General features: G+C 60.7%; 68 protein-coding genes, 1 tRNA gene and 1 pseudogene (2 of these 70 only partly in view). 30 read left to right on the forward strand and 40 right to left on the reverse strand.

The features are described from left to right. The 33 genes from AC1Q5W_RS05335 to AC1Q5W_RS05495 all read right to left on the reverse strand — a co-directional run. Positions 1-78, reverse strand: partial view of a phage tail terminator-like protein gene (locus AC1Q5W_RS05335; RefSeq protein WP_492643104.1) — the 5' end (the start) only. 336 nt of this gene lie to the left of the window's left edge; only the first 78 of its 414 coding nucleotides appear in the window; the start codon lies at positions 76-78; the stop codon falls past the left edge of the window. After that, positions 75-476 (reverse strand): HK97 gp10 family phage protein, encoded by a 402-nt coding sequence (locus AC1Q5W_RS05340; RefSeq protein ID WP_492643105.1) that lies wholly within the window; start codon positions 474-476, stop codon positions 75-77. Before AC1Q5W_RS05340 ends, AC1Q5W_RS05335 begins: the two co-directional genes overlap by 4 nt. Beyond that, complete coding sequence (locus tag AC1Q5W_RS05345; protein WP_492643106.1) at positions 473-841, reverse strand: hypothetical protein; 369 nt, start codon at positions 839-841, stop codon at positions 473-475. The genes AC1Q5W_RS05340 and AC1Q5W_RS05345 overlap by 4 nt, the downstream gene beginning before the upstream one ends. Next, on the reverse strand, positions 838-1,362 hold the full coding sequence (locus AC1Q5W_RS05350) for a DnaT-like ssDNA-binding protein (RefSeq protein WP_492643107.1): 525 nt from the start codon (positions 1,360-1,362) through the stop codon (positions 838-840). The genes AC1Q5W_RS05345 and AC1Q5W_RS05350 overlap by 4 nt, the downstream gene beginning before the upstream one ends. 59 nt (positions 1,363-1,421) lie before the next feature. Next, entirely contained in the window at positions 1,422-1,661 is a 240-nt protein-coding gene (locus AC1Q5W_RS05355) for a HeH/LEM domain-containing protein (protein ID WP_492643108.1), read from the reverse strand. A gap of 61 nt (positions 1,662-1,722) precedes the next feature. Further along, positions 1,723-3,006: a major capsid protein gene (locus AC1Q5W_RS05360; RefSeq protein WP_492643109.1), complete on the reverse strand. Its 1,284-nt coding sequence runs from the start codon at positions 3,004-3,006 to the stop codon at positions 1,723-1,725. A gap of 62 nt (positions 3,007-3,068) precedes the next feature. After that, on the reverse strand, positions 3,069-3,854 hold the full coding sequence (locus tag AC1Q5W_RS05365; RefSeq protein WP_492643110.1) for a DUF6651 domain-containing protein: 786 nt from the start codon (positions 3,852-3,854) through the stop codon (positions 3,069-3,071). 157 nt (positions 3,855-4,011) lie between these two features. After that, positions 4,012-4,269 carry a hypothetical protein gene (locus AC1Q5W_RS05370; RefSeq protein WP_492643111.1) on the reverse strand — a complete coding sequence of 86 codons (258 nt, stop codon included), beginning with the start codon at positions 4,267-4,269 and terminating at the stop codon, positions 4,012-4,014. Further along, positions 4,266-4,496, reverse strand: a complete 231-nt coding sequence (locus AC1Q5W_RS05375; protein ID WP_492643112.1) for a hypothetical protein — start codon at positions 4,494-4,496, stop codon at positions 4,266-4,268. Before AC1Q5W_RS05375 ends, AC1Q5W_RS05370 begins: the two co-directional genes overlap by 4 nt. Continuing rightward, positions 4,471-4,659, reverse strand: a complete 189-nt coding sequence (locus tag AC1Q5W_RS05380) for a hypothetical protein (protein WP_492643113.1) — start codon at positions 4,657-4,659, stop codon at positions 4,471-4,473. Before AC1Q5W_RS05380 ends, AC1Q5W_RS05375 begins: the two co-directional genes overlap by 26 nt. Positions 4,660-4,697: 38 nt before the next feature. Continuing rightward, on the reverse strand, positions 4,698-5,804 hold the full coding sequence (locus AC1Q5W_RS05385; protein ID WP_492643114.1) for a phage minor head protein: 1,107 nt from the start codon (positions 5,802-5,804) through the stop codon (positions 4,698-4,700). Beyond that, positions 5,804-7,258 (reverse strand): DUF4055 domain-containing protein, encoded by a 1,455-nt coding sequence (locus tag AC1Q5W_RS05390; protein ID WP_492643115.1) that lies wholly within the window; start codon positions 7,256-7,258, stop codon positions 5,804-5,806. Before AC1Q5W_RS05390 ends, AC1Q5W_RS05385 begins: the two co-directional genes overlap by 1 nt. A gap of 2 nt (positions 7,259-7,260) precedes the next feature. Then, positions 7,261-8,553 (reverse strand): terminase large subunit domain-containing protein, encoded by a 1,293-nt coding sequence (locus AC1Q5W_RS05395; RefSeq protein ID WP_492643116.1) that lies wholly within the window; start codon positions 8,551-8,553, stop codon positions 7,261-7,263. After that, positions 8,531-9,118: a hypothetical protein gene (locus tag AC1Q5W_RS05400; protein ID WP_492643117.1), complete on the reverse strand. Its 588-nt coding sequence runs from the start codon at positions 9,116-9,118 to the stop codon at positions 8,531-8,533. Before AC1Q5W_RS05400 ends, AC1Q5W_RS05395 begins: the two co-directional genes overlap by 23 nt. 990 nt (positions 9,119-10,108) lie before the next feature. Continuing rightward, on the reverse strand, positions 10,109-10,783 hold the full coding sequence (locus AC1Q5W_RS05405; protein ID WP_492643118.1) for a hypothetical protein: 675 nt from the start codon (positions 10,781-10,783) through the stop codon (positions 10,109-10,111). A 115-nt stretch (positions 10,784-10,898) separates the two neighbouring features. Beyond that, positions 10,899-11,321: a nuclease domain-containing protein gene (locus AC1Q5W_RS05410; protein WP_492643119.1), complete on the reverse strand. Its 423-nt coding sequence runs from the start codon at positions 11,319-11,321 to the stop codon at positions 10,899-10,901. Between the two features lie 152 nt (positions 11,322-11,473). Further along, positions 11,474-11,911 (reverse strand): hypothetical protein, encoded by a 438-nt coding sequence (locus AC1Q5W_RS05415; protein ID WP_492643120.1) that lies wholly within the window; start codon positions 11,909-11,911, stop codon positions 11,474-11,476. Next, complete coding sequence (locus AC1Q5W_RS05420; RefSeq protein WP_492643121.1) at positions 11,908-12,447, reverse strand: hypothetical protein; 540 nt, start codon at positions 12,445-12,447, stop codon at positions 11,908-11,910. The genes AC1Q5W_RS05415 and AC1Q5W_RS05420 overlap by 4 nt, the downstream gene beginning before the upstream one ends. Beyond that, a complete protein-coding gene (locus tag AC1Q5W_RS05425) occupies positions 12,444-12,668 on the reverse strand; it encodes a hypothetical protein (RefSeq protein ID WP_492643122.1) in 225 nt (74 codons plus the stop codon). The genes AC1Q5W_RS05420 and AC1Q5W_RS05425 overlap by 4 nt, the downstream gene beginning before the upstream one ends. Continuing rightward, positions 12,665-12,979: a hypothetical protein gene (locus tag AC1Q5W_RS05430; RefSeq protein WP_492643123.1), complete on the reverse strand. Its 315-nt coding sequence runs from the start codon at positions 12,977-12,979 to the stop codon at positions 12,665-12,667. The genes AC1Q5W_RS05425 and AC1Q5W_RS05430 overlap by 4 nt, the downstream gene beginning before the upstream one ends. Further along, positions 12,976-13,164, reverse strand: a complete 189-nt coding sequence (locus AC1Q5W_RS05435; RefSeq protein WP_492643124.1) for a hypothetical protein — start codon at positions 13,162-13,164, stop codon at positions 12,976-12,978. The genes AC1Q5W_RS05430 and AC1Q5W_RS05435 overlap by 4 nt, the downstream gene beginning before the upstream one ends. Then, positions 13,161-13,574: a hypothetical protein gene (locus AC1Q5W_RS05440; protein ID WP_492643125.1), complete on the reverse strand. Its 414-nt coding sequence runs from the start codon at positions 13,572-13,574 to the stop codon at positions 13,161-13,163. The genes AC1Q5W_RS05435 and AC1Q5W_RS05440 overlap by 4 nt, the downstream gene beginning before the upstream one ends. Continuing rightward, positions 13,571-13,870, reverse strand: coding sequence for a hypothetical protein (locus AC1Q5W_RS05445; protein ID WP_492643126.1), 300 nt, complete (start codon positions 13,868-13,870; stop codon positions 13,571-13,573). The genes AC1Q5W_RS05440 and AC1Q5W_RS05445 overlap by 4 nt, the downstream gene beginning before the upstream one ends. Further along, positions 13,870-14,334 carry a RusA family crossover junction endodeoxyribonuclease gene (locus AC1Q5W_RS05450; RefSeq protein WP_492643127.1) on the reverse strand — a complete coding sequence of 155 codons (465 nt, stop codon included), beginning with the start codon at positions 14,332-14,334 and terminating at the stop codon, positions 13,870-13,872. The genes AC1Q5W_RS05445 and AC1Q5W_RS05450 overlap by 1 nt, the downstream gene beginning before the upstream one ends. Further along, positions 14,297-14,461 (reverse strand): hypothetical protein, encoded by a 165-nt coding sequence (locus AC1Q5W_RS05455; protein ID WP_492643128.1) that lies wholly within the window; start codon positions 14,459-14,461, stop codon positions 14,297-14,299. Before AC1Q5W_RS05455 ends, AC1Q5W_RS05450 begins: the two co-directional genes overlap by 38 nt. 51 nt (positions 14,462-14,512) lie before the next feature. Next, positions 14,513-15,937: a replicative DNA helicase gene (dnaB, locus tag AC1Q5W_RS05460; protein WP_492643129.1), complete on the reverse strand. Its 1,425-nt coding sequence runs from the start codon at positions 15,935-15,937 to the stop codon at positions 14,513-14,515. Beyond that, positions 15,934-16,854: a hypothetical protein gene (locus AC1Q5W_RS05465; protein WP_492643130.1), complete on the reverse strand. Its 921-nt coding sequence runs from the start codon at positions 16,852-16,854 to the stop codon at positions 15,934-15,936. Before AC1Q5W_RS05465 ends, dnaB begins: the two co-directional genes overlap by 4 nt. Next, a complete protein-coding gene (locus AC1Q5W_RS05470) occupies positions 16,847-17,095 on the reverse strand; it encodes a hypothetical protein (RefSeq protein ID WP_492643131.1) in 249 nt (82 codons plus the stop codon). Before AC1Q5W_RS05470 ends, AC1Q5W_RS05465 begins: the two co-directional genes overlap by 8 nt. Next, positions 17,092-19,620, reverse strand: coding sequence for a DNA methyltransferase (locus AC1Q5W_RS05475; protein ID WP_492643132.1), 2,529 nt, complete (start codon positions 19,618-19,620; stop codon positions 17,092-17,094). Before AC1Q5W_RS05475 ends, AC1Q5W_RS05470 begins: the two co-directional genes overlap by 4 nt. After that, positions 19,617-19,880 carry a hypothetical protein gene (locus tag AC1Q5W_RS05480; RefSeq protein ID WP_492643133.1) on the reverse strand — a complete coding sequence of 88 codons (264 nt, stop codon included), beginning with the start codon at positions 19,878-19,880 and terminating at the stop codon, positions 19,617-19,619. Before AC1Q5W_RS05480 ends, AC1Q5W_RS05475 begins: the two co-directional genes overlap by 4 nt. Continuing rightward, positions 19,877-20,251 (reverse strand): hypothetical protein, encoded by a 375-nt coding sequence (locus AC1Q5W_RS05485; RefSeq protein ID WP_492643134.1) that lies wholly within the window; start codon positions 20,249-20,251, stop codon positions 19,877-19,879. Before AC1Q5W_RS05485 ends, AC1Q5W_RS05480 begins: the two co-directional genes overlap by 4 nt. 95 nt (positions 20,252-20,346) lie before the next feature. Further along, positions 20,347-20,508 (reverse strand): hypothetical protein, encoded by a 162-nt coding sequence (locus tag AC1Q5W_RS05490; RefSeq protein ID WP_492643135.1) that lies wholly within the window; start codon positions 20,506-20,508, stop codon positions 20,347-20,349. 3 nt (positions 20,509-20,511) lie between these two features. Then, the gene (locus tag AC1Q5W_RS05495; RefSeq protein ID WP_492643136.1) at positions 20,512-20,733 is read right to left on the reverse strand and encodes a hypothetical protein; all 222 of its coding nucleotides are present in this window, start codon (positions 20,731-20,733) and stop codon (positions 20,512-20,514) included. A 71-nt stretch (positions 20,734-20,804) separates the two neighbouring features. Here AC1Q5W_RS05495 and AC1Q5W_RS05500 point away from each other — a divergent pair, with 71 nt between their 5' ends. The 20 genes from AC1Q5W_RS05500 (at position 20,805) to AC1Q5W_RS05595 (ending at position 33,003) form a co-directional block, all read left to right on the forward strand. Beyond that, positions 20,805-21,182, forward strand: coding sequence for a helix-turn-helix domain-containing protein (locus AC1Q5W_RS05500; protein WP_492643137.1), 378 nt, complete (start codon positions 20,805-20,807; stop codon positions 21,180-21,182). A 176-nt stretch (positions 21,183-21,358) separates the two neighbouring features. Then, the gene (locus tag AC1Q5W_RS05505) at positions 21,359-21,796 is read left to right on the forward strand and encodes a hypothetical protein (RefSeq protein WP_492643138.1); all 438 of its coding nucleotides are present in this window, start codon (positions 21,359-21,361) and stop codon (positions 21,794-21,796) included. 764 nt (positions 21,797-22,560) lie between these two features. Next, positions 22,561-22,782 (forward strand): hypothetical protein, encoded by a 222-nt coding sequence (locus AC1Q5W_RS05510; RefSeq protein ID WP_492643139.1) that lies wholly within the window; start codon positions 22,561-22,563, stop codon positions 22,780-22,782. Further along, positions 22,779-23,072: a hypothetical protein gene (locus tag AC1Q5W_RS05515; protein WP_492643140.1), complete on the forward strand. Its 294-nt coding sequence runs from the start codon at positions 22,779-22,781 to the stop codon at positions 23,070-23,072. Before AC1Q5W_RS05510 ends, AC1Q5W_RS05515 begins: the two co-directional genes overlap by 4 nt. A gap of 8 nt (positions 23,073-23,080) precedes the next feature. Continuing rightward, positions 23,081-23,284, forward strand: coding sequence for a hypothetical protein (locus AC1Q5W_RS05520; protein WP_492643141.1), 204 nt, complete (start codon positions 23,081-23,083; stop codon positions 23,282-23,284). Continuing rightward, entirely contained in the window at positions 23,281-23,490 is a 210-nt protein-coding gene (locus tag AC1Q5W_RS05525) for a zinc finger domain-containing protein (protein ID WP_492643142.1), read from the forward strand. Before AC1Q5W_RS05520 ends, AC1Q5W_RS05525 begins: the two co-directional genes overlap by 4 nt. After that, positions 23,487-23,870 (forward strand): hypothetical protein, encoded by a 384-nt coding sequence (locus tag AC1Q5W_RS05530; RefSeq protein WP_492643143.1) that lies wholly within the window; start codon positions 23,487-23,489, stop codon positions 23,868-23,870. The genes AC1Q5W_RS05525 and AC1Q5W_RS05530 overlap by 4 nt, the downstream gene beginning before the upstream one ends. After that, positions 23,867-23,995 carry a hypothetical protein gene (locus AC1Q5W_RS05535; protein WP_492643144.1) on the forward strand — a complete coding sequence of 43 codons (129 nt, stop codon included), beginning with the start codon at positions 23,867-23,869 and terminating at the stop codon, positions 23,993-23,995. Before AC1Q5W_RS05530 ends, AC1Q5W_RS05535 begins: the two co-directional genes overlap by 4 nt. Continuing rightward, entirely contained in the window at positions 23,992-24,393 is a 402-nt protein-coding gene (locus tag AC1Q5W_RS05540; RefSeq protein ID WP_492643145.1) for a hypothetical protein, read from the forward strand. Before AC1Q5W_RS05535 ends, AC1Q5W_RS05540 begins: the two co-directional genes overlap by 4 nt. A 181-nt stretch (positions 24,394-24,574) precedes the next feature. After that, positions 24,575-24,703: a hypothetical protein gene (locus AC1Q5W_RS05545; protein WP_492643146.1), complete on the forward strand. Its 129-nt coding sequence runs from the start codon at positions 24,575-24,577 to the stop codon at positions 24,701-24,703. After that, positions 24,678-25,565, forward strand: a complete 888-nt coding sequence (locus AC1Q5W_RS05550) for a hypothetical protein (RefSeq protein WP_492643147.1) — start codon at positions 24,678-24,680, stop codon at positions 25,563-25,565. Before AC1Q5W_RS05545 ends, AC1Q5W_RS05550 begins: the two co-directional genes overlap by 26 nt. Continuing rightward, the gene (locus tag AC1Q5W_RS05555; protein ID WP_492643148.1) at positions 25,562-27,358 is read left to right on the forward strand and encodes a YqaJ viral recombinase family protein; all 1,797 of its coding nucleotides are present in this window, start codon (positions 25,562-25,564) and stop codon (positions 27,356-27,358) included. The genes AC1Q5W_RS05550 and AC1Q5W_RS05555 overlap by 4 nt, the downstream gene beginning before the upstream one ends. Positions 27,359-27,382: 24 nt before the next feature. Beyond that, positions 27,383-27,757, forward strand: a complete 375-nt coding sequence (locus tag AC1Q5W_RS05560; protein ID WP_492643149.1) for a KTSC domain-containing protein — start codon at positions 27,383-27,385, stop codon at positions 27,755-27,757. Positions 27,758-27,860: 103 nt separating this feature from the next. Continuing rightward, complete coding sequence (locus AC1Q5W_RS05565; RefSeq protein ID WP_492643150.1) at positions 27,861-28,526, forward strand: hypothetical protein; 666 nt, start codon at positions 27,861-27,863, stop codon at positions 28,524-28,526. Continuing rightward, a complete protein-coding gene (locus AC1Q5W_RS05570) occupies positions 28,523-29,932 on the forward strand; it encodes a DNA cytosine methyltransferase (protein WP_492643151.1) in 1,410 nt (469 codons plus the stop codon). Before AC1Q5W_RS05565 ends, AC1Q5W_RS05570 begins: the two co-directional genes overlap by 4 nt. Then, a complete protein-coding gene (locus AC1Q5W_RS05575) occupies positions 29,929-30,174 on the forward strand; it encodes a DUF7220 family protein (RefSeq protein ID WP_492643152.1) in 246 nt (81 codons plus the stop codon). Before AC1Q5W_RS05570 ends, AC1Q5W_RS05575 begins: the two co-directional genes overlap by 4 nt. A gap of 64 nt (positions 30,175-30,238) precedes the next feature. After that, a complete protein-coding gene (locus AC1Q5W_RS05580; RefSeq protein WP_492643153.1) occupies positions 30,239-30,892 on the forward strand; it encodes a hypothetical protein in 654 nt (217 codons plus the stop codon). Continuing rightward, positions 30,889-31,377 carry a hypothetical protein gene (locus AC1Q5W_RS05585; protein WP_492643154.1) on the forward strand — a complete coding sequence of 163 codons (489 nt, stop codon included), beginning with the start codon at positions 30,889-30,891 and terminating at the stop codon, positions 31,375-31,377. Before AC1Q5W_RS05580 ends, AC1Q5W_RS05585 begins: the two co-directional genes overlap by 4 nt. Positions 31,378-31,426: 49 nt before the next feature. Continuing rightward, positions 31,427-32,002: a hypothetical protein gene (locus tag AC1Q5W_RS05590; protein ID WP_492643155.1), complete on the forward strand. Its 576-nt coding sequence runs from the start codon at positions 31,427-31,429 to the stop codon at positions 32,000-32,002. Continuing rightward, entirely contained in the window at positions 31,999-33,003 is a 1,005-nt protein-coding gene (locus tag AC1Q5W_RS05595) for a hypothetical protein (RefSeq protein ID WP_492643156.1), read from the forward strand. Before AC1Q5W_RS05590 ends, AC1Q5W_RS05595 begins: the two co-directional genes overlap by 4 nt. A 144-nt stretch (positions 33,004-33,147) precedes the next feature. On the opposite strand, the gene AC1Q5W_RS05600 is transcribed toward AC1Q5W_RS05595, so the two are convergent. The 6 genes from AC1Q5W_RS05600 to AC1Q5W_RS05625 form a co-directional block, all read right to left on the reverse strand. Beyond that, positions 33,148-34,317 (reverse strand): tyrosine-type recombinase/integrase, encoded by a 1,170-nt coding sequence (locus AC1Q5W_RS05600; protein WP_492643157.1) that lies wholly within the window; start codon positions 34,315-34,317, stop codon positions 33,148-33,150. Positions 34,318-34,493: 176 nt separating this feature from the next. Continuing rightward, positions 34,494-34,583: transfer RNA gene (locus AC1Q5W_RS05605), tRNA-Ser, on the reverse strand. 106 nt (positions 34,584-34,689) lie between these two features. Further along, positions 34,690-35,886 (reverse strand): branched-chain amino acid ABC transporter substrate-binding protein, encoded by a 1,197-nt coding sequence (locus AC1Q5W_RS05610; RefSeq protein WP_492643158.1) that lies wholly within the window; start codon positions 35,884-35,886, stop codon positions 34,690-34,692. Positions 35,887-36,029: 143 nt separating this feature from the next. Beyond that, positions 36,030-36,320 carry a hypothetical protein gene (locus AC1Q5W_RS05615; protein ID WP_492643159.1) on the reverse strand — a complete coding sequence of 97 codons (291 nt, stop codon included), beginning with the start codon at positions 36,318-36,320 and terminating at the stop codon, positions 36,030-36,032. Beyond that, positions 36,320-36,757, reverse strand: coding sequence for a DNA polymerase III subunit chi (locus AC1Q5W_RS05620; RefSeq protein WP_492643160.1), 438 nt, complete (start codon positions 36,755-36,757; stop codon positions 36,320-36,322). Before AC1Q5W_RS05620 ends, AC1Q5W_RS05615 begins: the two co-directional genes overlap by 1 nt. Next, positions 36,754-38,199, reverse strand: coding sequence for a leucyl aminopeptidase (locus tag AC1Q5W_RS05625; RefSeq protein WP_492643161.1), 1,446 nt, complete (start codon positions 38,197-38,199; stop codon positions 36,754-36,756). Before AC1Q5W_RS05625 ends, AC1Q5W_RS05620 begins: the two co-directional genes overlap by 4 nt. Before the next feature lie 23 nt (positions 38,200-38,222). On the opposite strand from AC1Q5W_RS05625, the gene lptF reads away from it, so the two are divergent. The 9 genes and pseudogenes from lptF (at position 38,223) to AC1Q5W_RS05670 (ending at position 47,863) form a co-directional block, all read left to right on the forward strand. Beyond that, a complete protein-coding gene (gene lptF, locus AC1Q5W_RS05630) occupies positions 38,223-39,338 on the forward strand; it encodes an LPS export ABC transporter permease LptF (RefSeq protein ID WP_492643162.1) in 1,116 nt (371 codons plus the stop codon). Next, positions 39,335-40,441: an LPS export ABC transporter permease LptG gene (gene lptG, locus AC1Q5W_RS05635; protein WP_492643163.1), complete on the forward strand. Its 1,107-nt coding sequence runs from the start codon at positions 39,335-39,337 to the stop codon at positions 40,439-40,441. The genes lptF and lptG overlap by 4 nt, the downstream gene beginning before the upstream one ends. After that, on the forward strand, positions 40,438-40,821 hold the full coding sequence (locus AC1Q5W_RS05640) for a sirohydrochlorin chelatase (protein ID WP_492643164.1): 384 nt from the start codon (positions 40,438-40,440) through the stop codon (positions 40,819-40,821). Before lptG ends, AC1Q5W_RS05640 begins: the two co-directional genes overlap by 4 nt. Before the next feature lie 49 nt (positions 40,822-40,870). Next, positions 40,871-41,824, forward strand: a complete 954-nt coding sequence (locus AC1Q5W_RS05645; protein ID WP_492643165.1) for a CysB family HTH-type transcriptional regulator — start codon at positions 40,871-40,873, stop codon at positions 41,822-41,824. A gap of 20 nt (positions 41,825-41,844) precedes the next feature. Continuing rightward, complete coding sequence (locus tag AC1Q5W_RS05650; protein ID WP_492643166.1) at positions 41,845-42,993, forward strand: pyridoxal phosphate-dependent aminotransferase; 1,149 nt, start codon at positions 41,845-41,847, stop codon at positions 42,991-42,993. Between the two features lie 25 nt (positions 42,994-43,018). Further along, complete coding sequence (locus tag AC1Q5W_RS05655) at positions 43,019-44,974, forward strand: sensor domain-containing protein (protein WP_492643167.1); 1,956 nt, start codon at positions 43,019-43,021, stop codon at positions 44,972-44,974. 23 nt (positions 44,975-44,997) lie between these two features. Then, positions 44,998-45,984 carry an HlyD family secretion protein gene (locus AC1Q5W_RS05660; protein ID WP_492643168.1) on the forward strand — a complete coding sequence of 329 codons (987 nt, stop codon included), beginning with the start codon at positions 44,998-45,000 and terminating at the stop codon, positions 45,982-45,984. After that, positions 45,981-46,649 (forward strand): annotated as a pseudogene (locus AC1Q5W_RS05665) (ABC transporter ATP-binding protein); the annotation flags it as partial. The gene AC1Q5W_RS05660 and the pseudogene AC1Q5W_RS05665, both read left to right, overlap by 4 nt. An 80-nt stretch (positions 46,650-46,729) precedes the next feature. Next, complete coding sequence (locus AC1Q5W_RS05670; protein ID WP_492643169.1) at positions 46,730-47,863, forward strand: ABC transporter permease; 1,134 nt, start codon at positions 46,730-46,732, stop codon at positions 47,861-47,863. 18 nt (positions 47,864-47,881) lie between these two features. On the opposite strand, the gene hrpA is transcribed toward AC1Q5W_RS05670, so the two are convergent. Then, on the reverse strand, positions 47,882-51,769 hold the full coding sequence (hrpA, locus tag AC1Q5W_RS05675) for an ATP-dependent RNA helicase HrpA (RefSeq protein WP_492646106.1): 3,888 nt from the start codon (positions 51,767-51,769) through the stop codon (positions 47,882-47,884). Positions 51,770-51,904: 135 nt separating this feature from the next. Here hrpA and argA point away from each other — a divergent pair, with 135 nt between their 5' ends. Then, on the forward strand, positions 51,905-52,560 hold the 5' end (the start) of the coding sequence (argA, locus tag AC1Q5W_RS05680; protein ID WP_492643170.1) for an amino-acid N-acetyltransferase. 694 nt of this gene lie beyond the right edge of the window; only the first 656 of its 1,350 coding nucleotides appear in the window; its start codon is at positions 51,905-51,907; the stop codon falls past the right edge of the window.

Here is a 52,560-nt window from a genome sequence, read left to right on the forward strand (position 1 = left end):
GGGAAGCGACGGCACGCGCGCTGCAGCCCAGGTCATCAGGCGGGATTCGTACAAGGCGCGTATGGTCTTCTGGCTCATTTTGCGAATTCCTTTGCTGCGGCATCCACAATGCTCTGGAACTCGGCCACCGTTACCTTGGCCATTCCGATGGGGGCTTGCATGGAGTAACCGTTCTCCAGCCTGATCGCGTAGGGGAGCGAATTCATGATGAACACGCTGGGCCCAATCCTGTAGTTGGCCAGTTTCGAGCCTTCACGGCTGATGGTCGAATCTCCAGACGGGTCGGTAACGTCCTTCTGCACAATCTCTGGACTCTCGATGCTCATAGTCCAGTTGCCGCGGAACCGCCCGGTGTCTACGGGTGAGCGCTTGACCACCTTGGCCAGGATGTCGATTGCCACCTTGCGGACCACCAAATCAGCGTTTTCTCCGGCCTTCTTTGCGAACGCCTCAAGCTGCAGTGCGAAGTCGCTCACAGCACGCCCCGGGCCTGCGCGACGTACAGAATGGCGGTATCGGCCGGTTTGAGCTGGCGGGATGCAACAACGTCCAAAACGGTGCCGCCGATGGTCAGTGTGTCGCCTGTTTTCGGATTTACCAATCCGGCCACGCTCAGAAGTACGTATTGGTCACCCACACGGATCAGGGTTCCGTCAATGTCGCGCTGGTCGTAGTCGAAACAGGCCCCAACACCTGTATGGGTCACCGTGGTTTCTGCAATCGTGGTGCCCGTGGCTGGGTCGTAGCTGCCGGCCGTGGTTCTGGTCAGTAATACGGCGGTTCCGTACTTTCTCAGCAGTTCGGTGGCTGTTGCAGCCAGCTTGTCGTAGAAGGCGCTCATGCCCTGGCCAGCCCGATGTTCATGGAACTGATGCCGCCAAAGTACGGCAGGAGCAAGTTGTCAACAGCGCGGAAGGTGGTCACCGCCGAAGCGCCCTTCACGTAGTCCACCTCAATCTGGCCCACCTTGGTCTTGGCCTCCAGCCGGCCAATATCGGGGGCAAGCGGACCACTGATGGCGCGCAGTGCCAGTTCCGCACAGGCGCGCTGCACGGCATCCGGGATCACGTTGTTGGCTACATAGACTTTGTATCTCGCATAGCCTCCAGGTGCATCCAACAGCGGAACGCTGTACCGCGGCCAGGACAGGGCCTGTGTGGATGTAGTACGCCATCCGGCCCAGCGCATCCGGTAGACCTGCTCCATGTAGTCCGTGGCAGCGCGCAGATAGGATTCCTTGGTGGCATCCGTTCCAGTCCAGGCAGCCACGTTGCGGGCGCTGAAATACTGGTCTGCATAGGCAACGGTGCAGAAGCTCTCTGCGTCGGCCTTTCCTGTTCCGTCTTCTACTACGATGGTCATGGTGTGCTTTCAGCGTGCTGTGGGAATGGCCCTCTTGGAAGGCCATTCGCGCGACAGGCTTACTCGGTTTGAGCGTCCAGCAGGGCCTGCAGTTCGGCCTTCTTGGCGCCTTCGGGGATTTCGACTCCCTTGGCGGTCAAGGCTTCGCGCAGTTCTGCGACGGTGGCCTTCTTGGCGCCTTCTGGTTCAGCGGCATCGAACAGCTGGTGTTTCGAGGCGTCGAAGTCGGATTCGTTGATTTCGCAGAATCCTTCGGGGTTGTCCCAGACGACGCGGACAACAGGGCATGCTCCAGACATATGAATCTCCTTTGAGTTGAAAGTGAGCCGGAGCGGGTTTCCCTACCCCGGCTCAGTTGCATCAGGCGCCGATCAACAGGCCGCAATGGCGCGGCACGGGAAGCGCCACACCCCAGGCCAAGTTCACCTCGTAGCGGATCTGGCGCTTGCCCTTGTAGATCACGAACTCGTAGGAGATACCGGACACGGGATCGGTGATGACCATCACGTCATCGGCCATGTCACCACCTTCCGGCATGGCCGGCGCGCGTGTAGCGAGCTGCATGGCGCCGCGGTGGAAGAACATGTTGCGCGTGGTGGCTGCGACGACCGTGATGGCCTTGGTAGCGGCCGACATGGCAACCTTGATGCCGGGCTCCTGGATCACCAGGGTACCGCCGGACGCGCTGGTGATGGCGGTCTTGACGACGTACTGGTTGGTGTCACCGGCGAAGGTGATGATGTCACCAGCCAGCAGCGCAGAGGCTGCAGCCGACAGGCCGAACGATGTGGAGCCGACAGCGTAGCCGGTAGCGTCCACAGTTGCCGTCACGCTGCCAACTGTCACCAGTGCTGGAACCTTGGAAGATTCGTGCAGGGCGAAACCTTGAACGACGCCCATGTTGCCGGTGCGCAGCATTTCGTCGGAGCCGGCTTCGTTGACCTTGAACAGGGTGGACTGCTTGCCGCGGATGCGCTCAACGGCAGACGAGCCCAGCACCATGTGCAGGTCGCTATCCGGTGCGCCGTTGTCCTTCAGGATGCGACGGGCAGCAGCGAAGTCGCTCAGGTCAGCCGCGGTGCCGAACGGAGTGCCGGTAGCAGTACCGTATGCGCGCGATGCGGCGACGTGGAGGCCAGCCAGGTCGGCTTCGACTTCATTGGTCAGGGTGCGGATGGCCTGCGCAATGCGGTCACGGTTGATGTTGCCCAGCGTCCCAGCGTTGCTCAGGCCCAGGCTTTCTTCGCCAGTGATGCCGAACGGTACCGAGCGCGCCTTGGTGATGGTCATCTGCACATTGCCGATGGTCTGGTTGGGCGTTTCTGCGGGTACGGCGGATGCGGTCAAGTTCTCGGCAGCCATCGCGCCGACAACCGGAGACATCACAGTCTGGCCAACGGCCGCGCGGGATGCCTGCGAATCGGTTGCGCAAGCGCGGGTGAAACCAACAGCCTCGCGGGAAACGACATCCATGGCTTCATAGATGGTCGGAATCAGGCCGGTCAAGGTGAGGGCACCACCGATGCCCATTGCCATACCGTTGGCCGCCACGTAGGAGGTCAACAGATTGGCACAGAAGGCCTTGGCCGATGCGGAAAAGGCAATGATGGCCAGGACGGCCATGGAGATGAAGGACTTTTTCATGGATTGCTTTCTGAAATGAAAAAACCCGCCGAAGCGGGTCGATTTGCGGAGTTTTCTGCTGCTCAGTCCGTGATAACAAGTTCACCTTTGCTTGCCGAAGCGCCGGCCGAAGCCTGCTCTTTGGGGCTCAGCGAACCAAATTGGGCACGGGTCATGGTCTTCTTCCCGCCAGAACCTTGGCTACCACCACCGCCACTTGCGCCACCACCAGATGCGCCGGATCCCTTGAGGATGCTCGCCTTGTAGGGGTACTGATCCACCATGATTTCCAGTGCTTCTTCGAAGTCAGCCGGCTCACCGTGACGGGTGCGGCTGAAAATCTGCTGTCCGTTGGCGTCGGTCGCAATCGTCTTTCCGTTCTCGATCTTGAAGCGGCTGCCGAACGTGGCTTGAACCATGTCCACAGGGACCGCGATCTTCTCGGCAATAAACTTCGACCGGGCAAAGGCGCCGCCGATCTTTTCACCGTACAACTGCTGTTCCAAGTCCTTCGCTTTGGTGACGAAAGGCTCGAACTCAGCACGCACCGACTTGATGGTTTCGTCCTTCACCCGCTGGACTTCGCCGGCATCCACCAGCTGCTTGTCGTTGAGGTTCTTGACGGTGCTCAGGGCCTTGATGGCCGCGGCCGGGTCGGTGATCCCTTCGAAGGTCTTCAGAGTTCCCTCGGCCTTTTCTGCGCGTTCGCGGTGGCTCTTTGCTTCGCCGTTGAGTCGGGTAATGGTGCCCAAAGTCGAGTCCGCATCGAAAGCGGCTTCTTTTCCGTCGCCGTGAATGAACACGGGAAGGTGTTGGCCGTTGACTTCTTGCGTGACGATGGCTCCGGTGGCGTCGTATTTGAATGGCATGGTTGGTACTTTCAGGGTTTCACAGTCATCCGACCGTGGGCGGTTGAGTCCATCCGGACCCGGTGCGCCTTCCGCTATCCAGCGTTGGGCATGAAAAAACCCACCTCAGTTTCCCGGGGTGGGTTCTTGTTTGGTGGCCGTTAGGCCGAATTCAGTTTTAGGCTGGGACAGTGGCATCTTCCCACTTGTACGACCAGGTGATGGGCTGCCCAACCAGAGGGCTACGGATGTATGTCCAAGATCCTTCTTTCACCAGCACCAAATCAGGAAGTGACGCGATCTGCGAACAGGAGTTTTTATCTGACTCTTCCGCGAGTTTCATGCATTCACTCATGGTACCGATGTGCTTCATGTCCTTAAGTCCACCAGCAGCCTCGTCTTCATCCATGATGAAGAGCGCGTAACGATCACTCATGCAACCACCACCCTTTCACCATTCATCAGGCAATGCGCACAAAGGTACTGCTTGGTGCCGCCGGTTGGCTTCCCGTTCTTGAACACCATGCCGATCTTTACCTCAACCAGTTCACGGCATCCGCAGCGGCATTGCAGCATTGCCGGCGGCTTCTGAGCTTTCAGGCGCTGGCGCACCTTCTCGGATGGAGAAGGCTCTTTTTCAGGTACCAGCTTCAGTTGCGCCATCCGCCGATTCTAAAACCGGCGTAGTTGTGAGGGTGAACTTTCTCAGGACGGCATCCATGGCGGCATCATCTGGAATGATCGTCGCCTCGACCAGGGGCACGGAACCCGCCTCAAGCGTGATGACCAGTTTGGTACAACGCTCCAAACCCAGAGCCTTGGTCATGGCTACTGCAAATGGTTCGATGCTTCGGAGGTTGGCCATCACATACCCGCTTTCTGGAACGCCTTGGCATCCCGTTCCCGCAATTGGTCCAGCGTCAACCACTGGCCTTTGTCATTGGCAAACCTGTCCAGGCTGAGACCGCCCTGGCGCAGCAGCTTTCCGCGTGTCGGGCCCAGAATCTCGTCTTGGCGCGCGGCACTCTGACCCTTGATCCAGGTGGCGTATGTCGTTTCAGCCGGAACTTCACCGTCCATACTGGCGCGCTGGCTGGCAGGTACATCGTCAATGTTGATGCCCAGCTCCTTGAAACTCTTGGTCACAGGCGTTTCGCACGACCTGCAGCCCCAATGTGCCTTGCCCGGGCCGCCCAACCATGGCAGTTTGTGCCCAATCGGCTTGTGCGGCTCCGTGGCGGTGTACTGCATACCATCGCGCAACATGCAGATTTCCGTGGTCCGGCTGTCCAGTGTGGAATCCCACTGCAGCGCCTTGATGATGTCTGCGTTGGCCTGGTTGAATGCCTCGCGCGTGGTAGCCGCGGTGTGGCTCAACGCCGTACGGATGACGCTTTCCAGATTCCTGCGGTCAATTTCAATGATGCCGTCGCTGTAGCCTTTGGCCTGTGTACCGCGCACGCGCTGCATGATCTGGGCAGTTGTCTGGCCCTCGATGTAGCCCATGCGCACCGCGTCACGGATCCGGATTGCGCGGTCTGTTTCAATTCCCTTCATCCACTCTGCAAGCAACCGGCCCTGGAATGGGCGGCTCATGGCCGCGCTGTAGGAGACTTCGGCTGTGATCCGCGCAACGGGAACGATGTCAGGCATCGTATGGCGGAACAGGTCGTATTGGTAGCCGGCCTCGTACTGGGTCAGGTTTCGCAGTTCTTCGCGCAGCTTCTGGCCGGTCTGCTCATACCCGGCGGCGTTGACGACGCGAACAGACGCCAGAAGCTGATCAAGGCGCTCAACGGTAAAGGATTCCGGGGGCAGGCGCTCCATGGCGCTGGCCAACTGGGCGAAAACGTCTGCATCTACCTTGTTCAGAAGCGAAATGAGCCTGCGGACAACGCCGTTGCTGTACTTCTGCAGGTCAATGACGTGGCCAATGGTGGCATGCTGCAGCCGCTGGTTTACGGTGGCCATCAGTCGCCTGCGTTGGGATCATCCCCCGTGATCGGCAATCCGGTCTCCGGGTCCACCTTGACTCCCATCTTCCCCAGTGCGGGGCCTTCCATGCCCACCTTTTCCAGCTCGTCATCGGGATCAATGTCAGGCGACAGCGTACCGCGGCGCTGCAGTTCATTGATGGCCGTCTCTTTGGTGATCAGGCCACCTTGCTGGATTGCCAGGATCAGCTGTGCACTGGCTTCCGAAAGACTGCCGGCGCCAAAGTCCTTGAAGAGGCTGATGTGCCCGCCTTCGGTCTGTTTCATCCACAGCGCCATGAGCTGCAGCACCTGGTCGGCACTGTCCTCAGTGGATTCAACCATGCGCTGCAGGTCGGACTTGTTGGCCTCGGCTTCGTTGTTGGACTGGGTTGCCGACTTGGCATCCCCGGGCTTGGAGACCAGCAGCTCGGCACCGGTGGTCACCATCTGGGCTTCCAGATCCTCCAGAGACTTGGCGCCGGCGTCAATGGCGGCACCGGAGTGCTCCACAAACTTCATGTCGCCATTCAGGGGAAGCATCACGGCGCTCTTGGAGCCAACGGTCAGCTTGGTACCGCCTTTTCCGTCTTCAGTTGCTGACTCTGCGCCAATGATGGCCAGGATCGGAACCCGGGCAACGTGCAGGATGGTGTCCTGGTCGGACTGGCTCTGCCAATGCTTCACGTTCAGGTAGGCCAGATCCATCAGGGGGCTTGCGCCGCACATGAAACCCAGTTTCTTGCCGTAGAACGGGACGAATGGGATCACGTTCAGGGTTGTCACCCCGCCTTCAACCAGCGTCCAGTCGTCTTCCTTTGTGGCGCCCTCCTGCCAGATCTCGAACTTCCCGGGCTCCAGCACGCGCACACGGCGCTTGGAAATAGTCCCATATGGGCCATCTGGCAACTCGATGCACTCGGAAATTCGGAGCTGTGTCAGCACCATGGCTCCGGCTCTACGCTCAGCCTTCCAGCCCAGGATCTGGCTGTGCCGCACGAACACCATGTATGGCCGCATGCCCAGGGCCATTTCATCGGCCTTGGTCTTGGTGTTATCCGGGGCCTTCGGATGGTCAACCAGAACACCGCAGAGCCCGTAGCCCAGCGATTCAGTGAAAACGTCTGCCAAGAAGGTGTGGAAGCTGTTTCCCTGCTGGTCGCAGTTGTCGTACATCGGGGCGATGTCGGCTGGGATGTCATCACCCAGGACAGCCTGCTTGGAGAACGGCTTTCCGCCCATGACGGAGATGGTGCGGCTCAGGGCCGGGAACAGCGTGGCCGTTGCAAGCCTTGTGTCGTAGCTCTCTTTTTCCTCGTTTGGCCACTTGGGAAGCAGCGTAACGCCGGCCGCACGCATGGCCGAAGTACCGCCAAGCAGTGCCTCAACGATGGTCCAGTTCTTGGCCATTTCGTTGACTTCTTCGCTGCGATCTTGGACTTTGATGGCCATGCTTACATCCGCAGGGTATTAACCGCCACGGTTCGTTTGACGATGGGGAAGCGCTTCACAAGGAAGTAGCCTTGCGCATCGTTGGGGTGATCGTGTCCAGTGGACTTGTCGGGCTCGCCGTTCTTTGGGTCCCAGGCCTGCTGCTCTTGGGCTTCTGTCAGCGCGGGGCAGGCATCGGTGTTCACCTTCCAGCGCCGCGCGCCGGCAGCGTTCAGTGTCATCGCGTCGACTGCGTTGATCCGGTCCTTGACTGACGGGTTAGCGGCATCCACGACGATCTGGAAACCGGCGGCTTTCAGGATCGACAGGTCCGATTCACTGGCGTTCTTGCTGCTGGTGTTGCCACCGCTGGCATCTGGGTAGATGACAACGGGATGTGGCTGGCTGATGTTCACAAACCGCTCTTTGAGCATCCTGGCCATGGTCGGCGTATCCCTGACCTTGGTTAGCTCCTGCAGCGTCAACGGCTGGTCATTGCGCACGACGTTGACCGTGGCCGTCATGTTCAGGACGTTGAAGTCCATGCCAACGTGCAGCGTCTCTCCGGGCTTGATCGTCTCCGGCGTGTGGTTCAGGACGCGGTCAAAGTTGGCATAGATGCTGCCAGACGCCAGGTTGGTGAACTGCCCTTTCAGGTAAGCAGCAATCAACTGAGGAGGGTAGCTGGCCAGAAGGGACGGAATGTAGTCTTCCGGCAGGTTCTTGCCATTCTCATAGGTGCTGGCCTGCACCATTCCATACAGGCTGGCCAGCTCGGTGTTGTCCCTAACCTTCTTGACGAACTGGTCGTAGACGAACTTGAAGCCTTCCGGCGTCGTCGTGACGTCAACCCCGTTCATCAGGCCATCAACCTTGTAGCGCATCCGGGCGATGATCTTTCGCCAGGCCAGCTCCGCTTTGACCTTTTTCATGACGTCCAGCTCGTCAATCAGCGCCTTGCCAATCTTGAAGCCAACGATGTCTCCAGGCTTTTCCATGGACCGGCATAGGATGGTGCCGCGGTACTGGGTGCCAGCGTAGAGAGCTACCTCATGGTTGCTCTCATGAATGTCAGTCGTCAATCCCCAGTCAAAGGCGACTTCCTCGATGGTCGGGTAGAAGATGTCCCGGATCTGGGCGTAGGTCGGAGCGAAGTAGCCGGCGTCAATCTTGGGTTGCTCCCAGGCATGCTGGCAAAGGCCTGCGGATCCTACGAAAGTCTTTCCGCTCCCGAAACCGGCCACAAAGGCCCGGTACTTCTGGGGCAGCGACAGGAAGCGCGCTTGAGGCCGGTTAAGCCTCGGGGACACTGGCATCTTCCACTTGGATGACGACCTTCACCGGAAGAACCGGGTCATCCTTCGCCGCGACTTTGACCAGTTCCTTGTTTGCCGCTAACAGGCCCATGGGAATGCTGCTGGCTTCGTTGGCCAGCTTTGTCAGGGCCCCGAACCTCTGCAGGGCGGCAATCGTCTTCTCGGGCTGGGCATCGTCAATGAGTTGCACCTGTTCATGGGCAATCCCTGACAGTCGGTGTGCACTGGCAGCTGCGAACTCCGCGGCTCCGGCAATGTGGTCGCTGATCCGGCTGAGCTTGGTTGTCAGCGTATTGACGATTTCCTGTCTGGCATACGGAAGAGAAGCTATTTCCTTGGAAATATCTTTTATCCGCTTATCGGCCTCGACTTTCTCGGAAGCCAATGCCAGCAAGGGTTTCCCGGTTTTTCCCTGTTCGGATTTATTCGGGTTTATTTTTTTCCGGAGAGTGGATTCATCCACCTTGAATTCTTTAGCCAGCGAGTTGAGTGATTCACCGTCAACCAGGTGACGACGCTCTACTTCAACCCACTGCTCAGGTGTCAGAGCTGATTTACGTCCCATGGCTGGCCTTTCTTCGCCTCGCATAGGCAGGTGTCTCCCATAGGGCTTACGCCCAGAGGCGCTGGGCGACTGCCTTTCGCACCTTCCTGGATCACCTGTGGGCACAGGCTAGGAGACATGCCCCATTTACCCGTGGGGCACCCGTTCCAGTTCCGGGTATGACCGGGTGTGGCTGGGCGAAACAGCACCTCATGGCGCTCCGGTCTTTGCCGGTTTGATCTGAATTGGGGAGCCACCGCCCACCCGCCTGCCCTTGATGTATGGGGGCTGCGCTGAACTATGTCGGTGGGTGCAGCCGTTATTTCTTTGCCACAAGAGCTGCGAAGGCGCAACCGCGTGCTCCCGTGGTTCCCGGCGGCCTGACGGCCAGAATGGGAGGATGTGGGGCAGAGGCGATGGAATGGTTGCCGGTTACGCTTCCGGCTCCACTGTGGGACGGGTTTGGCCCGATGTATGCCGCAGGAGCCATCCAGCGCGTCTATGCGCTGTGTCGCTTTGTCCCTGCTCGATGGCTCCGATCTGAGGCTTGCAGTTCCAGGTAGGTCGCCTGCGGTCGTGGCGCGCCCGGCTGAGCGCCCCGCTTTTATGGCTTTTTTGCCGGTGTAGCAGTGGGTATTGAGGCAACCCCGCTACTCAGGTATGCCGCAATTGAATTCGGAAGCCCGCTCGTCGCAGGCGGCGGCTGGAGCTGGGTTCAATGGGTCAACCCTGACCCGTGCAGAGGCTTTCCAGCAATGCACTGAACATCATCCATCCGGCTGTCACCGAAAAGGAGCAACTTGCGATTTGGTGCAAGTTGGCAAACTGGGGAGAAAACGAAAAAGCCACCGCAGTGGGTGGCTTGAAATTTTGAGGACACCAATCCCCTGAAGGTCTACCGCACAGGTCTGGCCTGTTTGGGCGTTCAGCGGATTGGCGAGGGGCGAGAACCTAAGCAGGGTCTGCAAATCCTCTGCGCGAATTATAGGCAATAGTTCCGAAAACTTGCAACTATTTAGCAACAGGTCTGGACATGGCCCCCAGTCGGCTCTTGATGGAGCTGCGCGCGCGGTTCACACAGTCATCGATGTAGTTCAGCAGCCGGCGGCCTTCCATACCGTGGGGCGCCTGGCTGATTCCATTCCCGCGGCAGACTGGGCAGACCCGATTACCCAACACTGGAGCATTCTGGTTTTTCTGCCACCGCAGTCCATGGCAGGAGTGGCAGGTCTGGTCCAGCCAATACTTGACGACGGCGCCGGCCACGGCTTGTGGGTTGTAGATCTTCCATTTGTCGGCCTGGGCTGCTACGCCAGCACGTGCCTCTGGGAGGGTCTTCAGGCGCTGCAGCAGGATCTTGTATTCGTGCTCGTACCAGCGGTTTGCTTCCTGATAGGCCCACTGGTCAGCGGTGAGGCTGAGCTTTTCCAGATCAGCTGGCACCGCACTGGCAGCCAGGCGACGGAATACTTCTGGCGTTGGGCGGATCGGCTTCGAACTGCCATCCCACTCACTATGCAGGCGCATGAAAATGGCCCCCACCCTGGACTCACTCCAGCCAACGGCTATCAAAATGCCGGCGGCACCGGTGGCACTGCCATCCCTGGTCTCAAGGCGTAGATTCGATGCAGACACGGCTGCGGTGTAGGTTTCTTCAATGTCGGGGCGTTCTTTTGTGTCTTGCATTTTGGATGGCTCCAGTTAAAATCAAGGCCTTGGTTTTTGATGTTCACTGGAAGGCCCTGACTATTGGCGTAGTCGGGGCCTTTTTCTTGGTACTCGCTACAAAATTCATAGCTTGTTACGCAGTGTTTACGCTGGACGGAGAAGAATTCAGCTTCTCAAGCGCCCAAGCTGCAGCCTTGCGGAACCGTGGTGCTTCTGCGCTGTCCTGAGCGATACGGCGCCATGCCATCGCCTGGTCTGCATGGGCGCGCATGAATGTGGCCAGCTTCATACCTTTGGGGGCTTGGCCCTGGTCCAGCCAGCGGTGACAGCCAAAGCACCCCCACACGCTGTATTCGTCGTCAGCCTTGCGGGCGCCGGCCTTTCCATGGCATGCCCAGTTGCTGTGAGCGGCCACCGTGGTTTCAGTACCGCTTTGGCAGACGCCTGGCACCTGCAGCAGGCAGTGGCGGCCACGGGCCATGGCCAGCAGTGCGGGGTTGCGGTGGGGCTCCGACTTCGGAATGGGCGTGGTGGTCAAATCGCCTATTTGGGCCATAACAGCCGTGCTTTTCACTATATTTTTGATAGCTACACACGCACATTCTGTAAGGCTTTGATCTATATTTGGCACTGAAACTGGAGCATGTTTCACCGCGGTGGGCGAACGGCGCGCCCAGGCGGTGCGTTTCATGGGGGCGCGGCGCAGCATCAGAACCTCACACTGTCCACACCGAGCCCGGCCATGTCGCTGCGCTTGATGGCAATTCGGATGGCCTCCACGGCGGTGGCGCCGGCTTCCAGCGCGCCAATGGCGAAGTCCTGCCCTCCGCCGCTGGAATGCATCTTCTCCAGGATTTGGGAATAGCTCAGCTTCTGCGAGTCCAGTCTCCATACCCTGCGCTGTTCGTCAATGACAACGGCAATGGTCACTGCGTCATCATTCGGGTATCCACCAGGGTGAGCACCACCGCGCATCCACCTCAGCAGCAGGTTGGCGAAAGCCTGATCCCCTGCCAACGCCACCAGGTACGTATTTCCGTTGCTTGCGCGCACCTTGTGCACTTTACGGACGCGGTATTTGCAGCCACCGGACCATGATGCCCGGTCGGCAGCCAGGGTAGTTCCGTCCCATGCAATGGTGGTCATTGGTCGTTCTCCTGTTGTTGCAAAACGGCGTCCAGCATCCCCTGCCGCTGGTTGGCCTTGACGCGGCGCCAAAGGAACCGCTGCGCACGCTCGGTGTGCAGAAAATCCACCATGGCACTGTGAAATTCCCTGATTTCGTCCTCGCTGCAGTCCTCGAAGCTGGTGCTGCGCGGAGTGGCCACCAGCTTGTGGTCTTTTCCAGGCGTCCAGATGACAAATCCAGCTCCGACCTTGAGCCAGTCATGCATCTTGTCGATATTGGCAAACCGCTCCTGGCTGGCGAACAGCTTTTCCAGGATCACGCGGTGCCGGCGATGGAATGGGCCCGAGCGCTCTTCGAACACCTGCAGCTGGAAGCCTTCCCCGGGCTCGGCCTTCCACATGCTGCCCCACAGCCGGCGCCAGCGGTGGTCGTCTTGCTCGCTCATGCCGCGCACGTTCTGGAACAGGAAGCGGCGCACCACATCCACTTCGGCCGGCGGCATGTGGCGCAGGGCAACGACTGGGCAGACGAGGATGGAGGCGGGCTTGGTCACAGCACACCCCCCTCTTGCGCCCAGCGTGCGGCCTTGCTTGCCAGAAAGAAGGCTTCGGAGCAGGTCAGGCGGCTGGACCGGATGAACAGATCACCATCGGCGTCGTAGCCAATGATCAGCACGTCCTTGAGGTAGCCGGACTCAGCATCCGTCATGCAGGTGGCCAGCGCCTGCTGGGCAGTCATGCTGGTGGTGGGTGGGAGGCGGATTAGGTTGGTCATGCTGGGTTGTCCTCCAGCAACTGGTGCCCGGCGTCGGTCAATTCGATATTGGTCCAGGGGAACGCGCCGCCTGTGGTCTTGATCAGCAAGCCATAGTCCTTGCGTGTGCCGTCCGGTTTGACAATCGTGCAGCCCTTGTGGTGCAGGCGCGTCATCATCCGGGCGATGTCCATGTTGGCAGTGGCCTCAAATACGCTGTAGCGCTTGCACTGGTCCAACACACGCAGCACCTTGACAACGTCTTTCTGGTCCTTGCGCTTCATGTCGTCCAAACCGGAGCTGAAGCTGCAAACGATGATCTGGGTTCTCATACCGGCAGCTCCAGTTGCCTGTCATTCCTGCGCGCGCGCCGCTTCACCTTCCGCGTCTTCCGGCTGGTGGCCGCCACCAATCCCAGCTTTTCAGCGCAGACAGGGCCGTACTGGGCAGAGCCTTCGCCTGTGGTCACAGTGGCGGCGGCTTTGCTGATGTAGCGCAGGCAGCGGGTGCACTTCATGCGGCCTCCGCCTTCACCAAGTAGGAGTACTCCCAATCCACAGGGTCACCGGCCAGGCCAGCGCGCGACGGATGTGGGTCAAATACGATCTGCCCATTGCATCCGACAACCGCATGGTTGACGCCGTTGCCGCGAGGCGATGGGCCAGCGATTTCGTGAAACACTTCGCCCACCTCCCCGAAGAAAAGCGCTCCGCACCGTGCCGGCATGGTCAGGTAGGCATACCCATGTTTGCGGCAAAAGGCCTGCAGCATGTCCCAGTAGTCACTGGGATCGTTCTGTGCGAGAGCGAGAAAATGCGGAACGTCAGTGATGGGCAGTTCCAGCAGCGAAGCAACCACCGCGCGCTGGCAGTCACCGTATTGGCCGATTTCCGGCTTGTGAACAAACTCTTGGTCAACAGGCTTCATGCGACATGCCCCCAGGTTTCGTTTCCAACGGCCTTCTCCACGGTGCGCGTGTGCACGCCGTGGGTACGGGCCAGGGCGGCGTTGCTCAGGTTGTCTTTGATGTACTTGCGCAGGTTCTCGCGCTGCACTACTGCGCTACGGATGGCGGCGATCTTCTGGGCGTCCAGCTTGCTTTGCGGCAGATCCGCGCCGCGCGCAGCAGTCTCCCGGGCCCGGCCCAGGTACTCGTCGCGCGGCATGACGCCGGCGCGGCGCGGTGGCTTCACGTAGGTTTTGGAGTATTTTGTCTGTGCCATTACGCTACCTCCAGGCTCAACTGCGGGGTTGCTGGCTCGATCACCTTGATGTGCACCACCAGGCCGGCTGTCTCCCGGGGCTCTCCGCGGCAGGCGAAGATGCTGCGCACCCACTTGTCGTCATCGAACACAACGCCCTTCAGTGCATCCAGCAGCACCTTGTTGGCGTTGTCCAGGTCGATGCACATCACCGTGTCCTCCCAACCCAGCGGATCTTTCTTGGCGCGCTTTTCCCAGTCCTGGGGGCGGCGCGGGTACAGGGTGTAGGCAATGGCTATGCGGCCCGCCATCGGCGCGCGCACGCCGGCCGACTTGGCAACCCAGCCCACCTCTTCCTTGAACTGCTTGGCCTCGGGCGTAACGTAGGTCATGGCCATGGCGCGCGTATGCCCCTTGGGAGTGATGACGCGAGTAGACCAGTAGCGGTTAGCGCTTACCGGGTATGGCAGGTGCAGCGTGATCATTTGCAGTCTCCTGGCGCTTGTTGATGGCTTCCTGCACGCGGGCATGCAGGCCGTCCAGAACCCCGTCGCTGCAGAGCTCGTAGTCCCGTGCTGCCCAGAGTGCATAGGCCGGTTGTGTGACTGCCATGGCTAGGCAGTGGCGCAGCATGCGCTTTCGGTGTTCGGTGTAGTTCATTGGTCACAGGTCACCGCCTTTGGTGCGCGTCATGCTGGATGGCTTATCGCCTTCCCAGGCACAGAAGCGCACGCATTCACCGACGTACTGCGCGGGTACCGTCCCGGTTTCACCGTCGCGCTGCTTGCCCACAATGATTTCGGCGTAGTACTTCCACTCGGGCCCAAGATCCTGTTTCACATGGAATGGGCGGTGCACAAACAAAATCACGTCAGCGTCCTGCTCGATGTCACCGCACTCCCGCAGGTCGGCCATGATGGGGTGCATGTTTACGCGCTTCTCCACCTCGCGGTTCAGCTGGGCCAGCAGGAAGATGGTCACGCCCAGCTCCTTGGCCAACGCCTTCACGCCGCGGCTCACTTCGCCCAGCTGGGTGGCGCGGTTTGCCTTCTTGTCGGTGCCTTCCATCAGGCCGATGTAGTCCACCACAATGGTGCGCAAGCCTTTGCGCCGTTTCAGGGCCCGGGCCTTGGCGCGCAGCTGGTTGATGTTCAGCGCCGTCTGGTCGCAGATGTACATATCGGTCTTGCGCAGGCGCTCCACGGCGGAAGTCATCTGGGACCAGTCGTAGTCGCTCATGCGTTCCGGCCGCTTGATCTTGTGCAGCGGAACATGCGAATTCATGGACACCCGGCGGTTGTTGACCTGCTCCTTGGGCATTTCCATGGAGAAAAACCCCACGGACACCTGGTGCTGTTCGGCCTGGTATTCCACGATGGACAGCGCCAGCGCAGTCTTGCCCATGCCCGGGCGGCCAGCGATCACAATGACTTCGCCCTCGCGCGTGCCACCATTGAGACGGTCATCCAGATCGGGGATTCCGGTCGGCAGGAAGTCTTCTTCGCCGTCGTGTCGTCTCTGGATTCCGTCCAGGAACTTCACCATGCCGCGGTCCCCGTCTTCCCAGTCCTCAACCTTGGCGGTGCTGGCCGACTGGCCAATCTCGAAGATGCGCTGCTCGGCTTCGTCCAGGATGTTGGCAACAGGCTTGCCCTGGGTGTTGAAGGCGTTGGTGGCGATCTCGTCGCTCACGGTCACCAGCTGCCGCAGAACCGAGCGCTCCCGTATGATTTCTGCATACCGGCGGATGTTGCTGGCGCTGGGCACGTACTGGGCCAGCGAGTTCAGGTAGCTCAGGCCGCCCACCTCGTCGGTTTTGCTGCGGTTCTGCAGGTGGCTATACACCGTCACCACGTCGGCCTGCTTATTGGCGTTGACCAATGCGCCGACAGCGGCGTAGATCAGCTTGTGCTCATGGCGGTAAAAATCACTATCGCTCAGGATGTCGGCCACGCGGTCCCAAGCGCTGTTGTCCAGCAGCAGGCCACCCAGCACGCTCGATTCGGCCTCGATGGAGTGCGGCGGAACGCGCAGCTGGGAAATGTCGTCCAGGCCGGGTCCGAAGTGGGTTTCTGTAGTGGCGCTCATGCGGCATCCGTTTCAGTTTTTTCGATGACGTGCTTCAAGCCGCGCTCGGTCAGCAGGAAGTCCAGATCGCATTTCCAGTTCGCGTGCTCTCCAGTCCGGGGGGTGCGACCCATCAGAAAATCGTTTTGCGCGGCGCGGTCGAAGTAGGTCCGAAACCAGGTCAGCGCCTCGGCCGTGTTGGTGGCGCGCGGGGTATGGTCCGGTTTCTTGCTGGTCAGAACCCAGTCCCAGACCTTGCGCATGGCGCGCTTGCGGCTTTCGGTTTCCAGCTTGACGGAGGGAAGGCTTGGCAGGACTTCGTGGTACAGGTTGACGATTGCAGCAGTCGGGCAGGTCGGCAGCTTGGCTGCTGACGTATCTGTATTACTTCTCTTCTCTTCTCTTCTCTTCTCTTCTGTGGTGACACCGTTACGTGACGCGTCACGTTTTTTCGTGACGACGTTCGTGACGGATTCAGCCTTCCCTGCAGCCTTGCGTTCGCGGTACTCTTTTGCCCGCTCTGCAGCCGTTTTTGCGGTGGTTGAACGCTCTTGTCCAACAGTGTTGTGCTCAGTGAAATTGGCGAATTCAAGGCCCTCGCTTTCGGGCATAACGGTAAGCCAGTCCACGGCTGCCATGGAGGCACCAAAACCGGGTATTCCAGACATCGCATCGACCTCGAAAAGCCCTGCATGACGCAAAACACCGTCACGTCCTGCGCACTCATTTACGCTTGCCCATACTGCCAAAAGACCACCGCAAACTACACGCGTCACGACAGTCACGTGACGCAACGTGACGTAGTTCGTCATTTCGTCATGCACGTCCTGGTTGCCATACCAGTCCCGAAACTCGGGATTGGACAGCAGGGTGCGTGCCATCTTTGTGACCTTTGGATTGGTCAACAGGCTAGTGCGCATCTTGATCCAGTCAGCCATTCACAAGCTCCTTACGCATGGAGCGGTCAGCGTCACCAGCCGCCACAAAGGAGCACCCACCATGCTCCGTCTCAGCAGCAATGCGAAGCTGCTTGCGGGCGTTTATGGCCTTATTCATGGCCTGCAGGTGACCTTGTGCAGCGATGCGGTCCCCGCGGGCCATAGCAAGCTCCAGGAGTCGGCCTGCTAGCTTTGCCTTGAGGTCCAGGATGTCGTCGATCAGTTGATGTTCGTCGGTCATGCGGCCTCCAGTTCTTCAGCCTGGTCATCCAGAAAGTCGAACAGCGTGGGCATGCTGACCTCGCGCTCGGCGGCCTGCAGGTAATGCACCTGGTCCTTGAAATAGGCCGCGCTGAGCTCTGAACCGCCTCCAGTGCGGCCCTTGAGGATGGCGCGCACCGGTACCGTTCCAAGGCCACAGAACGGGTCATAGACGCGCTCGCCCTTGTTGCTGTAACGCTCAATGAGGCGGTCCACGATGTCGAACTGCAGGGGGCAGACGTGCTTTTCGACGTTGCGGCTGCTCTGGTCCCCGTTCAGGGTCTGCATGCGCACCACGTCATGCCACACGTCGGGGTGATGGCTGCCTGGCGCCAGTGACATGAAGTCGCTGGGCAGTGCACCGCGGGCGGCCAGCTTGGCACCGACCTCAACGTGCTGCTCGTAGTCGTAGACCCGACGCAGGCTGTCGTCGGTGAAGTACTTGGCCAGCTTTCCGGGGCCCATGGCCGCCAGTTCGTCGGCTGTCAGCAGACGGTTTCCGCTGGAGCGCCAGAAGGCGTGTGCGTCCACCTGCCACTTGGCCAGGCTGTAGTCCTCGATGCTCTTCTTGATCGGCAGGTCGGCATAGCCGCGGCTGCGGTCGGTCTGGGGCTTGTGGAAAAGCAGGATGTACTCAGGCGATCCAACACCCATCTTGCTGCCGTCCTTGCGCATCTCGGTGTAGCCCAGGCGGTAGGTCTGGTTGTTCTCCCGCACCACGTCGGTCACTACCGTGATCATTCCGATGTAGTCAAATCCGTGCTTCATGCCGTGGAACAGCGCCTCGGCGTGGAACGGGCTTACCGTGGGCAGGCCGGTGCCGTGTTGGTTGCCGAAGTTGATCCGGTCCTTGACGTGGCAGGCGTAGATACGCCCCGGCTGCAGGATCCGGAGAAGCTCCGGTGTCAGGTAGTCCATCTGCGCCCAGAAGTGGGCGTTGTCCTGGGTGTGGCCAAAGTCGTTGTAGCTCGGCGTGTATTCGTAGTGGTTGGCGAAGGGGATGCTGGTGACGATCAGGCCCACCGAGTTTTCAGGCTGCAGGCGGGCTTCTTCCACACAATCGTTATTGGCCACCTCGAACAGGTCACCTTTGACGACGCGGCGCTGCACACCGATGGACCGGGCCAGCGTGTCCTGCATGGCCAGCTGGTTCAGGCCGAACTCGCGGATGATGGCCGTCATCTTGGCTTGCATCTCGTCGTGGCGGGCCCACTTCTCCATCATGGTCTTGACCACCTGCTGCTCAGCCTCGGTGTAAACGAAGTCGATGCGAACGGTTTGCTTCTGGCCGAAGCGCTGCACCCGGTGGATGGCCTGAATCAGGTCGTTGAATTTGAAGCCCACGCCGGCAAAGATTTCGCGGTGGCAGTGGCGCTGGAAGTTGGAGCCGCTGCCGCACAGGATGGGCTTAGTGGAAAGGATCCGGGCCGTGCCCTTCTTGAACCCGTTCACCAGGTCTTCGCGCGCCTCCAGGTCCTGGCTACCGTAGACGCTGACCACCTCGGGGATGGCCTGCTGGATGGCATGGCGCTCGTCTTCCAGGTCATGCCACACCACAAAGTGATCGGTCGGCGCCTCAGTCACCAGCTCGCGCACCTTCTCGATGCGGGAATCCATGCTGTTGCGCTTCTCTTTCGCCGCGGCGGACAGTCCCATGGCCGTCTCAGGTACCAGCAGGCCCTGCCCCATCTTGTCGGTACCGGCCAGGGCGTAGTCACTGGGAAGCTCATGCCAGTGAATGTCCAACTCAGGCAGGATGTAGCCGTCGTCGCTGTGGCCCAGGTCACTGGGGCGCTGAATGAAAACTGCCCAAGATGCTACCCAGAGCCAAAATTCTGTTTCCTTGTGCGGGTACAGGGTCAGGTTTCCGGCTTTCTCGCTGTCGCGCTGGAAGAAGCGGGTCAGGGCCTGGCCGGTGTCCATCACGCCCAGATAGCCGGCGTAGTGGATCAGCTCCTTGAACTTGTTGGGCGACGGGGTTGCCGTGGCCACAAACTTGAACTCAACCGGGGCAAAGGCGGGCAGGAACTCCTGATAGGTCTTCGAGCCGTAGCTGCGCAGCACGCTGGCTTCGTCCAGGCTGGTGGCGCGGAACAAGCTAGGCGTGACATTGCCCTCGCGCACAGCCTCGTAATTCGTCATGTACAGGGTGGCAGGATCATCAATCTCGCTGTCCCGGCGGATGAAACGCAGATCGATGGCACAGTCACCTTGGAAGCGCTCTGCAATTTCGTCGTGGAACTCGTTGCGCACGCCCAGGGGCAGCACCTGCAGGCGCAGGCCCGGCCGGTGGATACCGATCTGGCGCATGATCTCGAGCTGCGTTGCGGTCTTGTGCAGGCCAAAGCTGGCGAACACCGCGCGCTTGCCACCCTGCAGCGCCCAGCGCACGATTTCACGGGTGTGGGGTTTCAGGTCGGGATTGATCTGCTCCAGGGAAACATCGAAGCCCGTGAAGCTGGCCAGCTTGATTTTCTGGCGCAGGAAGTCGGTGTAGTCTGTCATTGCGACCTCGCACCGTTGCGCCGGCCAATGATCCTGGCGGTCTTGTCTGCATCAACCGTGGACGGGCCAATGGTGATAGCACCAGCCGTGCGGGGTGCAAGGTCTACCGATGCCCTGCCCTGCATATCCAGGGCCCTGCGCTTGGAAGCACCGGGTTTTGCGCCACGTTGGACGGGTGGTGTGCAGGTGTTGGGAATGGCGCGCGGTTCGTACAGGATCTCGAATGCCGTGCCTTTAGCGCGCTGGGCAAGGGTGGTCATGCTGCACCTCCAGCAGCCAGCACCCGGCGCAGTGCCGTGACTTCTTCCCGCAGCAGGCGGTTCTGCTTTTCGGTTTCAGTCTCCAGCTTGCGAACGCTGTGCAAGTCGTAGCCCCGGGCATGGAGCATCCACAGCAGCGGGGCATCATTCCCGCAGGCATCCATCAGCTTGGCGAACTTGGGCCAGACGATGCCCTCGGTGCCAGACATCCAGCGGCTGAACTGGGCTTTGTCCACGTTCAACTCGGACTGCAGTGCCTTATCCAGAGCGAAGCCGCCCAGCTCGGCGCAGAGTTCAATTGCAGCGCCCAAAGTAGCCTTGCGGGCTACCTCTTCTGGGCGTACTTCAATGGGGATTGCTACTTGGTTCATGGTGTCTCTCAACTTCTGGCAACGTTGTTGTGTGAGGTTGTGTGGCTCAAAAGGACAAAAAAATGGACAGTTGGGTCAAAGGAAAAAGATTTATGTCAAACCGCCTCACCCACAGCCAGCCGGTAACTCAGTTCCCACAGGGCATGCGCCGCTGTGAGGGGTGGGTATGGATTGGTGATGTGGATGTCATGGCCCTTGTCCGCAGCAGTGCGGGCACTGGAGACGATGGAAGCGCGGGGGATGATGGGGTCGGCCATGGGTCAGGCTCCTGCTACAGTTTCAGTAGCAGCCTGCGCACTGTTGGCAGGGAAAAGGAACTTGTGGAGGGCATCAACCTTGCCGAATCCTGGATCACCCTCACGGTTTTTGATACGCAGAATGGTGTCGTATGCAATGCCGCTTTCAGTGGCAACTTTTCGCAGTTCGCCAGTCCTGTTGGACAGCTCTGCAATGACCTTTTCGAGGATGTTTTCTGTGCTCATACGCCAATCTTAGGCGTATTTGCCTTAATACACAAGGCATATTTGCCATTAAACCTGAATATAAACAGGTCATGAAACAAGAAGTTCTTGCGGCCAACATCAAGTTGCTGATGAAAAAAGGCAGCGGTCTGGGCACGCAAGCCGCCTTAGCCAAGGCATCTGGGATAGATCAGCGGACTGTGGGACGGATACTCAATTCAGAGCACAGCCCATCGCTTGATAAGGTGTACGCCATCGCCAAGGCGCTACGGGTAAAGCCGTGGGAGTTGCTCAATCCAGGCATGGCAGACCAAACCAAGGAAAAAAACGAATGGCCATTTGAGGGAGTTATCCAAGATCGCTATGAAGACCTGAGCCCTATTGCTCAAGGCGCTGCTCAGAAAGCGATGATGGACGAAATCGAGAAGCAGGAGCGCATGCGTGATGACCGACTTCAAGCAAACGGATGACGCAAAGGGCGTTGCCGTTCAAACCATACCTTGTATATGTGAATGTGAATATCCCCCATTCGGGTGAATCTGCGCGTAGACCCGTGAAGACCGATCATCTAAGATCGCTGGAATGGAATTAGGGTATTTTTTCTGCTTGCTGCAAAATTGTCCTACTTAACAAAACAGGTGGAATCATGAACGTATTAAAAACCGGACTGCTTTTCTTAGTCATAGTTCTGACAGGGTGCGTTGCTGCGCCCAAGAAGCCTATAGAACGCACTGCAGAGACTAAAATCGAAGAACCTCCAGCGCATTGCACTGGTCAGCGTGAGTGCGAAATCATGTGGAGCGATGCCCAGCGGGCAGTAGATGAAGTTTCAGACATGCGAATCCGTCTGTTGACTGACACTCGGATAGAAACTTATGCACCAACGACCTTTGGCCGGGTAGGCGCAATCGTTACCAAAGTTCCTGCTTCTGACTCTGGTTATGACATCAAGATTCAGGTACTTTGCTACTCCGTTAAATGTGACGACTTGAAATCCAGCACCACACGGCTATTCAATACCAAACTTGAGTTCAATAAAAAGATGAACGCTGTCACCTCCCAGAAAGAGGCACCGCCTAAATAGGCGTGGCAGTTCCCTCTTCCCGGAGTTGATTCGTTACCAGCTCGGAAGCTATCCCCTAACGTCGAACCGCCCAAGTGGCGGTTTTTTTACGCCTGGAATGGGCGCATAGAGAAATATTTTCTCTGCTATTCGCTTCCATAAGGCATAAATGCCTTGACAACTTAGGCAAATACGCCTACATTTATCCCATCGCAGCAAACAAAGCGAAACGACCCAGCCGAAGCGATACGTCGGCTAACCGCACAGGATGCAGATGGGGGTCTAGGAACTGTGTTCCGCAGTGGTTTGGTGCGATGGAGAGAGTAGATAGGTGTGGCGGCGCGGTTCAACGTGCCGGGGATGCAGGAGTTGGAGAGCGGTCGCAACGGATCGATGCGCGAACTTAAACAACTGCCATGTGGTCGCCTTCAGTTCGCTGTAGGCCGCCAGTTTTGCTGGTTGGAAACTCCAGCCCACACCTACCTGCTCTCTCCGGAGAGTGATTGACTGGATTCGGTTGCATGACTGGAACTCCCCTGCTGTACGCGGCTGGGGCGGCAGACAGACCTGTGACGGCGCGGCGCGGTGCACATGACCAAGCGGCCTATGGAATGCAGCCCGGGAAAGAAGGGAAGGTAGCCCAGCCGGTCCAGTCAATCGCTCTCCAAGGTTGGGAGTTCAGCGCGAAGGTTTGATTCACCCCATGTGGGCGGCCCCGGGTCAGCCCTTTTGGAAGTCATGCCTTCGCACTGGGCTCCTGGGATTAACCACTGGGAGCACACAACTTGGACGCAATCACAAAGGGACTGTACGACGCCTGCAAGGCTGCGCTGCCCCACTTTCCCATCCATACATCGAAGGTTGGCCATCAGCTGCGCGCTGCCATTTCCATGGCAGATACTGGCCATGTTCCGCGCCGGCCGCTGGCAGATCAGCTGGAGCGTGAGGCCCGGCTGGTAGGCGCTGGTTTGGATGCTGAGTCCTTGGATCAGGGTGAACCAGCATGAAAGTGATTGGCCTAAACGAAAAGGGCGAATACATCGCCATCGTGACGCACGACGAGTTGGAGCGCTGCGCAAATAAATACTACGGCAAGTTGGAAAAGCTCCGCGTCGGAAGCGAGTATGACATCGGCGCTGGATACAACTTTGCCAACACCATCCAATCAGCCTGCAAAGGCATGGCCGATGCTGTGGAAAAGTTCAATCGTGCTCAGGACACCATGACCAAGTTTTCGGTGATGGTGAGTGGCCTTCCACAGGTAGCGGATGAACAAAGTGAAGGCAGAGCAGCATGAATGCCTACATGCCAGCCACCCTCGCCCGGGCCCTGCTGCCAATGGCTCCATCCGGTTCTGTGGTGCACCAGATCGTCCGAGAAGACCAAGCCAGCGCCATTGACGACGCCATGCACCAGGACAAGCAGGCAGACGGCTATGCCCAGCGCAATGCCGAACGTGCCGTGCGCCTCGAACAGGCCCTGCCTGAATCTCTGCGGGGTGTGCTGTGAGCGCCATCAACAAAGCTGAGCGCCACAAGGTCGTAAAGCCTGGAACAGGAACGCTTTCCGCATTGCGCCACGTGTGCCCGCTCTGTTCTGCGGCGCTTGGCGTGCGATGCGTCACTCCAACTGGGTTGCCGCGCATGTATGTGCACAGCAAACGTATGGATCTCGCCCGGGAAACCATCGCCAAAGCGGAAGGCGGTGCCGCATGAACATCGTTCCCGCAAAAGTTACGCAAGCACTGGACCGCATGTGCACGCCGCTGCACCCGAGCCGCCTCAATGGCGCCACTGCCGAGTGCGATGCACGCGACATGAAGGTGATCCGCGACTACATCGAAGCCGCAGTGCTATCGGTCCACGAACAACGCCACATCTTGGCCGACCTGATAGGCCTTGAAAGCCTTATCAACTATCACGACTGCCAAGAGGCAGGTGCTGATTCCGTCGAGGAAGGTGCTGGTGAGCCGCACCGCGCCCGCGCGCTGGAGCTGCTGTCGATCGGCCGCAAGGTGATCGACCAAGACCCGGAGCTCTGGGAGGAAGTTCAGAAGCAGGCCTTCAAGCTGCGCCACCGCGAGGTGCACCCATGAACCGCTACCTCGTCCGCATCGCAGGCATGCGTCTGACTGTTACCGCCACCAGTAGCTGGGATGCCATTGACCAAGTGCGCGAGGCCTACCCGCTGCACCGCGGCGGAAGTGCGAGGCCTGCATGAAGCCCGAAACAGCAATCAAGCTGGTCACCAGCTATTCCACGCTGACCCGCGGCATCGCTGATGCAAAGAAGCGAATTGGCGACAGCATGGATCAATGCCGCGGCTTCTCTGGCCAGCGCGGTCTCTTGGACGACAACGGCTCTTGGATTCGTCCGCGCATGGAGGACGAGAAGGGTCGCGAAAACGATGTGCACCTTTGGACTTGGTACACGCCTGAGGTCGTCGAGGAAACCCAATACACCGAGGGTGGCCTTGTTTATCAAGCGGTCACAGCCGAAGTGCATGGCGTCGAGTGCCCGCACTGCTACGCCGCCCACCTCGCAATTCAAGAGCGCAAAGCAATGCGCAAAAGCTTGGGCAGCGTCAAGGCATCAATGACACGACTGGGGACAGCATGATCAAGTTCATCAAGAGCTTCCGCTACTGGCGCAGCCGTGGCTTCACCTTGCGCAATGCTTGGCAACGGGCTGGGAGAGTGCTGTGAACTGTTGTGATTCCTTCGGCCAGTGCACCCAGGGCGACAACTGCCCTATCCGTGCAACTCGATGCCAACCAGATCCAGAGCCAAGCCCATCACCCATGGAGCAAATCGCTTTCTGGGCTCCGCTTGTCCTGATGGCATTCATCGCCCTGCTTTTCATTGCTGTGCTGACCTTCTACGGCCTGTTTGAGAGCGGGTGGATTGACTTTCTTTTACCAACCAAGTGAGCTGAATATGAACACAGTCGTGAAACTTGAACAACCAGCCGGAGCGCTTACCGCCCAATCCCAGGGCCGCATGGCTGTATCCGACATCATCCAGCATGTCGCCGTGGTGCAGGAGGTGATGCGCGCCGTAATGAAGCCTGAAGTGCACTACGGCAAGATTCCGGGGACCGACAAACCAACCCTGTACAAGGCCGGTGCCGAGGTTCTTTGCATGGTCTTCCGCATCGCAGATACCTACGAAGTCACCGATATGTCCACCCCGGACATCGTACGCTATCGGGTGAATTGCATTGGTGTGCACCAGGGCACCGGAACCGTGATGGGATCCGGGCTGGGCGAAGCATCCAGCGGCGAAGAAAAGTACAAATGGCGCAAGGCCATCTGCAAGGAAGAGTTCGATGAAACGCCGGCCAACATGCGCCGCGTCAAGCACGCCCGGGGCAAGGGCGGAACAACCTACAAGCAGGAACAGATCCGCACCGAGCCTGCAGACCTGGCCAACACCATCCTGAAGATGGCGAACAAGCGCGCCAAGATGGCCATGGTTCTGAATGTCACCGCTGCCAGCGACTGCTTCGCGCAGGACCTGGAAGACATGGACGACGCGCTGCGTGACCACCTGACCCGCCATGGTGATGAACCTGCACAACAGACACCAGCCGGGTCAGTACCTCTGCCCATGTACACCGATGACGCCTTTGCCAAGAACTTGCCGATCTGGCGCGGCCTGATTGAGTCCGGCAAAAAGACCGCCGACCAAATCATTCAAAACGTCAGCAAGGTATCCCAAATGACGGAAGACCAAATGGCAATGGTGCGCGCCACCATTGTTCCCGCACCTAACAAAGGAGACCAAGAATGAAAACCCATGACCTGATCCAAGGAAGCCCCGAGTGGCACGCCTACCGTCTCAACTACTTCAATGCCAGCGATGCACCGGCAATGATGGGCTGCAGCGCCTACAAAACCCGTTCGCAGTTGCTGCATGAGATGGCGACTCTCCAGACGCCAACCGTGGATGCTGCTACCCAGCGCCGGTTTGACGAAGGCCACCGCATTGAAGCCCTGGCCCGCCCGCTGGCCGAGAAGATCATCGGCGAAGACCTCTATCCGGTAGTTGGATCCGAGTGTGAGTACAGCGCCAGCTTTGATGGCCTGACTATGGCCGAAGACACTGGGTTTGAACACAAAACCTTGAATGACGAACTGCGAGCTGCCATGCGTGACGAAGGTAATGGCTATGACCTTCCTCTGCAGTACCAAGTGCAGATGGAGCAGCAACTTATGGTTTCAGGCGCCGAACGCATTCTGTTCATGGCATCCAAATGGGACGATGACACCTTGGTGGAGGAACGCCACTGCTGGTATGCATCTGATCCGAAGCTGCGCGCCAAGATCGTTGCAGGCTGGGCACAGTTCAACGAAGACCTGTCCGCCTACGTCCCGCCCGAGGTAATCGTTGCTCCCGTGGCCGCGCCCCAGTTGGGTCTGCCAGCCGTCAGCATCACCGTGAACGGCTCCATTGCCCTGGTGGACAACTTGGATGTATTTGGAGCAAAACTGAATGCTTTTGTGGCCCGTATCAACAAGCAGCCAGAGACTGACCAAGACTTTGCGAATCTTGAGGCTGATGCCAAGGAGTTGAAGCGTGCAGAGGACATGCTGGCATCTGAAGAATCCAGCGCACTGGCAAAAACGCCGAGTATCGACACCATGCGACGTACTGTGGCCCTCTACATGGAAACTGCGCGCACCAACCGCCTGCTGATCGAAAAGCTGGTCAAGGCTGAGAAGGAAAACCGCCGCACGGCCATCGTGAGCGATGCTGCCGCCGATCTGGTGACGCATGTCCGCAAGTTGAACGACCGCCTTGGCAAGCCCTATATGCCCAGCATCACGGCTGATTTTCAGGGCGTGGTCAAGGGGTTGAAGAGCTTGGACAGCATGAAGGACAAGGTGGCAACTGAACTGGCCCGCTGCAAGATAGAAGCCAATGAAGCCGCGGACCGCATTCAAGCCAATCTGGCGACCCTGCGCGAACTGGCCAGCGAACACGCCTTCCTGTTTGCCGACACCGCACAACTGGTGGGCAAGGCAAACGACGATCTGACCGCCTTGGTGGAATACCGAATTTCCTCCCACAAAGCCGCCGAAGCTGCCAAGGAAGAGGCGCAGCGCGAGCGCATCCTGGCGGAAGAGCAGGCCAAGGCCGAAGCTGCAGCGCGCGAGAAGGTAGCAGCCGAGCAAGCCGAAGCCGCCCGCGTGGAGCGTGAGCGAGAAGAAGCTGAAGCGCTGGCACTCCGCCAGAGCGAGGTCGCTGCAGCGCGCACGACGACACCAATTGTGCAGCCCGGACCGGCCGTATCCGCCATCACCCATGAATCCGTGGCGAGCCTCATGCCCTCCAGCGTGCGCAAGGCCATGGTCCCGGCCGCCCAGGAAGACGACGGCGCGCGCATGAAGCTCGGCCAGATCAATGAGCGCCTGGCGCCAATCAGCCTGACTGCAGACGGCCTGGCAGAGCTGGGCTTCGTCCACGTCGCAACCGACAAGGCCGCAAAACTGTACCGCGAATGCGACTTCCCTGCGATCTGCGAAGCGCTTATTCAGCACATCACCCAAGTGAGCGACCTGCAGGCCGCTTATCCAACCTGAACCCGAAACCACCAGGAGATCACCATGTCCAGCGAATTCAAACCTGCCCAAGCCTTTACCGACACGCCCCGTCCCGCCATTCCTCTGACGCCCGTCACCAGCAACCAGGTGAAGGCCATCGGCTACGACCCTGAAACCAAGACGCTGGCCGTCACTTTCATGCACGGTCAGGGCGCGATCTACCACTACCCCAACGTGGATCAGAAGACCTACAACGACTTCATGCAGTCGGAATCGGTTGGAAAGTTCTTCGGCCAGCACATCAAGCAGTTGCCGTTTGAGAAGTTCGCACCTGACGCAACGACCATCGTGCAGCCTGCCGACCAGGTTGACAAGTCTTCCACCCAGGTTGACGAATCTGCCGTTTCGGTTGACGAACCCCAGACCCTGGCGGCCTAACCCTTTACGGGGCGGCAGCTCCCTACCTTCCGGTGTGTTTCTCCCCGCACTGGTTTGCACAGTAAGCCGCTCCACCAATTCACCTCAGCCCGAAAGCACCACCATGCCCGCATTTGAATTCACAGCCTTTGTCAAAGCCAAGCTGGCCAGCGTCAACGTCCGCAGCGAAAAGCACGGAGCCGAGCTGGTCCCCGCCGTTGACTTGAAGATCAACATCGACGCCTCCAACGACATCCTGGACAAGTTCCATTCCGACCTCAAAAGCAGCCTGTATTTCAAGGCTGAAACCAGTGGCGACGAACAGGGTGAACTCGATGGCATTGATCCTGTCACCAACCTGCCCAACCTGAAATTCCCCAAACTGGGCGGCCCCCTGAAATGGGAGCACCAGGGCGCCGGCTACCGGCTGGAAATTGACTACGGCCTGGGCGGTGATTCCAACCTGATTCTGGAGTCTTGCGACATCAACAACTTCGCGGTGGAGCCCAAAGAAGGCGGCACCGTGGAGCTGGCTTTTCGAGTCCAGAACTCCAAGGTGGACGAGCGCATTCTGGGCAAGCTGGCCGGCCTGGTGCAGCACAACATCCAGGTGACCTTGATTGCCCCCGTTCTGGCAGACGTGCAAGGCTCCATCAAGACCATGGAAAACCCGTTTGCTGACCCCAACCCCAAGCCTGTGGACGGTAGTGATGCCGGTGGTGATGGTTCTGGTGGCTGGCCATTCCCCAAGACGCCGGAAGAGGCGCTGGGCGCAGGTACGCAATCATGATGGAAGCTGTCGATCTGCGCCACGCGCACATGCGTTTCTTGAGCGTGTGCAGTGGCATAGAAGCCGCCAGCGTTGCCTGGGGGCCGTTGGGATGGAAAGCCGTGGCGTTCTCTGAAATCGAACCCTTCCCCTGTGCTGTTCTCAAGCACCACTATCCCGACGTTCCGAACCACGGCGACATGACCAAATACGAAAGCTGGACCCACCATGCAATTGACCTTCTTTGCGGAGGAACACCCTGCCAGTCATTCAGTGTCGCAGGACTGCGAAAAGGACTGGATGACCCTCGTGGCAACCTCATGCTTACCTTCGGTGCCATTGCTGCAAAGTATCGGACCCGGTGGTTGGTTTGGGAGAACGTACCCGGTGTACTGTCATCAAACGGAGGACGGGATTTTGGAGCCTTCCTCGGGATGCTGGGCCAGCTCGGGTATGGGTTCGCCTACCGGGTTCTTGACGCTCAGTACTTCGGAGTGGCCCAACGACGCCGCCGTGTGTTCGTTGTCGGATGTTTTAGAGACTGGCGTGCTGCCGCAGCGGTTCTTTTTGAGCGCCACAGCCTGCAGGGGCATCCTGCGCCGAGCAGAGAAAAGGGGAAAGCAACTGCCTACCGCCCTGTATCAAGCCTTGACGCAAGTTTCGGACGGCTCCAGGGATGCAGCGGACAGGACGCCAACCACGGGCACAGCCACCTGATCGCATTTGGTGGCAATAACCAGGCTGGGCCGATTGACGTAGCCACAGCCCGCAACGCATGCGCCAGCGCCAGCGGGAGGATGGACTTTGAGTCAGAAACGTTCCTGGTGCAGCCGGCGCACACCCTGCGCGGCGAAGGCTTCGACGCCAGCGAGGACGGAACTGGGCGCGGAACCCCGCTGGTTCCAGTTGCCTACGCGCCAGAGGTGTCCGGGACCATCGTTGCGCGCTCCAGTCGAGGTGGCGGGCAGACAAACAGCCCGGGTCATCAAGCTGACCAGCAACTGGTGGCATTCGACACCACACAGATCACCAGCAAGGCCAACTATAGCAACCCGCAGCCTGGAGATCCGTGCCACCCGTTGGCTTCTGGGGCGCATGCTCCGGCGGTGGCCATTCGCAACATCAGTCAGACCATCACCAGCAATTACGGCAAGCAGGTGGACAGCAGCGACACTGCGCTTGGGCCGAATGTCGTATTCCCGGCCATGCAAGTGCGCCGCCTCACACCCGTCGAGTGCGAGCGCCTGCAAGGATTCCACGATGGCTACACCGCTATTCCATGGCGCGGAAAGTCTGCAGATCAGTGCCCCGATGGGCCGCGATACAAGGCTTTGGGCAACTCCTGGGCTGTTCCGAATGTCCGCTGGATCGGAGAGCGCATTGAGGCGGTTGACTCCATCATCAGAGTGCACAGGGAGGCGGCATGAACCAGTCAAAAGTCTCCAGCTTCATCGAAGCCATGTCCAACACGGCCATTGGCTACGTGATCAACCTGGCCGTGCAACTGATGGTCTATCCATTTTATGGGGCGACTTTCACCTTCGGCCAGAACTTGCAGATTGGCCTGATCTTCATGGTGGTGTCGATCACCCGGGGCTATGTTCTGCGCCGCTGGTTCAACGGCAGGTTGCATCGTGCCTCCAAGCGCATTGCTCAGGAACTTTCATGAATCCGATCAAAGACTATTTTGTTGTGCGGCCGGTGGCGGTGGCTATCAGTGTGCGGGGTGCTGTATGACCCCCACCCGTTACCCCTTGCAGTGGCCAGTCGGATGGAAGCGTACGCCGGACGGTGGCCGAGACTACGGCAGGTTTGCCAAACGAGGATCCAGCCGCGGAGCATCTTCTTACCGCCCACTGGAGAACGTCACCGTCAACCAGGCCATTCAGCGGCTGCTCTCCGAGCTGGATCGCTTCGGAATACCAGAGGGTGAAATCGTCATCAGCACGAACATCCGCACTCGCCTGGATGGACTCCCCTACAGCGGCGAGAAGGAGCCCGCAGATCCGGGAGCTGCTGTGTACTGGCGCGATGGCGGCCAGCATCGCTGCATGGCCATTGACAGATACACCAAGGTGGCCCAGAACATTGCAGCACTGGCAGCCACCATTGATGCCATGCGCGCCATCGAGCGGCACGGCGGCGCAGCGATTCTGGACCGGGCGTTTACCGGCTTTACCGCCCTTCCTGCACCTATTGTGGCTGGTATGAAGCGGCCCTGGCGCGAAGTGCTGGAGTTTGGCAACGGCCCAGCCAATGAGGCAGAAATCAAACGCAATTACCGCATCCTGGCCAGCGAATTTCACCCAGACCGTGGCGGTGATCCGGCAAAGATGTCCGAACTCAATACAGCGCGCGATGAGGCGCTGGAGGAATGTAAGTCATGAGCCGCATGCACTTCACCCAAAACCGCTCCAACAAGAGCCCCGAGCTGATTGCCCGTAACCCGGTGTTTAAAGCATTCGGGCAGGCGCCCATGGCCAAGGAAAAACAAGTCGATCTGGCACTGGCAGCGCGCATTGCGTTCGACTCCGTACAGCGCGGAACATTCACCGTAGACGACCGCGACACGCTGGCCTGCGTAGTCAACGTGGGCATGGTGCTGGCCGACAAGCACTGCAGCGCCAGCGACCTGCAAACTGCCCTGGACGCGCAGGACGCCATGCTGCGCGCAGACCAGCGCGTGCTGAAGGGTAAGGCCTGGAACTTTGACGGCCCAGGCCGCCAGCAGATGCTGGACGCGCTGGACCTGCACGAACAGCAGATTGAGGCGCTGGGCTATGCAGCCGTTACCGATGCGATCCTGACCATTCAGGCCAAGCGCGCCCGGGGGGAGGTACACCTGGTGAAGCTGATCGGGGGTTCGATGTGAGAGCCGTTGGATGCTGTTTTATCCCGGTGCAGAACATAAGGAGTTTCAAATGAGCTTGCTGACTGCTGATGAAATCGACTCGATCATGCCGCACCGTATGCCGGGCACGACGCTGGTGGAGTATGGACGACTGGCAATTGCCGCAGCACTTGGCGCTGTTGAAGGCAAGCTGGTGGGGATGGATGTGGAGCCGGTGGCGTGGATTTGGAAATACGCTGATGGCAGCGAAGAAGTGGTTTTCGTTCCTCCGCGATCAATTGATCCGACTATGGAAGATGCGCCATCCAAGATAACTCCACTCTACACCCGCGAAGCCCTAGCCGCCCGAGTGGCGCAGATGCAGGGGGAGATTGAGCGGTTGAAGGCGCTGTCGGTAACAAACATTCTGCTTGCAATTGTTCCGGGAGATGGTTCTGGCCTTGAGGTTTATGCGCAATCAGTAAACGAAATTGTCGAGGCTCTAGGGAAATTGGATGACGAACGCGACGCCCTGCAATCCCGCGTGGCGGAGCTGGAAAGCGCTGTCGGTACGGTCTGTGAGGGATGGACACTACCAGATGGGGTGCGAAAGACACTTGAAACGGTGTTGTTTCAAACCGCCACCACTGGGGAGCAACAACCATGACCGCCCAACAAATAACCCTGGGCCGCGATGTGGTGGAGCGGGCTCTTCAAATCATTGAGCTTGACGCAACATTCAACGGCCAAAAACTATCCGACACTCTCCGCGCCGCCCTCGCGCGGCCAGAGCGGGCCGAGCAGCAGCAGAAGGCGGTTGCTATCGGGCACGAGTGGAAGCCTTGCGTGAAGCTGCCAATCATCGTTCATGTCCGTGAACAGCGCCACGGAGAGACGCACGTCAGCACGCGAGAAGGAATCACACCAGTCAGACCTGACGACCTCATCATGCGCGGCGTGGCTGGAGAGGAGTACCCGATTGGACGTGAACTGTTTGGTCGGACGTACACCTTTGACACCACCCCACCCGCCCCGCAGGCGCTTCCTACCGAGTGGGCCAAGTTCATCCACTATCCCGAGTGCTGGGACACGGCGGAATATCCGACGCTGGAGAGTGCAGCGCATGAGGCGCTGGCGTTTGCTGGGTGCAGTGTGCATCCGCATGTTCGGCAGGCGCTGCCGTGGGTTGGGCTGTCGGAGGAGAAGATCGACGAAGCTGGCGAAAAAGAAGATAACGAAACTGCTTTTTTGGTTGGCTGGTACAACGGCGCACGATGGGCCGAATCCCTCTTGCGCGAGAAGAACGCCTGCCCACCAGCAGCGCAGCCGGCCGGGGAGCCAAGTTGCTCAAATACTCTGCGCTTACTTGGCAAGCCATACCCGCGTACATGCAAATTGTGCGGACTGGGGCCGTGCAAGAGTCCGACAACTGCACAACCATCCCCCGACGACCACCCAGTAATGCACTCGACACCCGCCGGTGCCAAAAACGTTGATCTGTTGCGAATGCTTGCGCACCGCGCCAGATGCTTCCCGAACTACCCAATTGGCTACCACATCCCCGAAGTGTTCGCCGCCATTGGTGAAACGCCTCCGAGTCCTTATGCAGACGACACCACAGTAATGAACTCGCGCCCAGCCGCCCCCAAGAAGGACGCCACATGCTGACTACAGAAATCCCCATCTTCCCGGCCGACTTGATGCAGCTGCTGGGAATCCGTCACCCCAACACATTGCGGCTTGCCATCAAGACCGGGAAAGTTCCAGAGCCCGATGTGCGGCTTACCCAGAAGACCCGCTACTGGCACCGGTCTACGCTGGTGACTGCTGGCCTGCTTCAGGCATCAGCCAGTCCGCCCACGCCTGCAGCATCTGCCGCCGCTCCGGAAGATACTCTGCCCGGTTGTAAATAGCCCGCACCTTGTCATCCGGGGTATGGGCAAGCTGGCGCTCCACGGCGTCCTTGTTGTAGCCGGCCTCGTTCGCCCAGGTGCTGGCCACGGTCCGCCAGCCATGCCCTGTCATTTTCTTGCCGTAGCCCATGCGGCCAATCAGGTATAGAACCGAGTTTTCCGACATTGGCCGGTCCTGGCGCCGGTCGTTGGGGAACACATACTCACTGCCGCGGCTGCGCGCCTTGAGGTTTTCCAGCAGCTTCATGGCCTGCCTGGACAGTGGCACCAGGTGGTCTTTCCTGCGCTTCATGGTGGACGCCGGTATGCGCCACAGGTCACCGTCTATTTCCGTCCACCGCATCATCCGCAGCTCCTGGGTCCGAACCCAGCACAGGGCGATCATCCGGCAGGCATGGGCCGACAGCATCACGCCCTCCAGATCCAGCCGCTCCATGAATGGCTTCACGTCCTGCACATCCAGTGCTGCGAATGACACCACCGTGGTCTTGGAAAACGCTTTCCTGGGGTTGATCAGCTCGCATGGGTTCAGTGCAGCATGCTCATGCTCCACCGCCCAGTCGAATACCTGGCTCAACCACATGCGGGTCTTGCGCACGTACACGCTCAGGCCGGCGGCGTCCATCACCATCAGGGTTTCAAGAACATCGGCGCGGGTCAACTCGCCAATGGCACGTTTCCCGAGCTTGGGGAATATGTGCTGCTTCAGGGCGTTCTCTGCATTGGCTCGGTATTTCTCCGACACGTCCAGGCGGCTGGACCAGTATTTCTCGCAGGCATCCTCCAGCGTCAGGCTGGCGGCCTTCTTGGCGGGTTTGACTGGCGTACCGTTGGCCAGCGCAAGGCGGAGCTCGTCGCGCCGGGCGCGCGCATCCGAAAGACCCAGCAGTGGATAGGGCCCGAAGCTCGCAGTCTGGGGTTTCCCTGCCAGTCGATAGGACATGCGCCAGAGCTTGCTACCGGTAGGAGACACCACCAGGTGCAGGCCGTTGCCGTCAAACAGCTTGTACGGCTTTTCCTTGGGCTTGGCGGACTTGCATTTGCTGTCACTCAGCGTATTTGTAGGCACTTTTGTCTCCGTGCCCCGCCAATGCCTACATTCGTGCCCACCGTTTGATGCGGTGAACACATGCAGACAAGTTGAAATGATTACAAACCGATGGAAACAAGCAGGGCCTAAGTGCTTGATTCTGCTACGAAAAAACGAAAAAAAACGCGCAACCCGTGAGGATTGCGCGTTATATCTGGCGGAGCAGGCGGGATTCGAACCCGCGGTGGGTTTTACCCCACGCACGCTTTCCAGGCGTGTGACTTAAACCGCTCATCCACCGCTCCAGAGCCTGCTATTTTAACCTGTCTTTGGACCACTTTGGGATCGCCGCACACGCAAAGACAAAAAAAAGGGGCACTTTGCAAGTGCCCCTTTACAGCGTCAGCCGAATCAGCGGATCACGGCCAGCGTAATCAGCTGACCACCGCGCACGGTCTTCAGCGTCAAGGCGCCGTTCTTGATGTCGCCCTTTTCGTCAAACGTAATGGGACCGGTCACACCCTTGTAGTCGGTCGTGGCGGCCAACACGGGCAAGTACTTTGCAGGGTCCGAGGAACCGGCCTTGACCATTGCAGCGACCATGACCTTGACGGAGTCGTACACATAGGGAGCGTACACCTGGACGTCAGCATTGAACTTGGACTTGAACTTGGCCTTGAACTCGTCCATGCCAGCCTTGGCTTCACCCTCGACACCGCCAGCCTCGGCGCAGAACACCTGGTCGTCGGCAATGGCGTCACCACCAAGCTTCACCAGTTCGGTCGTGCAGATACCGTCGCCGCCCATGAACTTGGCCTTGATGCCCAGGGACTTCATCTGCTTGAGCATGGGGCCGGCAACGGCGTCCATGCCACCGAAGAACACGACATCAGGCTTCTTGCCCTTGATGGTGGTCAGGATGGAATTGAAGTCGGTTGCCTTGTCGGTCGTGAATTCCTTGGCAACCACTTTGCCGCCCGCACCTTCCACGGCCTTGGCGAACTCTTCAGCCACGCCCTGACCGTACGCGGTACGGTCGTCGATCACGGCAATGGCCTTGCCCTTGAGCGTGCCCACGGCATACTTGCCCAGCGTGCCACCCAACTGGGTGTCATCAGCCACCACGCGGAACGTGGTCTTGAAACCCTGACGGGTGTACTTGGGGTTGGTAGCGGAGGGGGAAATCTGGGGGATGCCAGCGTCGCTGTAAATCTTGGAAGCAGGAATGGTCGTTCCCGAGTTCAGGTGACCAACAACACCCACCACTTTGGCGTCTGCCAATTTCTGCGCAACAGCCGTGCCCTGCTTGGGATCTGCCGCATCGTCTTCGGCCATCAGTTCCAGCGTGACTTTCTTGCCGTCAATCACGACACCAGCGGCATTGAGTTCTTCAATGGCCATGCGAGCGCCGTTTTCATTGTCTTTACCCAGGTGGGCGATCGCACCACTGGTAGGTCCCACGTGGCCAATTTTCACCACGGCGGCAGCGGCCGGAGCGGGTGCAGCAGCAGGGGCTGCAGGCGCGGCTGCCTCTTCTTTTTTACCGCAAGCCACCAGCAAAGTTGCTGCAGCCAGTACTGTCAAAGTACTTTTCACCTTGAATTGCATAAAAACTCCCAAAATAGAAACAAAGATAAACAGCGTGAATTAATTAATTCCACAACCAGCACAATACCCCAATTTGCCTGATTCAGGCATAGGGAAGTTACCGAGAAGGGCTTTTCCAGCAGCGCCCGGCATACCGCTGCGGCTCAGGCTTTGGGCAGGTCTTCTGCCGTTGCCTGGATCACAGCCTGACGGACGGTACTTTCAATTTCCTGATGCAAACGGCGTGCCAACAAATCTACCTGGTCTTGCAGCATGGCCTGCACCGCTTCGTGCAACCGCTCCTCGACGATCGGCGCAATACGCTGCAACACCTGCTCCACCAGCCGTTCGCGGTCGAACGCTGGCATCGGTGCAGGCGCCGGGAGCGGCGCATCGGGCTGGACGACTTCCGTCAGCGTCGGGAAGAAACGGGGAAAGGTCTTGGGCGGCTGCATCAGTTGGCACCTTTCACGGCCAAATCGTGGCGGGTAATGGAATAGCCCCGCGCGGTGTATTGCTTCCAGCGGCGGCGTGCCGGATCCCGGTCTGCCCCGTTCTGGCTGACCACTTCAATCAATCGCGCGAATTGGTCAAAACCTTCGGGGATGGCTTCTGCAAGGTTGAGCAACACCTGCCGCGGGCCGACCACCTGCACCAGATCGGTGACCAGCAGCACGGGCGAACGTCCCTGCACCGAAGGCTCGGCGTCGCTGGTGCAATGGGCCACGAAGTCGGTCGCTGACAGCGCCCACAGACCGGCATCAACCTGCTGCACCATATCGGTGTCGGCCAGCACCACCACCCGGGCCCCACTGCCAACCGCCTTGCGCAGCAGCCGGCAGACGTACGCCAGCCGGTCGGGCGCACCAAAATGGAAAGCAACCTCGGTCACTGGGTGCCGGTCCGTTCCAGCAGGTATTCCACCAGCAACCCCACTGGCCGGCCAGTGGCACCCTTGCCCGCCCCGCTTTTCCAGGCGGTGCCTGCAATGTCCAGATGGGCCCAGGGGAATTTCTCTGCAAACCGCTGCAAGAACTTGGCCGCGGTAATGGCACCCCCCGCCCGTCCGGCCACATTGGCCACGTCGGCAAACCCGCTTTTGAGCCCCTCCGCGTAGTCTTCATCCAAAGGCAACCGCCAGCACAGATCCTGCGAGGCCTCGCCCGCGGCAAACAGGGCGCTGCCCAGTGCTTCTTGCGTGGAAAAAAGGCCGCTGCGCACCGCGCCCAGGGCCACCATGCACGCACCGGTCAGCGTGGCAATGTCAATCACCGCTGCGGGTTTGAAACGCTCCGCGTAGGTCAGCGCGTCGCACAGCACCAGCCGGCCTTCGGCATCGGTGTTGAGGATCTCAATAGTCTGGCCGCTCATGCTGGTCACCACATCGCCGGGCTTGACCGCACGGCCGCTAAGCAGGTTTTCACAGGCGGGTATCAGTCCCACCACATTGATTGCGGGCTTGAGCAGCGACAGCGACCGAAACACACCCAGCACGCTGGCTGCACCGGACATGTCGAACTTCATCTCATCCATCTCCGCGGCCGGCTTGATGGAAATGCCTCCGCTATCGAAGGTAATGCCCTTGCCCACCAGCACGGTGGGCGCCTGGGACTTGGCCGCGCCGCTGTAGCGCAGCACCACGAAGCGCAGGGGTTGCTCGGAGCCCTGCGCCACTGCCAGGAAGGACCCCATGCCCAGTTTGGCAACCTCCTTGGGGCCGAGCACCTCGCAGCTGATCTTGGGAAGTTGTGCCAGCTTCTCCGCCGCCTGCGCCAACGCCACCGGGGTGGCATGGTTGGCTGGGCGGTTGGCCCATTCCTTGGCCAGCTCCACCCCGGCCACAACAGCCACGGCACGGTCAAATGACGCCTGGACTTCCGTGGCATTCGTGGCCGTCAGCACGATTTTCTGCAGGATGCGGGCTTCGGGCTTGGACTTGGTGTGGGTGTACGCATAGGTGGCATCGGCCACCGCCAGCACGGCGGCGCGGATGGCTTCCTCGCGGGCCGGTGCGGCAAAACACACCAGCAGTTTCTTGAACGCCGGTGACTTGACCGACGCCACAGCCGCCAGAAGTGCCGTACGCACCTGGCGGGCAGACCCGTCCCCCACGCCAGCCAGCACCACGCGTGCGGCGTTGGCCTGCATGGGCCGGTACAGCGCAAGCATCTTGCCGGGCTTGGTCTCCAGATCGGTCGACTTGATGGCCTGCGTGATCAGCACCGACAAATCGTCCTTGGCACCCTTGAAAGTTTGCGGAACCAGCACAATCAGGGCATCACACTTTTCGCTGGAAACGCCAACGAGCCCCAGGGGTTTGAGTTCAAAGTTCATAATTCGGGTTTTCCTTCCTCGCCATGTTATTCCATTCCTCCATCCGCAAAGAACTCGCACGCAGTTTCGGCGCAACCCTTGTGGTGCTGGTGACGGTGGTGATGACAATGACCCTGATCCGCACGCTGGGCGAGGCTGGACGCGGCACCTTCAACCCGGCGGACGTCATGCTCATCATGGGCTACACGGTACTCTCGGACATGCCCACGATTTTGTCCCTGAGCCTGTTCATTGCCGTCGTCAGTGTGTTGACACGGATGTTCAAGGACAGCGAGATGGTGATCTGGTTTGGCAGCGGACGTGGCCTGGCATCCCTCATCAAGCCGCTGTTCCGCTTTTCCTGGCCGATTCTGCTGGTCATCATGGCCTTGGCGTTCTTCATTCTGCCCTGGGCTTTCGGGCGCATCGAGGACATGCGCGACCGCTACGAGAAACGCAGCGACATCGCCCGCATCCAGCCGGGCCAGTTCCAGGAGTCGGCCAGTGGTGACCGGGTTTTCTTCGTTGAAAAAGACGCCAGCGGCAAGCAGGCCGGCAGCAACGTCTTCATTGCAACCAACGAGCAGGGCAAGGAAACCGTGACGTCAGCCCGCAGCGGCAAGGTGGAAGTCATCGGAGCCGACAAGTTCCTGGTGCTGGAAAACGGCCAACGGCTGGAAAAGACGGTTGGCAAACCCGACCTCACCGTCAGCGTTTTCAACTCCTACGGCGTGCGCGTGGGTGCAGATGACCAGTCCACCCGAACCTACGTGCCCACCAGTTCCATGACCACGCTGGACCTGATCAAGGCCCCCATACCCCGCCACCTGGCCGAAATTGCCTGGCGGGCCGGGCTGACGCTGGCCGCCATCAATTTCATCGTCATCGGTCTGGCCGCAGCTGGCGCCAACCCCCGCGTCGGGCGCAGCGCCAACATGGGTTTCGCATTCATGGCGTTTGTGGTGTATTTCAACCTGCTGGTGCTGGGCAAGAGCTGGATTGAAAACGGGCAGGTGCACTTTGCCGTGTACCTGCTGGCCGTGCATGGCGGGGCCTTGATGCTGGGCCTGCTGTGGCTGGCCAAGCGCCACAACAACTGGATCGTGCGCCCCCCCCGCAAACCTGACACCGCCACACCGGCACGGACCACCTCCCCATGAAAACCATCCGTCGGCTGATCTATGGCGAAATGGTCGTGGCGGTAGCGCTGGTGACCCTGGGGTTCTCCACGCTCTTCTACTTCTTCGATTTTGTTGAAGAACTGCAGGCCGTGGGCCGCCACAGCGCCACCGGGTACACCGCCGTGCAGGCGTTGCTCTATGTGGCCCTGATGACTCCCAGCCATCTGTATGAGCTGCTGCCCATTACGGTGCTGATCGGCACCATTTTCGTGATGGCACGCTTCGCCCAGAGCTCCGAATTCACCATCCTGCGCACCAGCGGCCTGGGCCCCTGGCGGGCACTGCGCACCCTGCTGGTGCTGGGACTGGGCTTCGTTTTCTTCACCTTCGCCGTGGGCGACTACGTTGCGCCATTGGCGGACAAAACGGCCCAGCTCCTCAAATCACGCTACCAGGGGCGCATCACCGTCGGGAAAACCGGCGCCTGGCTCAAGGAAAAGCAGGCCTACGGCAGCTACGCCGTGAACGTGGGTGCACTGGCCCCGGACGCCAGCATGCGGGATGTCCGCATTTTCGAATTCGACAACCAGGGCCATCTGATCTCCATGACCCTGGGCCAGCAAGCCAGCTTCGGTGAGCATGACGACTGGCTGCTGCAGAAAGTGGACCGCACCGAGTTCACCACCAGCGATGCCAAGGGCTCGCGGGTGGACCGCACCTTCGTCGACCAGTTCCGCTGGCCAACCCAGATCAGCGCGGAGATGGTGGCAGCAGCGGTGTTGCGGCCCGAACGCATGGGCACTATCGACCTGTTCCAGTACATCCGCCACCTGAACGCCAACAACCAGTCGGCCCAGAAATACGAAATCCAGTTCTGGAAAAAGGTGTTCTATCCCCTGAGTTGTCTGGTGATGGTCGTGTTGGCCTTGCCCTTTGCCTACCTGCATTTCCGCTCGGGCAGCATCACCACCTACGTGTTTGGCGGCGTCATGGCCGGTATCAGCTTCGTGTTGCTCAACAACGTGCTGGGCGATCTCGGCGCCTTGCAAGGCTGGCAACCCTGGTTGACGGCCGCCCTGCCGGGCCTGATTTATTCCTTCGTCTCCCTGACGGCATTCATGTGGCTGGTGATACGACGATGACAACCCCTCCCACCCCGCGCCGGGGCATTGTGCTGTTTGCCCACGGCTCCCGCGACCCCCTGTGGCACAAACCCATGGAAGCCGTCGCCGCGCACATCGCGACCCTGTCGACACACACACCGGTGGTCTGCGCCTACCTGGAGCTCAGCGCCCCCGACCTCGCTGCTGCCGTCGCTACCCTGGTGGACGCCGGCGTGCAGTCCATCACCATCGTTCCCATGTTCCTGGGCGTTGGCAAACACGCCCGCGAGGATTTGCCGGTTCTGGTCGCGCAGCTGCGGCAGCAACACCCCGTGGTGCAGTTCACCCTGCAGCCCGCCATCGGCGAGGATGCACGCCTTGTGCAGTTGCTGGCCCACATGGCTTTGGACAGCCCCTGAAACAACGCGTTTGCGGCATAATGAATTTCACCTTTAGTTGAAATTCGATATGAACCTGCACCAGTTTCGCTTTGTTCAGGAAGCCGTTCGGCGCAACCTCAACCTCACCGAAGCCGCCAAGGCACTGCACACCTCGCAGCCGGGGGTTTCCAAGGCCATCATCGAACTGGAGGAAGAGTTGGGCGTGGAAATTTTTGCCCGCCACGGCAAGCGCCTCAAGCGCGTCACCGAACCGGGCCAGCATGTGCTCAAGAGCATCGAGCTCATCCTGCGCGAAGTCGGCAACCTCAAGCGCATCGGCGAACAGTACAGCGCCGAGGACAGCGGCACACTCTCCATTGCCACCACCCACACCCAGGCCCGTTATGTGCTGCCCGAGAAAGTGGCCGCGTTGCGAGCCGCCTACCCCAAGGTCAACATCAGCCTGCACCAGGGCTCGCCCGACCAGGTGGCCCGCATGCTGATCGATGAGGTGGCCGAAGTCGGCATTGCAACCGAGTCACTGGCAGACTACGCCGAACTGGTCACCCTGCCCTGCTATGAGTGGCAGCACATGCTGGTGCTGCCGGTAGACCACCCGCTGGCCCGCAAGGACCGCATCACCCTGGAAGAGGTGGCGCTGGAGCCCCTCATCACCTACCACCCTTCCTTCACCGGCCGCACCAAGATCGACCAGGCTTTTGCCACCCGCAAGCTGGAGCCGCGCATTGCGCTCGAAGCCATTGACTCCGACGTGATCAAGACCTACGTGCGGCTGGGCCTGGGTGTCGGCATTGCGGCTGAAATGGCCGTGCGCGATGTGATGGAAGACGGCGGCAAAAGCGGCCTGGTGGCACGCCCGGTGGGGCACCTGTTTGGGCAGAACGTGGCCCGCGTGGCGTTCAAGCGCAGTGCCTATCTGCGCAACTTTGTCTACACGTTTGCCGAACTGCTGAGCGACCGCCTGGACCGCAAGCTGATTGCCCGCGCCATGGACGGCCACGTGGAAGACTACGAATTCTGAAACCCTGAACGCAGCGCAGCATGACCCCGTCCCTCCAATCCCGCCTGCCCACCGTGGGCACCACCATCTTCAGCGTGATGTCCGCCCTGGCCGTTCAGCACAAGGCCGTGAATCTGGGCCAGGGCTTCCCCGACTTTGCCTGTGACCCAGCCCTGATCGACCACGTCACCCACGCCATGCAGGCAGGCCACAACCAGTATCCGCCCATGCCGGGCATTGCGCCCTTGCGCGAGGCCGTTGCTACAAAAATAGAAGCACTCCACACAAGAAAATACGGGGCTACAGACGAAATTACCATTACAGCCGGCGCCACGCAGGCCATTCTCACCGCCATCCTGGCGGTGGTGCACCCGGGCGATGAAGTGATCGTGCTGGAGCCCTGCTACGACAGCTACGTGCCCAACATCGTGCTCGCCGGCGGCACGGCGGTGCGCGTTGCGCTCACCCCGCTGACGTTCCGGCCCGACTTTGATGCCATCGCCGCGGCGCTGACGCCCAAGACCCGCGCCCTCATCATCAACACCCCGCACAACCCCAGCGCCACGGTGTGGAGCCATCAGGACATGCTGCGCCTGCAGGAGATTCTGGCGCCCACCAACGTGCTGCTCATCAGCGACGAGGTGTACGAGCACATGGTGTTCGACGGTGCCCCGCACGAAAGCGCGGCCCGCTACCCCGGTCTGGCCGAGCGCGCCTTCATCATCTCCAGCTTCGGCAAGACCTACCATGTCACTGGCTGGAAAGTGGGCTATGTGGCGGCGCCCGCGGCCCTCACCGCCGAGTTCCGCAAGGTGCACCAGTTCACGGTGTTTACCGTGAACACGCCTATGCAATACGGCCTGGCGGCGTACATGGCCAACCCGGCACCCTACCTGGAGCTGCCCGCCTTCTACCAACGCAAGCGCGACCTGTTCCGCGCCGGGCTGGCCAAAACCCGTCTGCGCCTGCTGCCCAGTGAGGGCACGTACTTTCAGTGCGTGGACATCTCGCAGGTGAGCGATCTGGGTGAAGCCGACTTCTGCCAGTGGCTCACTGCCGAGGTGGGCGTAGCCGCCATTCCACTGTCGGCGTTTTATGGCAACGGCTTTGACCAGCGCGTGGTGCGCTTCTGCTTTGCCAAACAGGATGCCACCCTGCTGGCCGCACTGGAAAGGCTGCAGGCGCTCTAGTCGGGCCGCACATCCGCACACTGCCATGGACCTGCACGTTCCCACCCTGTTCCTGGTGATCATCACCGTCAGCGCCACGCTGGCGGGCGCCATCGCTGCCGCGGCGTACCGCCGCCAGCACGACGAACTGCGGGCCTGGGCACTCGCGTTGGTGCTGCACGCCATCGCCTACGTACTGTTCAGCCTGCGGGGCAAGATTGGGGATGTTGCCTCCATCGTCGCCGCCAACAGCTTGCTGGCCGCCTCGCTGGCCCTGTTCGCCGAGGGTCTTTTCAAATTCCAGCACCGCCGCCCGCCCCGGTGGCTGATCTGGCTCCCGGTTGCCGCCGTGGCCGTGACGTTGCCCTTCTACCTGCACGACCTGCGCGTGCGCATCATCTTCTGCGCCAGCATCTATGCCGCGCAGAGCCTGCTGATCCTGGTGGTGTTGCTGCAGAAACGCCGGGAAACGGTGGGGCGCGGGCAGTATTTCCTGGCGCTCGGACTCGTCCTCTTTCTGACCGTTTTTGTATTCCGCAGCATCGGAACCGCCACCGGGATGGCGGAGATGCTGGTCTTTACCGCGTCCAATTTCATCCAGAGCGTGACCTACCTCAACACCCTGGTGTGCATTCCCCTGATGACCCTGGGCCTGGTGGTCATGGCCCGAGAGCGGATCGAAGATGCGCTGCACGAAAGCAACGGCTTCGTGCAGTCCATTGTCGACTCCATTCCCGCCCAGATTGTGGTGATTGACAAGACCGGCGCGATCACCGCCGTCAATGAAACCTGGCGACGCTTTTCCGTCGACAATGCCCCCCTCCCCGGCACGCCCGCGGTCAACACCGGCCTGGGTGCCAACTACCTGGAACAATGCCGGCCCACCACGCCTTCGCCTGCAACCAGCGCACTGGGCCCTTACGATGGAATCAAGGCCGTGCTCGATGGGCGACTGCCGACGTTCAGCCTGGAATACGACTGCCACTCCCCCACCGAGCAGCGCTGGTACATGATGACCGTCACGCCATTTGGTGACCGACGCAGAGGCGCCGTCATCGTGCACAACGACATCACCGCACGCAAGAAAAGCGAGAACGCGCAGCGCGACACACTCAACTTCCTACAGAAAGTTTCCGCGGGAGTACCCGGAGTCATTTACGAATTCCGCCTGCGCCCAGACGGAAGTTCCCATTTCCCCTACATCAGCCCCCGGGTTGAAATATTCGGGTTGACCCCCGAAAGTCTGGCCAAGGATTCCAGCCCGATATTTGCCAACGCACCGGCGGAAGACGCCCAGATGGTGATGCGCAGCATTGCGGATTCCGCCGCCACCCTGTCGCACTGGCGCGCCCAGTTCCGCATGCGCCAGCCCACGGGGGATTACCGCTGGTACGAAGGGCAGGCCACACCGGAGAAGCAGCCCGATGGCAGCATCCTCTGGTTCGGGTATTTCTCCGACATCCAGTTGCAGAAGGAAGCCGAAGAGCGCATCCGCCTGATGGCGCTGCAGGACGTGCTGACAGGACTCCCCAACCGGGCCCTGTTCGACGACCGCGTGCACGCCGCACTGGCCGCCGCCCAGCGCGACCAGACCCAGCTGGGCTTGATGTTCATCGATCTCGACCAGTTCAAACCCGTCAATGACCGCTTCGGCCACCGGGTCGGCGATCTGCTGCTGAAAGAAGTCGCCAACCGGATCCGTGCAGCGGTGCGTGAGTCGGACACGCCGGCGCGCATCGGCGGAGACGAGTTTGTGGTTTTGCTGCGCAACATCGTGCAGGCAGACGACACCCTGATGGTGGCGGAAAAAATCCGTCTGGCCCTCCAGGCCCCCTTCATGGTCGAGGGCCATGCGCTGTGCATCTCGGCCAGCATTGGCATTGCCCTGTATCCCGAACATGGCTCCGAGGCCGTAGAACTGGCCCGGCATGCCGACGAAGCGATGTACCACGCCAAGCTGAGCGGCAGCAACCAGGTGTCCCTGTACGCACCCGGCGCCTAGGCACCGTTCCAGGATTTTTTCCAATGTTGAACCATCCCCTGCCCCACTGGCCCCTGCTGCTGTCCGCCCCGGTACTTGTCCTGCTGGGTGCATGCTCCGACAAGACCCCGGTGGCCTGGTCCGGTTACGCGGAAGGCGACTACGTTTACGTGGCCGCCCCCCTGGCCGGGCGACTGGACCGTGTGGCGGTCAAAGCCGGCCAAAACATCACCCGGGGAGCGCCCCTGTTTGCGCTGGAAGCCGAGAGCGAAAATGCCGCACGCGACGAGGCCGCCGCGCGCCTGGCCAGCGCGCAGGCGCAGGCCACGAATCTGGACAAAGGCAAACGCGCCGAAGAAATCGCCGTGTCCGAGGCCCAGCTGGCCCAGGCCCAGGCCAACGCCACCCTAGCCCGGCACGAGCTGGAGCGGCAGCAGCAGCTCGTCGCCCAGGGTTTTGTATCCAAGGCCCATATAGACGATGCCACCCTCGCCGTGACCCAGACCCAGGCCCGCGTCCAGGAGCTGCAAGCCGCCCTGCGCGTGGCCCGCCTGCCCGCCCGCACGGACGAGCGCGCCGCCACCCAGGCCAGCGCCCAGGCCGCCGGCGAGGTGCTGCGCCAAAGCGAGTGGCGTACCGGGCAGAAACAACAGACCGCACCCGCAGACGCGCTGGTGGCCGATGTGTTTTTTCAACCCGGCGAATTCGTCCCCGCCGGGCAACCCGTGGTCTCGCTCCTGCCCCCGCAGAACATCAAGGCGCGTTTCTTTGTGCCCGAGTCGGCCCTGGCCTCCATCCACGCCGGCCAGGCGGTCATCCTGTCGTGCGACGGCTGCCCCCCCATGACTGCGCACATCTCGCGCATTGCCACCCAGCCCGAATACACCCCTCCCGTGATCTACTCCAACGCCCAGCGCGCCAAGCTGGTGTTCATGGCCGAAGCCCAGCCCGCCCCGCAGGACGCCGCCCACCTCAAGCCCGGCCAGCCGCTGGATGTGCGCCCCACTGGCAAGGGCGACAACACGCCATGACCGCCCTGGCCATTGATGTCCAGGACCTGAGCAAAACCTATGGCGGCCGCGCCGTGGTGGACCATATCCAACTCCAGGTCGGCAGCGGGCGCATCTGCGGCTTTTTGGGCCCCAACGGCAGCGGCAAGACCACCACCATTCGCATGCTGTGTGGGCTGCTCACCCCCGACAGCGGCAGCGGTACCTGCCTGGGGCTGGACATCATCCAGGACGCCGCCGCCATCAAGCGCCAGGTGGGCTACATGACCCAGCGCTTCGGCCTCTACGACGACCTCTCCATCCGCGAGAACCTCGACTTTGTGGCCCGCCTGTTCGAACTGCCCAACCGCCGCACCACCGTGGACCAGGCGCTGGAACGCCTGGGCCTGACCGCCCGGCAAAAGCAGTTGGCCGGCTCCTTGTCGGGCGGCTGGAAACAGCGCCTGGCGCTGGCCGCCTGCCTGATCCACGAGCCCCGCCTGCTGCTGCTGGACGAGCCCACCGCAGGTGTGGACCCCAAGGCGCGGCGCGAGTTCTGGGACCAGATCCACGCCCTGGCCGAGCAAGGCATCACCGTGCTGGTCTCCACCCACTACATGGACGAAGCCGAGCGCTGCCACGATCTGGTCTACATCGCCTACGGCGAAATCCTGGCCCAGGGCAGCGCGGCCAGCATTGTGGAGTCTGCCGGCGCAAGTGACCTGGAAGACGCCTTTGTGCGCCTGGTGGGCCGTGCCACCGACAATTTTGCAACCAAGGCCGGCGCATGACCCGTTTTTCCATGAATCGCATGCGGGCGGTATTCATCAAGGAATTCCAGCAGATGATGCGCGACCGCGTGACCTTTGGCATGGCGGTGATCATTCCCATCCTGCAGCTGGTGCTCTTTGGCTACGCCATCAACACCGACCCCAAGGGGCTGCCCACCGTGGTGGTGAGCACCGACAACGGCCCCATGTCGCGCGGCGTGCTGGCCGCCATGCAGAACACCGGCTATTTCCGCATAGACCACACGCTCACCAGCGAGAAGGAAGCCGAGGCCCTGGTGGAAGACGGCGAGGTGCAGTTCATGGTGGTCATACCGCCGCACTTCTCACAAGACCTGATCCGTGGTGAAAAACCGGTGATCCTGGTGTCGGCCGACGCCACCGACCCCAGCGCCTCGGGCAACGCCATTGCAGCACTCAGCGCACTGGTGCCGCAGGCCATCGCCCACGACCTGCCCGGCGCGCTACGCACCCTGAACCCGGCCGCGCCACCCTTTGAATTGCGGGTGCACCGCCGCTACAACCCCGAGGGGCTGTCGCGCTACAACATTGTTCCCGGCCTGGTGGGCACCATCCTGACCATGACCATGGTAATGCTCACGGGGCTGGCCATGACCCGCGAGCGCGAGCGCGGCACCATGGAAAACCTGCTGGCCACACCCGTGCGCCCCAGCGAAGTCATGGTGGGCAAGATCTTGCCCTACGTGGTGATGGGCTACATCCAGCTGGGGGTCATTCTGGGCGCCGCATTTGTGCTGTTTGAAGTGCCCATGGTGGGCAGCATGACGCTGTTGCTGGCCATGATTGGCGTGTTCATGCTGGCCAACCTGGGCGTGGGCTTCACCTTCTCCACCGTCGCCAAAAACCAGCTGCAAGCCGTGCAGATGACTTTCTTTTTCTTTTTGCCGTCCATGCTGTTGTCGGGCTTCATGTTCCCTTTCCGGGCCATGCCGGTGTGGGCCCAATGGGTGGGCGAGATTCTGCCGCTGACCCACTTCCTGCGCATCGTGCGCGGCATCCTGCTCAAGGGCAACACGCTCCCGCAGCTGCTGCAGGACCTGTGGCCCATGCTGCTCTTCTTGCTGGTGGCCGGGGTGGTGGCGCTCAAGCGTTACCGGCAGACGCTGGACTGAGCGCGGGGCGGTGCCCGCTCACCCCATCTGCGCCCAGGCCTTGTCCAGCCGCTTCACGCTCACCGGCTGCGGCGTGCGCAGCTCCTGCGCAAAGAAGCTCACGCGCAGTTCTTCCAGCAGCCAGCGGAACTCCTGCATGCGCTCGTCCACCGCGCCCTTGCGTTCGGCCACCAGGCGCCAGTAGCGCTGTTCCAGCGGGCGCAACTCGGCCAGGCGGGTAGCGTCACGGGCGGGGTCGGCGCGGTACTTGTCCAGGCGCAGGGTGATGGCCTTGAGGTAGCGCGCCAGGTGCTGCAGACGGTCCCACGGGGCTGCCTGCAGGAAGCGCTTGGGCATGAGGCGCTGCAGTTGCTGGGTGCAGTCGGCTACGGCGTCCGGCGCGTTCTTGGTGTCCTTGATCTTGCGCGCCGCGGTGGCGTACTCCAGCAGGATGGTGCCGGTCAGGCGCGCCACTTCGTTGGCGATGAGCGTCAGGCGGCCGCGACCTTCGTCCACCCGGCGTTTGAAGGCGAATTCGTCGGTAGGCAGCGGCTCCAGCAGGAAGGCACGGTCCAGCGCCACGGCCAGTATCTGCTCGCGCAGTTCTTCGATGGTCCCCCCGCCACTGCCGTTGTCAGCCTTGCCCACGTTCATGTAGGCCACCGCCATTTTCTGCAGGTCGGGGATGTTTTTCTCCAGATACTTCAGCGCATCCTTGATCTGCAGCGCAAACAGGCGGCGCAGCCCGGCGCGGTGCTTGGCGGCGGCTATTTCGGGCTCGTCAAACACTTCCACCGTCACGGCGTCGCCGGCGTCGATCAGGGCCGGAAAGCCGATCAGCGTCTGGCCGCCCTTCCTGATTTCCAGCAGCTCGGGCAGTTCGCCAAAGGTCCAGGCGGTATGGCGTTGGTCGGCTGGCGTGGCTTTTGCGCCGCCAGCGGGTGGGGTTTTTGCTATCTTTTCAGGAGCTGTCTGCGCAGGTTTTTCGGAGGCTTTCGGGCTATTTTGTCCGGAATTTTGCACGGCAGCGCCCGCCACGGGCGCACCGCCGCCCTGCCCCAGCTTCAGGTTGGCCAGCGCCTGGAATGCGCCGCGCGCCTGCTTGCCCCACTCTGCCTTGAGCGCACCCAGGTTGCGGCCCTGGCCGAGCTGGCGGCCGTGTTCGTCCACCACGCGGTAGTTCATGAAGAAGTGCGGGCTGAGCATGTCCACCTTGATATCGGCGCGCACGATGTCCAGGCTGGTGGCTTCGCGCACCAGCTTCAGCACCGCATCCACCAGGCTGCCGGTGCCAAACTGCTCCGGTGCGTTCAGCGTCTCGGCAAACCGGGTGGCGGTCTCGGGCAGCGGCACCAGGCGGCTGCGGGGGCGCTGGTGCAGGGTCTTGAGCAGCGCCTGCACCTTGTCCTTGAGCATGCCGGGCACCAGCCATTCGCAGCGATCTTCGTTCACCTGGTTGAGCACAAACAGGGGCACGGTCACGGTCAGGCCGTCGCGCGCGTCGCCGGGTTCGTGCAGGTAGGTTGCCGCGCAGTCCACGCCGCCCAGGCGGATGGTCTTGGGAAAGGACGCGGTGGTGATGCCGGCGGCCTCGTGGCGCATCAGCTCCTCGCGGGTGAGGTGCAGCAGCTTCGGATTCTTCTTCACCTCCTCGCGGTACCAGCGCTCCAGCGAATAGCCGCTGCACACGTCGGCGGGCAACTGCTGGTCGTAGAAGGCGTAGATGAGCTCGTCGTCCACCAGCACGTCCTGCCGGCGCGCCTTGTGTTCCAGTTCCTCCACCTGCTTGATGAGCTTGTGGTTGGCGGCCAGGAACGGCAGCGGGGTTTCCCACTCCTTGCCCACCAGGGCTTCACGGATGAAGATCTCCCGCGCACCGGCCAGGTCCACGCGGCCGTAGTTGGTGCGCCGCCCGCTGTAGACCACGATGCCGTACAAGGTGGCCCGCTCCAGCGCCACCACCTCGGCGGCTTTCTTTTCCCAGTGCGGGTCCAGCAGCTGTTTCTTGAGCAAATGGCCGCCCACCTGCTCCAGCCACTGCGGTTCGATGCCCGCAATGCCGCGGCCGAACAGGCGCGTGGTTTCCACCAGCTCGGAGGCTACGATCCACTTGCCCGGCTTCTTGGTCAGGTGCGCGCCCGGGTGGGCAAAGAACTTGATGGAGCGCGCGCCCAGGTACTCGCCGTTCTGGCCCTCTTCGAGTTTGCAGCCAATGTTGCCCAGCAGGCCCGAAAGCATGGAAAGGTGCAACTGCTCGTAGCTGGCGGGGGTGGTGTTCATGCGCCACTTGTGCTCGGCCACCACGGTGTGCAGCTGGCTGTAGATGTCTTTCCACTCCCGCACGCGGCGGATGTTGACGAAGTTCTGCCGCAGCAGTTGCTCGTATTGACGGTTGGTGAGCTTGTGCGTGGGTTGGGCGCCAGGCGTGGCGGCCGTTTTTTCTCCGCGCGCATCGTGGATCCACTTCCAGAGCTTGAGGTAGCCCACAAACTCGCTCTTCTCATCGTCAAACTTCTTGTGTGCCGTGTCGGCCTGCTGCTGCGCTTCCATCGGCCGGTCGCGCACGTCCTGCACAGAAAGGGCCGACGCAATCACCAAGGCCTCGTCCAGGGCCTCCCGGTTTCTGGCTTCCAGCAGCATCCGCCCCACCCGCGGGTCCAGCGGCAACTTGGACAACTCGCCACCCAGCGGCGTCAACTCATTCGCGTCATCCACCGCACCCAGCTCATTGAGCAACTGGTAACCATCGGCAATGGCGCGCCCACTGGGACGCTCCAGGAACGGAAAGTCCTCCACGATGCCCAAGTGCAACGACTTCATCCGCAGGATGACGCCCGCCAGCGAGCTGCGCAAAATCTCCGGATCAGTAAACCGGTCGCGCCCGGCAAAGTCCTTTTCGTCGTACAGGCGGATGCAAATGCCGTTGGCCACGCGGCCGCAGCGCCCGGCGCGCTGGTTGGCGGCCGCCTGGCTGATGGGCTCGACCAGCAGCTGCTCCACCTTGCTACGAAAACTGTAGCGCTTTACGCGCGCGGTGCCTGCATCAATGACGTATCGGATGCCCGGAACCGTGAGCGAGGTCTCGGCCACGTTGGTGGCCAGCACCACGCGCCGTCCGGTGTGGCCGTCAAAGATGCGGTCCTGCTCAGCCGGGCTCAGGCGGGCAAACAGGGGCAGCACCTCGGCGTTGCGCATCACCGGTTGGTGGCTCAGGTGCTTGCGCAGGTGGTCGGCCGCCTCGCGGATCTCGCGCTCGCCGGGCAGGAAGACGAGAATGTCGCCACTGTTGTGCGGGTCACGCCAGAGCTCGTCCACGCCATCGGCAATCGCGCTGTTCAGGTCGTATTCGCGGCTTTCCTCAAACGGCCGGTAGCGCGTCTCCACCGGAAACATGCGCCCGGAGACCATGATGACCGGCGCGGGGCCCTTGGAAGATTTGAAATGGTCGGCAAAACGCTGGGCATCAATCGTGGCCGAGGTCACCACGATCTTCAAGTCCGGGCGGCGCGGCAGGATCTGGCGCAGGTAGCCCAGCAGGAAGTCGATGTTGAGCGATCGCTCGTGCGCCTCGTCGATGATGAGGGTGTCGTAGGCGTTCAGCAGCGGGTCGGTCTGCGTCTCGGCCAGCAGAATGCCGTCGGTCATCAGCTTGACCGAAGCGTCCTTGCTCAACCGGTCCTGGAAGCGCACCTTGTAGCCCACCACGTCGCCCAGCGGGGTCTTCAGCTCCTCGGCAATGCGCTTGGCCACGCTGCTGGCGGCAATGCGCCGCGGCTGGGTGTGGCCAATGAGCTTGCCGCGCTGGCCCGCCGGGTAATTGAGCTTGCCACGCCCCAGGGCCAGCGCGATCTTGGGCAATTGGGTGGTCTTGCCAGAACCGGTCTCGCCACAGACGATGATGACCTGGTGCGCCTGCAGGGCGGCCATGATCTCGTCGCGTTTACCCGACACCGGGAGCGTTTCAGGAAAGTCGATTGGCAGGGGGCAGGTAGTCAAGGTACTAACTTCGTAGAGAATTGCAGATTATCCCCGCCTCCACCGCATTCACCACCCGCGCACACCATGTCCTCTGTTTTCAATTTCACCTTCGTGCCCTGGTTCCGCTCGGTAGCGCCCTACATCCACAAGTTCCGCAACCAGACGTTCGTAGTGGGCATCGCCGGCGAGGCCATTGCAGCCGGCAAGCTGCAAAACCTGGCGCAGGACTTGGCCATGATCCAGAGCATGGGCGTGAAGATTGTGCTGGTGCACGGGTTTCGCCCGCAGGTGAACGAGCAGCTCAAGGCCAAGGGCCACGCCGGCAAGTATTCGCACGGCACCCGCATCACCGACGAAGTGGCGCTGGACTGCGCCCAGGAGGCCGCCGGCCAGTTGCGCTACGAAATTGAAGCGGCGTTCAGCCAGGGCCTGCCCAACACGCCCATGGCCGACTCCACCGTACGCGTCATCTCGGGCAACTTCATTACCGCGCGGCCGGTGGGCATTGTGGACGGCGTGGATTTCCAGCACTCGGGGCTGGTGCGCAAGGTGGACACGGCAGGCATCAGCCGCGTGCTCGACATGGGCGCCATGCTGCTGCTCTCGCCCTTTGGTTTTTCACCCACCGGCGAGGCCTTCAACCTGGCCATGGAGGAAGTGGCCACGTCGGTGGCCACCGCCCTGCAGGCCGACAAGCTCATCTTTGTGACCGAGGTGCCCGGCATCCGGCTGCGCCCGCT

Source organism: Rhodoferax sp. MLSD5-FHT05B10 (assembly GCF_058793415.1).

What these genes read in the sequence shown, in the direction of transcription:
- AC1Q5W_RS05345 (WP_492643106.1), bottom strand. Translation starts at nt 841, where the DNA reads ATGAGCGCCTTCTACGACAAGCTGGCTGCAACAGCCACCGAACTGCTG.
- AC1Q5W_RS05350 (WP_492643107.1), bottom strand. Translation starts at nt 1,362, where the DNA reads ATGACCATCGTAGTAGAAGACGGAACAGGAAAGGCCGACGCAGAGAGC.
- AC1Q5W_RS05355 (WP_492643108.1), bottom strand. Translation starts at nt 1,661, where the DNA reads ATGTCTGGAGCATGCCCTGTTGTCCGCGTCGTCTGGGACAACCCCGAA.
- AC1Q5W_RS05360 (WP_492643109.1), bottom strand. Translation starts at nt 3,006, where the DNA reads ATGAAAAAGTCCTTCATCTCCATGGCCGTCCTGGCCATCATTGCCTTT.
- AC1Q5W_RS05365 (WP_492643110.1), bottom strand. Translation starts at nt 3,854, where the DNA reads ATGCCATTCAAATACGACGCCACCGGAGCCATCGTCACGCAAGAAGTC.
- AC1Q5W_RS05370 (WP_492643111.1), bottom strand. Translation starts at nt 4,269, where the DNA reads ATGAGTGATCGTTACGCGCTCTTCATCATGGATGAAGACGAGGCTGCT.
- AC1Q5W_RS05375 (WP_492643112.1), bottom strand. Translation starts at nt 4,496, where the DNA reads ATGGCGCAACTGAAGCTGGTACCTGAAAAAGAGCCTTCTCCATCCGAG.
- AC1Q5W_RS05380 (WP_492643113.1), bottom strand. Translation starts at nt 4,659, where the DNA reads ATGACCAAGGCTCTGGGTTTGGAGCGTTGTACCAAACTGGTCATCACG.
- AC1Q5W_RS05385 (WP_492643114.1), bottom strand. Translation starts at nt 5,804, where the DNA reads ATGGCCACCGTAAACCAGCGGCTGCAGCATGCCACCATTGGCCACGTC.
- AC1Q5W_RS05390 (WP_492643115.1), bottom strand. Translation starts at nt 7,258, where the DNA reads ATGGCCATCAAAGTCCAAGATCGCAGCGAAGAAGTCAACGAAATGGCC.
- AC1Q5W_RS05395 (WP_492643116.1), bottom strand. Translation starts at nt 8,553, where the DNA reads ATGCCAGTGTCCCCGAGGCTTAACCGGCCTCAAGCGCGCTTCCTGTCG.
- AC1Q5W_RS05400 (WP_492643117.1), bottom strand. Translation starts at nt 9,118, where the DNA reads ATGGGACGTAAATCAGCTCTGACACCTGAGCAGTGGGTTGAAGTAGAG.
- AC1Q5W_RS05405 (WP_492643118.1), bottom strand. Translation starts at nt 10,783, where the DNA reads ATGCAAGACACAAAAGAACGCCCCGACATTGAAGAAACCTACACCGCA.
- AC1Q5W_RS05410 (WP_492643119.1), bottom strand. Translation starts at nt 11,321, where the DNA reads ATGGCCCAAATAGGCGATTTGACCACCACGCCCATTCCGAAGTCGGAG.
- AC1Q5W_RS05415 (WP_492643120.1), bottom strand. Translation starts at nt 11,911, where the DNA reads ATGACCACCATTGCATGGGACGGAACTACCCTGGCTGCCGACCGGGCA.
- AC1Q5W_RS05425 (WP_492643122.1), bottom strand. Translation starts at nt 12,668, where the DNA reads ATGACCAACCTAATCCGCCTCCCACCCACCACCAGCATGACTGCCCAG.
- AC1Q5W_RS05430 (WP_492643123.1), bottom strand. Translation starts at nt 12,979, where the DNA reads ATGAGAACCCAGATCATCGTTTGCAGCTTCAGCTCCGGTTTGGACGAC.
- AC1Q5W_RS05435 (WP_492643124.1), bottom strand. Translation starts at nt 13,164, where the DNA reads ATGAAGTGCACCCGCTGCCTGCGCTACATCAGCAAAGCCGCCGCCACT.
- AC1Q5W_RS05440 (WP_492643125.1), bottom strand. Translation starts at nt 13,574, where the DNA reads ATGAAGCCTGTTGACCAAGAGTTTGTTCACAAGCCGGAAATCGGCCAA.
- AC1Q5W_RS05445 (WP_492643126.1), bottom strand. Translation starts at nt 13,870, where the DNA reads ATGGCACAGACAAAATACTCCAAAACCTACGTGAAGCCACCGCGCCGC.
- AC1Q5W_RS05450 (WP_492643127.1), bottom strand. Translation starts at nt 14,334, where the DNA reads ATGATCACGCTGCACCTGCCATACCCGGTAAGCGCTAACCGCTACTGG.
- AC1Q5W_RS05455 (WP_492643128.1), bottom strand. Translation starts at nt 14,461, where the DNA reads ATGGCAGTCACACAACCGGCCTATGCACTCTGGGCAGCACGGGACTAC.
- dnaB (WP_492643129.1), bottom strand. Translation starts at nt 15,937, where the DNA reads ATGAGCGCCACTACAGAAACCCACTTCGGACCCGGCCTGGACGACATT.
- AC1Q5W_RS05465 (WP_492643130.1), bottom strand. Translation starts at nt 16,854, where the DNA reads ATGGCTGACTGGATCAAGATGCGCACTAGCCTGTTGACCAATCCAAAG.
- AC1Q5W_RS05470 (WP_492643131.1), bottom strand. Translation starts at nt 17,095, where the DNA reads ATGACCGACGAACATCAACTGATCGACGACATCCTGGACCTCAAGGCA.
- AC1Q5W_RS05475 (WP_492643132.1), bottom strand. Translation starts at nt 19,620, where the DNA reads ATGACAGACTACACCGACTTCCTGCGCCAGAAAATCAAGCTGGCCAGC.
- AC1Q5W_RS05480 (WP_492643133.1), bottom strand. Translation starts at nt 19,880, where the DNA reads ATGACCACCCTTGCCCAGCGCGCTAAAGGCACGGCATTCGAGATCCTG.
- AC1Q5W_RS05485 (WP_492643134.1), bottom strand. Translation starts at nt 20,251, where the DNA reads ATGAACCAAGTAGCAATCCCCATTGAAGTACGCCCAGAAGAGGTAGCC.
- AC1Q5W_RS05490 (WP_492643135.1), bottom strand. Translation starts at nt 20,508, where the DNA reads ATGGCCGACCCCATCATCCCCCGCGCTTCCATCGTCTCCAGTGCCCGC.
- AC1Q5W_RS05495 (WP_492643136.1), bottom strand. Translation starts at nt 20,733, where the DNA reads ATGAGCACAGAAAACATCCTCGAAAAGGTCATTGCAGAGCTGTCCAAC.
- AC1Q5W_RS05500 (WP_492643137.1), top strand. Translation starts at nt 20,805, where the DNA reads ATGAAACAAGAAGTTCTTGCGGCCAACATCAAGTTGCTGATGAAAAAA.
- AC1Q5W_RS05505 (WP_492643138.1), top strand. Translation starts at nt 21,359, where the DNA reads ATGAACGTATTAAAAACCGGACTGCTTTTCTTAGTCATAGTTCTGACA.
- AC1Q5W_RS05515 (WP_492643140.1), top strand. Translation starts at nt 22,779, where the DNA reads ATGAAAGTGATTGGCCTAAACGAAAAGGGCGAATACATCGCCATCGTG.
- AC1Q5W_RS05520 (WP_492643141.1), top strand. Translation starts at nt 23,081, where the DNA reads ATGCCAGCCACCCTCGCCCGGGCCCTGCTGCCAATGGCTCCATCCGGT.
- AC1Q5W_RS05530 (WP_492643143.1), top strand. Translation starts at nt 23,487, where the DNA reads ATGAACATCGTTCCCGCAAAAGTTACGCAAGCACTGGACCGCATGTGC.
- AC1Q5W_RS05535 (WP_492643144.1), top strand. Translation starts at nt 23,867, where the DNA reads ATGAACCGCTACCTCGTCCGCATCGCAGGCATGCGTCTGACTGTTACC.
- AC1Q5W_RS05540 (WP_492643145.1), top strand. Translation starts at nt 23,992, where the DNA reads ATGAAGCCCGAAACAGCAATCAAGCTGGTCACCAGCTATTCCACGCTG.
- AC1Q5W_RS05545 (WP_492643146.1), top strand. Translation starts at nt 24,575, where the DNA reads ATGGAGCAAATCGCTTTCTGGGCTCCGCTTGTCCTGATGGCATTCATC.
- AC1Q5W_RS05555 (WP_492643148.1), top strand. Translation starts at nt 25,562, where the DNA reads ATGAAAACCCATGACCTGATCCAAGGAAGCCCCGAGTGGCACGCCTAC.
- AC1Q5W_RS05560 (WP_492643149.1), top strand. Translation starts at nt 27,383, where the DNA reads ATGTCCAGCGAATTCAAACCTGCCCAAGCCTTTACCGACACGCCCCGT.
- AC1Q5W_RS05565 (WP_492643150.1), top strand. Translation starts at nt 27,861, where the DNA reads ATGCCCGCATTTGAATTCACAGCCTTTGTCAAAGCCAAGCTGGCCAGC.
- AC1Q5W_RS05570 (WP_492643151.1), top strand. Translation starts at nt 28,523, where the DNA reads ATGATGGAAGCTGTCGATCTGCGCCACGCGCACATGCGTTTCTTGAGC.
- AC1Q5W_RS05575 (WP_492643152.1), top strand. Translation starts at nt 29,929, where the DNA reads ATGAACCAGTCAAAAGTCTCCAGCTTCATCGAAGCCATGTCCAACACG.
- AC1Q5W_RS05580 (WP_492643153.1), top strand. Translation starts at nt 30,239, where the DNA reads ATGACCCCCACCCGTTACCCCTTGCAGTGGCCAGTCGGATGGAAGCGT.
- AC1Q5W_RS05585 (WP_492643154.1), top strand. Translation starts at nt 30,889, where the DNA reads ATGAGCCGCATGCACTTCACCCAAAACCGCTCCAACAAGAGCCCCGAG.
- AC1Q5W_RS05590 (WP_492643155.1), top strand. Translation starts at nt 31,427, where the DNA reads ATGAGCTTGCTGACTGCTGATGAAATCGACTCGATCATGCCGCACCGT.
- AC1Q5W_RS05595 (WP_492643156.1), top strand. Translation starts at nt 31,999, where the DNA reads ATGACCGCCCAACAAATAACCCTGGGCCGCGATGTGGTGGAGCGGGCT.
- AC1Q5W_RS05610 (WP_492643158.1), bottom strand. Translation starts at nt 35,886, where the DNA reads ATGCAATTCAAGGTGAAAAGTACTTTGACAGTACTGGCTGCAGCAACT.
- AC1Q5W_RS05615 (WP_492643159.1), bottom strand. Translation starts at nt 36,320, where the DNA reads ATGCAGCCGCCCAAGACCTTTCCCCGTTTCTTCCCGACGCTGACGGAA.
- AC1Q5W_RS05625 (WP_492643161.1), bottom strand. Translation starts at nt 38,199, where the DNA reads ATGAACTTTGAACTCAAACCCCTGGGGCTCGTTGGCGTTTCCAGCGAA.
- lptF (WP_492643162.1), top strand. Translation starts at nt 38,223, where the DNA reads ATGTTATTCCATTCCTCCATCCGCAAAGAACTCGCACGCAGTTTCGGC.
- lptG (WP_492643163.1), top strand. Translation starts at nt 39,335, where the DNA reads ATGAAAACCATCCGTCGGCTGATCTATGGCGAAATGGTCGTGGCGGTA.
- AC1Q5W_RS05640 (WP_492643164.1), top strand. Translation starts at nt 40,438, where the DNA reads ATGACAACCCCTCCCACCCCGCGCCGGGGCATTGTGCTGTTTGCCCAC.
- AC1Q5W_RS05645 (WP_492643165.1), top strand. Translation starts at nt 40,871, where the DNA reads ATGAACCTGCACCAGTTTCGCTTTGTTCAGGAAGCCGTTCGGCGCAAC.
- AC1Q5W_RS05650 (WP_492643166.1), top strand. Translation starts at nt 41,845, where the DNA reads ATGACCCCGTCCCTCCAATCCCGCCTGCCCACCGTGGGCACCACCATC.
- AC1Q5W_RS05655 (WP_492643167.1), top strand. Translation starts at nt 43,019, where the DNA reads ATGGACCTGCACGTTCCCACCCTGTTCCTGGTGATCATCACCGTCAGC.
- AC1Q5W_RS05660 (WP_492643168.1), top strand. Translation starts at nt 44,998, where the DNA reads ATGTTGAACCATCCCCTGCCCCACTGGCCCCTGCTGCTGTCCGCCCCG.
- AC1Q5W_RS05670 (WP_492643169.1), top strand. Translation starts at nt 46,730, where the DNA reads ATGACCCGTTTTTCCATGAATCGCATGCGGGCGGTATTCATCAAGGAA.
- hrpA (WP_492646106.1), bottom strand. Translation starts at nt 51,769, where the DNA reads ATGGCCGCCCTGCAGGCGCACCAGGTCATCATCGTCTGTGGCGAGACC.